Origin of the sequence: Streptomyces sp. ADI95-17 (assembly GCF_003846175.1) — a bacterium.
Taxonomy (GTDB): domain Bacteria; phylum Actinomycetota; class Actinomycetes; order Streptomycetales; family Streptomycetaceae; genus Streptomyces; species Streptomyces sanglieri.
In genome coordinates this window covers 426,792-484,462 of record NZ_ML123049.1, presented here as the reverse complement: position 1 = coordinate 484,462, position 57,671 = coordinate 426,792, and the positions used below count along the sequence as shown (strand labels likewise).

Annotated in this window: 46 protein-coding genes (1 of these 46 only partly in view); 22 read left to right on the top strand and 24 right to left on the bottom strand. The window is 72.6% G+C overall.

All coding sequences use genetic code 11. The features are described from left to right. Positions 1-1,228, bottom strand: partial view of an SAV2148 family HEPN domain-containing protein gene (locus EES42_RS28905; protein WP_124721214.1) — the 5' portion only. 5 nt of this gene lie to the left of the window's left edge; the window shows 1,228 of its 1,233 coding nt (coding positions 1-1,228); its start codon is at positions 1,226-1,228; its stop codon lies off the left edge, out of view. Between the two features lie 440 nt (positions 1,229-1,668). Between EES42_RS28905 and glgX the strand changes: the two genes are divergently transcribed. Both glgX and treY read left to right on the top strand, forming a co-directional pair. Continuing rightward, positions 1,669-3,834, top strand: coding sequence for a glycogen debranching protein GlgX (glgX, locus tag EES42_RS28900; protein WP_124721213.1), 2,166 nt, complete (start codon positions 1,669-1,671; stop codon positions 3,832-3,834). 101 nt (positions 3,835-3,935) lie between these two features. Then, the gene (gene treY / locus EES42_RS28895; RefSeq protein WP_124721212.1) at positions 3,936-6,332 is read left to right on the top strand and encodes a malto-oligosyltrehalose synthase; all 2,397 of its coding nucleotides are present in this window, start codon (positions 3,936-3,938) and stop codon (positions 6,330-6,332) included. On the opposite strand, the gene EES42_RS28890 is transcribed toward treY, so the two are convergent. Together EES42_RS28890 and EES42_RS28885 are read right to left on the bottom strand one after the other, a co-directional pair. Next, positions 6,292-7,473, bottom strand: a complete 1,182-nt coding sequence (locus EES42_RS28890) for a cytochrome P450 (RefSeq protein ID WP_124721559.1) — start codon at positions 7,471-7,473, stop codon at positions 6,292-6,294. The genes treY and EES42_RS28890 overlap by 41 nt on opposite strands. Before the next feature lie 142 nt (positions 7,474-7,615). Then, positions 7,616-8,518: a LysR family transcriptional regulator gene (locus EES42_RS28885; protein ID WP_124721211.1), complete on the bottom strand. Its 903-nt coding sequence runs from the start codon at positions 8,516-8,518 to the stop codon at positions 7,616-7,618. A 99-nt stretch (positions 8,519-8,617) separates the two neighbouring features. Here EES42_RS28885 and lpdA point away from each other — a divergent pair, with 99 nt between their 5' ends. After that, positions 8,618-10,039: a dihydrolipoyl dehydrogenase gene (gene lpdA, locus EES42_RS28880; protein ID WP_124721210.1), complete on the top strand. Its 1,422-nt coding sequence runs from the start codon at positions 8,618-8,620 to the stop codon at positions 10,037-10,039. A 101-nt stretch (positions 10,040-10,140) separates the two neighbouring features. Here the strand turns inward: lpdA and EES42_RS28875 are convergent, their stop codons facing one another. Then, positions 10,141-10,707: a DUF1707 and FHA domain-containing protein gene (locus EES42_RS28875; RefSeq protein WP_124721209.1), complete on the bottom strand. Its 567-nt coding sequence runs from the start codon at positions 10,705-10,707 to the stop codon at positions 10,141-10,143. Positions 10,708-10,926: 219 nt separating this feature from the next. On the opposite strand from EES42_RS28875, the gene EES42_RS28870 reads away from it, so the two are divergent. Together EES42_RS28870 and EES42_RS28865 are read left to right on the top strand one after the other, a co-directional pair. Next, positions 10,927-11,880 carry a GNAT family N-acetyltransferase gene (locus EES42_RS28870; protein WP_124721208.1) on the top strand — a complete coding sequence of 318 codons (954 nt, stop codon included), beginning with the start codon at positions 10,927-10,929 and terminating at the stop codon, positions 11,878-11,880. Between the two features lie 230 nt (positions 11,881-12,110). Continuing rightward, positions 12,111-13,019 (top strand): GNAT family N-acetyltransferase, encoded by a 909-nt coding sequence (locus tag EES42_RS28865; protein ID WP_124721207.1) that lies wholly within the window; start codon positions 12,111-12,113, stop codon positions 13,017-13,019. Here EES42_RS28865 and EES42_RS28860 read toward each other — a convergent pair. Together EES42_RS28860 and EES42_RS28855 are read right to left on the bottom strand one after the other, a co-directional pair. Further along, positions 12,991-14,121 (bottom strand): alpha-L-fucosidase, encoded by a 1,131-nt coding sequence (locus EES42_RS28860; RefSeq protein ID WP_124721206.1) that lies wholly within the window; start codon positions 14,119-14,121, stop codon positions 12,991-12,993. The two genes, EES42_RS28865 and EES42_RS28860, sit on opposite strands and share 29 nt — an antisense overlap. A 39-nt stretch (positions 14,122-14,160) precedes the next feature. Further along, positions 14,161-15,522: a GH1 family beta-glucosidase gene (locus tag EES42_RS28855; RefSeq protein ID WP_124721205.1), complete on the bottom strand. Its 1,362-nt coding sequence runs from the start codon at positions 15,520-15,522 to the stop codon at positions 14,161-14,163. A 168-nt stretch (positions 15,523-15,690) separates the two neighbouring features. On the opposite strand from EES42_RS28855, the gene treZ reads away from it, so the two are divergent. Next, positions 15,691-17,463: a malto-oligosyltrehalose trehalohydrolase gene (treZ, locus tag EES42_RS28850; protein WP_124721204.1), complete on the top strand. Its 1,773-nt coding sequence runs from the start codon at positions 15,691-15,693 to the stop codon at positions 17,461-17,463. Between the two features lie 102 nt (positions 17,464-17,565). On the opposite strand, the gene EES42_RS28845 is transcribed toward treZ, so the two are convergent. Continuing rightward, positions 17,566-18,693 (bottom strand): M24 family metallopeptidase, encoded by a 1,128-nt coding sequence (locus EES42_RS28845; protein WP_124721203.1) that lies wholly within the window; start codon positions 18,691-18,693, stop codon positions 17,566-17,568. A 275-nt stretch (positions 18,694-18,968) separates the two neighbouring features. Between EES42_RS28845 and EES42_RS28840 the strand changes: the two genes are divergently transcribed. Further along, entirely contained in the window at positions 18,969-19,433 is a 465-nt protein-coding gene (locus tag EES42_RS28840) for a lactococcin 972 family bacteriocin (RefSeq protein ID WP_124721202.1), read from the top strand. Between the two features lie 114 nt (positions 19,434-19,547). After that, entirely contained in the window at positions 19,548-19,691 is a 144-nt protein-coding gene (locus EES42_RS44970) for a hypothetical protein (protein ID WP_164495359.1), read from the top strand. Here the strand turns inward: EES42_RS44970 and EES42_RS28835 are convergent. Continuing rightward, positions 19,664-20,323: a LuxR C-terminal-related transcriptional regulator gene (locus tag EES42_RS28835; protein ID WP_124721201.1), complete on the bottom strand. Its 660-nt coding sequence runs from the start codon at positions 20,321-20,323 to the stop codon at positions 19,664-19,666. The genes EES42_RS44970 and EES42_RS28835 overlap by 28 nt on opposite strands. Next, complete coding sequence (locus tag EES42_RS28830; protein WP_124721200.1) at positions 20,311-21,564, bottom strand: sensor histidine kinase; 1,254 nt, start codon at positions 21,562-21,564, stop codon at positions 20,311-20,313. The genes EES42_RS28835 and EES42_RS28830 overlap by 13 nt, the downstream gene beginning before the upstream one ends. 165 nt (positions 21,565-21,729) lie before the next feature. On the opposite strand from EES42_RS28830, the gene EES42_RS28825 reads away from it, so the two are divergent. Both EES42_RS28825 and EES42_RS28820 read left to right on the top strand, forming a co-directional pair. Beyond that, positions 21,730-22,449 carry an ABC transporter ATP-binding protein gene (locus EES42_RS28825; RefSeq protein ID WP_164495358.1) on the top strand — a complete coding sequence of 240 codons (720 nt, stop codon included), beginning with the start codon at positions 21,730-21,732 and terminating at the stop codon, positions 22,447-22,449. Then, complete coding sequence (locus EES42_RS28820; protein ID WP_124721199.1) at positions 22,446-25,193, top strand: ABC transporter permease; 2,748 nt, start codon at positions 22,446-22,448, stop codon at positions 25,191-25,193. The genes EES42_RS28825 and EES42_RS28820 overlap by 4 nt, the downstream gene beginning before the upstream one ends. A gap of 133 nt (positions 25,194-25,326) precedes the next feature. Here EES42_RS28820 and EES42_RS28815 read toward each other — a convergent pair whose 3' ends face one another. From EES42_RS28815 to EES42_RS28785, 7 genes are all read right to left on the bottom strand, one after another. Continuing rightward, positions 25,327-26,259, bottom strand: a complete 933-nt coding sequence (locus EES42_RS28815) for a LysR family transcriptional regulator (RefSeq protein ID WP_124721198.1) — start codon at positions 26,257-26,259, stop codon at positions 25,327-25,329. 79 nt (positions 26,260-26,338) lie between these two features. Beyond that, on the bottom strand, positions 26,339-27,532 hold the full coding sequence (locus tag EES42_RS28810; protein ID WP_124721197.1) for a glycine C-acetyltransferase: 1,194 nt from the start codon (positions 27,530-27,532) through the stop codon (positions 26,339-26,341). 51 nt (positions 27,533-27,583) lie between these two features. Further along, positions 27,584-28,612 (bottom strand): L-threonine 3-dehydrogenase, encoded by a 1,029-nt coding sequence (tdh, locus tag EES42_RS28805; RefSeq protein ID WP_124721196.1) that lies wholly within the window; start codon positions 28,610-28,612, stop codon positions 27,584-27,586. Between the two features lie 299 nt (positions 28,613-28,911). Then, on the bottom strand, positions 28,912-31,029 hold the full coding sequence (locus EES42_RS28800; protein WP_124721195.1) for a bifunctional serine/threonine-protein kinase/ABC transporter substrate-binding protein: 2,118 nt from the start codon (positions 31,027-31,029) through the stop codon (positions 28,912-28,914). Between the two features lie 6 nt (positions 31,030-31,035). After that, positions 31,036-33,180 (bottom strand): bifunctional serine/threonine-protein kinase/ABC transporter substrate-binding protein, encoded by a 2,145-nt coding sequence (locus EES42_RS28795; protein WP_124721194.1) that lies wholly within the window; start codon positions 33,178-33,180, stop codon positions 31,036-31,038. A 15-nt stretch (positions 33,181-33,195) separates the two neighbouring features. Beyond that, positions 33,196-33,990, bottom strand: coding sequence for a hypothetical protein (locus tag EES42_RS28790; RefSeq protein WP_346775434.1), 795 nt, complete (start codon positions 33,988-33,990; stop codon positions 33,196-33,198). 139 nt (positions 33,991-34,129) lie between these two features. Then, positions 34,130-34,765, bottom strand: a complete 636-nt coding sequence (locus EES42_RS28785) for a GNAT family N-acetyltransferase (protein WP_206433627.1) — start codon at positions 34,763-34,765, stop codon at positions 34,130-34,132. A 330-nt stretch (positions 34,766-35,095) separates the two neighbouring features. Between EES42_RS28785 and EES42_RS28780 the strand changes: the two genes are divergently transcribed. Both EES42_RS28780 and EES42_RS28775 read left to right on the top strand, forming a co-directional pair. Continuing rightward, the gene (locus EES42_RS28780) at positions 35,096-36,772 is read left to right on the top strand and encodes a glycosyltransferase family 2 protein (RefSeq protein ID WP_124721193.1); all 1,677 of its coding nucleotides are present in this window, start codon (positions 35,096-35,098) and stop codon (positions 36,770-36,772) included. A gap of 16 nt (positions 36,773-36,788) precedes the next feature. Then, the gene (locus tag EES42_RS28775) at positions 36,789-39,764 is read left to right on the top strand and encodes an acyltransferase family protein (protein ID WP_124721192.1); all 2,976 of its coding nucleotides are present in this window, start codon (positions 36,789-36,791) and stop codon (positions 39,762-39,764) included. A 348-nt stretch (positions 39,765-40,112) separates the two neighbouring features. Here EES42_RS28775 and EES42_RS28770 read toward each other — a convergent pair whose 3' ends face one another. Both EES42_RS28770 and EES42_RS28765 read right to left on the bottom strand, forming a co-directional pair. Continuing rightward, positions 40,113-40,997, bottom strand: coding sequence for a peptidase S1 (locus EES42_RS28770; RefSeq protein WP_124721191.1), 885 nt, complete (start codon positions 40,995-40,997; stop codon positions 40,113-40,115). 167 nt (positions 40,998-41,164) lie between these two features. After that, positions 41,165-42,172 (bottom strand): ArsR/SmtB family transcription factor, encoded by a 1,008-nt coding sequence (locus EES42_RS28765; protein WP_124721190.1) that lies wholly within the window; start codon positions 42,170-42,172, stop codon positions 41,165-41,167. Between the two features lie 263 nt (positions 42,173-42,435). Here EES42_RS28765 and EES42_RS28760 point away from each other — a divergent pair, with 263 nt between their 5' ends. The 3 genes from EES42_RS28760 (at position 42,436) to EES42_RS28750 (ending at position 46,125) form a co-directional block, all read left to right on the top strand. Then, entirely contained in the window at positions 42,436-42,711 is a 276-nt protein-coding gene (locus tag EES42_RS28760) for a hypothetical protein (RefSeq protein ID WP_124721189.1), read from the top strand. A gap of 353 nt (positions 42,712-43,064) precedes the next feature. Then, positions 43,065-45,536, top strand: coding sequence for a GTPase-associated protein 1-related protein (locus EES42_RS28755; RefSeq protein ID WP_124721188.1), 2,472 nt, complete (start codon positions 43,065-43,067; stop codon positions 45,534-45,536). A 124-nt stretch (positions 45,537-45,660) separates the two neighbouring features. Continuing rightward, positions 45,661-46,125, top strand: a complete 465-nt coding sequence (locus tag EES42_RS28750) for a hypothetical protein (RefSeq protein WP_124721187.1) — start codon at positions 45,661-45,663, stop codon at positions 46,123-46,125. Between the two features lie 72 nt (positions 46,126-46,197). Here EES42_RS28750 and EES42_RS44965 read toward each other — a convergent pair whose 3' ends face one another. Both EES42_RS44965 and EES42_RS28740 read right to left on the bottom strand, forming a co-directional pair. Next, positions 46,198-47,319 carry a DUF1648 domain-containing protein gene (locus EES42_RS44965; protein ID WP_164495357.1) on the bottom strand — a complete coding sequence of 374 codons (1,122 nt, stop codon included), beginning with the start codon at positions 47,317-47,319 and terminating at the stop codon, positions 46,198-46,200. Positions 47,320-47,481: 162 nt separating this feature from the next. Next, positions 47,482-47,883 carry a GntR family transcriptional regulator gene (locus tag EES42_RS28740; protein ID WP_124721186.1) on the bottom strand — a complete coding sequence of 134 codons (402 nt, stop codon included), beginning with the start codon at positions 47,881-47,883 and terminating at the stop codon, positions 47,482-47,484. A gap of 121 nt (positions 47,884-48,004) precedes the next feature. Between EES42_RS28740 and EES42_RS28735 the strand changes: the two genes are divergently transcribed. The 3 genes from EES42_RS28735 to EES42_RS28725 are packed head-to-tail and all read left to right on the top strand — an operon-like array spanning position 48,005 to position 50,144. Then, positions 48,005-48,376, top strand: coding sequence for a hypothetical protein (locus EES42_RS28735; protein WP_124721185.1), 372 nt, complete (start codon positions 48,005-48,007; stop codon positions 48,374-48,376). Beyond that, positions 48,373-49,350: an ABC transporter ATP-binding protein gene (locus EES42_RS28730; protein ID WP_124721184.1), complete on the top strand. Its 978-nt coding sequence runs from the start codon at positions 48,373-48,375 to the stop codon at positions 49,348-49,350. The genes EES42_RS28735 and EES42_RS28730 overlap by 4 nt, the downstream gene beginning before the upstream one ends. After that, on the top strand, positions 49,347-50,144 hold the full coding sequence (locus tag EES42_RS28725) for an ABC transporter permease (RefSeq protein WP_124721183.1): 798 nt from the start codon (positions 49,347-49,349) through the stop codon (positions 50,142-50,144). The genes EES42_RS28730 and EES42_RS28725 overlap by 4 nt, the downstream gene beginning before the upstream one ends. 63 nt (positions 50,145-50,207) lie before the next feature. Here the strand turns inward: EES42_RS28725 and msrB are convergent, their stop codons facing one another. From msrB to EES42_RS28705, 4 genes are all read right to left on the bottom strand, one after another. Further along, positions 50,208-50,615, bottom strand: coding sequence for a peptide-methionine (R)-S-oxide reductase MsrB (gene msrB / locus EES42_RS28720; protein ID WP_124721182.1), 408 nt, complete (start codon positions 50,613-50,615; stop codon positions 50,208-50,210). 9 nt (positions 50,616-50,624) lie between these two features. After that, the gene (murC, locus tag EES42_RS28715) at positions 50,625-52,019 is read right to left on the bottom strand and encodes a UDP-N-acetylmuramate--L-alanine ligase (protein ID WP_124721181.1); all 1,395 of its coding nucleotides are present in this window, start codon (positions 52,017-52,019) and stop codon (positions 50,625-50,627) included. Between the two features lie 59 nt (positions 52,020-52,078). Continuing rightward, the gene (locus EES42_RS28710; protein ID WP_124721180.1) at positions 52,079-52,531 is read right to left on the bottom strand and encodes an indole-3-glycerol phosphate synthase; all 453 of its coding nucleotides are present in this window, start codon (positions 52,529-52,531) and stop codon (positions 52,079-52,081) included. A 149-nt stretch (positions 52,532-52,680) separates the two neighbouring features. Further along, positions 52,681-53,445: a pyrimidine reductase family protein gene (locus EES42_RS28705; RefSeq protein ID WP_241196637.1), complete on the bottom strand. Its 765-nt coding sequence runs from the start codon at positions 53,443-53,445 to the stop codon at positions 52,681-52,683. Between the two features lie 37 nt (positions 53,446-53,482). Between EES42_RS28705 and zapE the strand changes: the two genes are divergently transcribed. The 4 genes from zapE to EES42_RS28685 all read left to right on the top strand — a co-directional run. Further along, positions 53,483-54,574, top strand: a complete 1,092-nt coding sequence (zapE, locus tag EES42_RS28700) for a cell division protein ZapE (RefSeq protein ID WP_124721178.1) — start codon at positions 53,483-53,485, stop codon at positions 54,572-54,574. An 80-nt stretch (positions 54,575-54,654) separates the two neighbouring features. Then, positions 54,655-55,080: an OsmC family protein gene (locus EES42_RS28695; protein ID WP_124721177.1), complete on the top strand. Its 426-nt coding sequence runs from the start codon at positions 54,655-54,657 to the stop codon at positions 55,078-55,080. Between the two features lie 125 nt (positions 55,081-55,205). Continuing rightward, a complete protein-coding gene (locus EES42_RS28690) occupies positions 55,206-56,606 on the top strand; it encodes an alkaline phosphatase PhoX (RefSeq protein ID WP_124721176.1) in 1,401 nt (466 codons plus the stop codon). Between the two features lie 309 nt (positions 56,607-56,915). Further along, positions 56,916-57,671 (top strand): FAD-dependent oxidoreductase (locus tag EES42_RS28685; protein WP_124721555.1); only part of this gene is annotated, 756 nt, incomplete at its 3' end.

The window sequence follows — 57,671 nt, the reverse complement described above, 5'->3', positions numbered from 1 at the left end:
AGACGGGCCGGGAGTCCGTCCACACGGACTCGAACTCCTCGCGGTACGTCTCGAACAGCCCGTGCTCGTTGTCCTGCCCCGCCCGGACCACGGCTCGCCCGCCGCCCCGCAGCACCAGCACGGGCGCCTCCATGCCGCGTGCGCGCCGCAGATAGGTCTGGACGACCCCGACCGCGTCGGTCCCGTCGCCGTCCACCAGATAGGCCGTGAAGCGCGGTGTCTCGTCGAACACGTGGATCTCGAAGGCGCCCGGGTCGCGGAGCTTGGAGCGGACCCGGCGCATATGGAGGATGTTCATCTCCACCGACCGGCTCAGCTCGCCCTTCTTCAGCCCCAGCTCCCGCTCCCGGCGCTTGACCGCGCTGCTGGCCGGGTTGATGAAGAGCAGCCGGACCCGGCAGCCCGACTCGGCGAGCCGGATGAGCCTGCGGCCGGAGAAGTTCTGCACCAGCAGGTTGAGCCCTATGCCGATCGCGTCGAGCCGGCGCGAACCGCCGAAGAGGTCCTCGGCGGGCAGCTGGCGCTGGAGCCGCACCCGGTCGGAGTGGACGGAGACCACATCCGCGTACCGGTCGCCGACCAGCTCCTCGACGGCGTCGACCGGGAGCCGGTCGGCCGACGGGACCGCGGCGCCGCTGCCCAGGATCTCCAGGAGCCGGGCGGAGGCGCGCTCGGCCTGGGCGAGGACCGCCTCGTTCAGGGCGCGGTTGCGGGAGACCACGTTGCGGGCGACCTCCAGCTCGTCGAGGGCCAGCTCCACTTCGCGCCGGTCGTCGAAGTACGCCTCGAAGCACGGCCAGTGCTGGACCATCAGCTCACGCAGCTGCGGCAGCGTGAGGAAGCTGAGAACGTTGTCGTCGGCGGGGTCCAGCAGATAGCCCTTGCGGCGCGAGACCTCGCGCACGGCGACGGCCCGCTGCACCCACTCCTGCCCGGCGGGCCCGGCGGCGGCCACCACCCAGTCCTCGCCGTGCACCGGTTCGTAGATCGGCCGGAGCACCGCGGCGACCACGGCACGCAGCCGCTGCTCCACGAGATTCAGCCAGATGTAGGCGCGTCCGGCCCGCTGCGCGCGCGTCCGCACCTCGCTCCAGGCGTCCGCCGTCCAGTCCAGCTCCGCGCCGATCTCCATGGGCTGCGCAAGCGATACCGCCCCTGGCGGGACATCGGTGGAGTCCCCCTCGTGACCCGGGTCACCTGGGGGCAGCTCGAATCCGCCCGAGCTCACCCGCGCACCGCCTTCCACTCCCCCACCAACGATCAAGGAAGGGTACTCCGGGAGCGGGAGCCGGTGCAGCCGGATGCGCATGCTGCTTCGTCAACTCCCCTACCGCGCAGGCATGTTCCCGGCGGCAAGATCTGCCGCAGTGAGGGGATTCATAGTGATTAACCACCCCATCCCGGGCTCTGTACCGGGCGAGCACCGGTTTCCCGGGTCCGGATCCCGGTTCCGGGCGACACGGAGAGGCCCGATGTTGACCGGACCGCGTGACGTCCCGGGCCGCCCGGCCCCGCGACGCCGCCCCCGATTGCCGGTCGGTCCTAGGTAGCCGCACCTGTTTCGGGGAAGATCTGGCACCAGGGCCCGCCCGGCGGATCAGGGGTCGGACGCGCCCTGGCAGCCCGCAAGCTCCAGGCACCCGGATCAGAAGTGGAAGGGTCGAACCTATGCAGGTCTGGCCGGGACAGGCGTATCCCCTCGGTGCCACGTACGACGGCGCCGGGACCAACTTCGCGGTCTTCTCGGAGGCCGCCCGACGAATCGAGTTGTGCCTGCTGCACGACGACGGTTCCGAGACGGCGGTGGAGCTCAGGGAGACCGACGCCTTCGTCCGCCATGCCTATCTGCCCGGAGTGATGCCCGGTCAGCGGTACGGATTCAGGGTCCACGGGCCGTACGAACCGGAGCGCGGCGCCCGCTGCAATTCGGCCAAGCTGCTGCTCGATCCGTACGCCCGTGCCGTCGCCGGGCAGATCCGGTGGGGCGAGGCGGTGTACGGCTATCCGTTCGGCCGGCCCGACGCGCGCAACGATCTCGACTCGGCCCCGCACACCATGACCTCGGTCGTGGTCAATCCCTACTTCGACTGGGGCGACGACCGGCGGCCCCGTACGGACTACCACCGCACGGTGATCTACGAGGCCCATGTGAAGGGTCTGACGATGCTCCACCCGGGGCTGCCGAAGGAGCTGCGCGGCACGTACGCGGGGCTGGCCCATCCGGAGGTGATCGCCCATCTGACGGAACTGGGCGTCACGGCGATCGAACTGATGCCGGTGCACCAGTTCGTCCAGGACCACCGGCTGGCGGACGCGGGGCTGGCCAATTACTGGGGCTACAACACCATCGGCTTCTTCGCCCCGCACAACGCCTACGCCTCCTGGGGCGACCGGGGCGAGCAGGTGCTGGAGTTCAAGCAGGCGGTCCGGGCGCTGCACCAGGCCGGCATCGAGGTGATCCTCGACGTGGTCTACAACCACACCGCGGAGGGCAACCATCTGGGCCCGACGCTCTCCTTCCGGGGCCTGGACAACGCCTCGTACTACCGGCTCGCGGACGACCAGCGGTACTACATGGACACCACGGGGACCGGGAACTCCCTGTTGATGCGGTCGCCGCACGTGCTCCAGCTGATCATGGACTCGCTGCGGTACTGGGTGACCGAGATGCACGTGGACGGCTTCCGCTTCGATCTGGCGGCGACCCTGGCCCGGCAGTTCCACGAGGTGGACCGGCTGTCGTCGTTCTTCGACCTGGTGCAGCAGGACCCGGTGGTCAGCCAGGTGAAGCTGATCGCCGAGCCGTGGGACGTGGGCGAGGGCGGCTACCAGGTGGGGAACTTCCCGCCGCTGTGGACCGAGTGGAACGGCAAGTACCGGGACACCGTGCGGGACCTGTGGCGGGGCGAGCCGCGGACCCTCGCGGAGTTCGCGGGCCGGCTGACCGGGTCGTCGGACCTGTACCAGGACGACGGGCGGCGCCCGCTCGCCTCGATCAACTTCACCACCTGCCACGACGGATTCACGCTGCACGACCTGGTCTCGTACAACGACAAGCACAACGAGGCGAACGGCGAGGGCAACCGGGACGGCGAGAGCCACAACCGGTCCTGGAACTGCGGCGCGGAGGGCGACACCGATCGGCCGGAGGTCCTCGATCTGCGGACCCGGCAGATGCGGAACTTCATCGCCACGCTGATGCTGTCGCAGGGCGTGCCGATGCTGAGCCACGGCGACGAGTTCGCGCGTACCCAGCGGGGCAACAACAACGCGTACTGCCAGGACAGCGAGTTGTCGTGGGTGCACTGGCCGGACCCGGCGGAGCCGGTGCGGGACGGGGCGGACGGGGCCGAGCCGGGCGAGGGCGGTACCGAGGGCAGCAGTCTGCTGGAGTTCACGCGGGCGATGGTGTGGCTGCGCCGCGACCATCCGGTCTTCCGCCGCCGCCGGTTCTTCCACGGCCGACCGGTCGAGGGCACCCACGACGAGCTCTCGGACATCGCGTGGTTCACGCCCGAGGGCGGCGAGATGAAGCAGCGGGACTGGCAGGCCGCGCACGCCAAGGCGCTGACGGTCTTCCTCAACGGCCACGCGATCTCGGAGCCCGGACCGCGCGGCGAGCGGATCTCCGACGACTCGTTCCTGCTGATGTTCAACGCGAGCGCGGAGACGCTGGAGTTCTCCGTACCGGTGAACCACGGCCGGCAGTGGCTGGTGGTGGTCGACACGGCGCGCCCGGTCGGGGTCATGCCCGGTTCCGGGCCGAAGGTGGCCGGGGGCGATCGGGTGACGCTGGTCGGGCGCAGCATGGCGGTGCTGCAGCGGCCCGCGTAGGGCCGGGGGGCCGTCCCGCCGGGCGGGCGGGGACACCGCCGGTCGAGCCCTTTGCGGCGTTCCGTGACACAGAAGCCGCCAGGCTGGGTACGAACGTCCGCATGACGCCCACCGCCACCTACCGGCTCCAGCTCCAGCCCGACTTCCCGTTCTCGGCCGCCGGACGGGCCGTGCCGTATCTCGCCGCGCTCGGCGTCTCGCATCTGCATCTGTCCCCGGTTCTGGAGGCCGTGCCCGGCTCCCGGCACGGCTACGACGTCGTCGACCACGGCCGGGTACGCGCCGAGCTCGGCGGTGAACAGGGGCTGCGGGAACTGGCCCGCACAGCGCGCGAGCACGGTCTCGGGCTGATCGTGGACATCGTGCCGAACCACATGGCCGCCGTCCCCCGCCACAACCGCGCGCTGTGGGAGGTGCTGCGCGAGGGCCCCGGATCGCCGTACGCCCGCTGGTTCGACATCGACTGGGCGGCGGGCGGCGGGAAGGTACTGCTGCCGGTGCTCGGCGGACCGATCGGCGAGGAGATCGGCGGGCTCCGGGTGGACGGGGACGTGCTGCGCCACGGCGAGCAGGAGTTCCCGCTGCGGACCGGCACCGCCGGGCTGCCGCTGCCCGAGCTGCTGGACGCCCAGCACTACCGGCTCGGCTGGTGGCGGCTGGCCCGCACCGAGCTGAACTACCGGCGGTTCTTCACGATCTCGGAGCTCATCGGGGTGCGGGTGGAGGACCCCGAGGTCTTCGCCGCCACCCACGGCAAGATCCTCGAACTGGTCCGGGACGGTGTCGTCGACGGGCTGCGCGTCGACCACCCCGACGGGCTGGCCGAGCCCGCGGCGTACCTGGAGCGGCTGTCGGCGGGGACCGGCGGGCGGTGGACGGTGGTGGAGAAGATCCTCACCGGCGGCGAGCCGCTGCCCGCGGACTGGGCCGTCGCGGGGACGACCGGGTACGACGCCCTGCACCGGGTGGACGGTCTGTTCGTCGACCCGATGGGCGCCGCGGAGCTGGTCGGCCGCTACCGGGAGTACGCGGGCCCCGCCGGCGACCGCGGCGGCCACTGGACGGCGACCGTCCGCCGCGCCGCGTACCGGGTGGTGACGCACGAACTGGCCGCCGAGACCGAGCTGCTGACCCGGCTCGCCGTACGGATCTGCGCGGCCGGCCCCGCGCTGCGCGACCACGCCCCGTGGGCGCTGCACGCCGCGGTGCGCGAACTGCTGGTGCGGATGCCCGTCTACCGCCCGTACGTGACGGCCGGCGGACCCTGCCCGGAGACGGCCGAGGAGACGCTGTCGGACGCGGTCGTACGGGACGCGAAGGCGATGTTCGCCGTCGCCCAGGAGGCGTCGGCCGTCGATGTGGTGCGGGAGCTGGCGCTGGGGCGGCTGGGTGAGGGGCCCGAGCGGGCGGCGTTCTGCGCCCGGTTCGCGCAGACCGCCTCCGCGTTGCGTGCCAAGTCGGTCGAGGACACGGCGTTCTACCGGTACATGCCGCTGATCTCGGCGAACGAGGTGGGCGGCGACCCCGGGCAGCCCGCGGTGACGCCGGAGGAGTTCCACGCGTTCTGTGCCCGGCTGGCCCGCGACTGGCCCGGCACCGGAACGGTGCTGACCACCCATGACACCAAGCGGAGCGCCGATGTGCGGGCCCGCATCGCGGTGCTGACGGAGTGCCCGCAGTCGTGGTCCGGGCTGCTGACCGAGCTGGAGCGGGCGACCCCGGCCACCGCTCCGGACCCGCAGCTCGCCTGGCAGGCCTGGCAGACGGCGGTGGGCTGCGCGAAGGTGCCGGGCGGCGAGATGGCGGGCCGGCTGGAGCCGGCGCTGTTGAAGGCGGTGCGGGAGGCGGGTCTCTTCACCGGCTGGACCGAGCCCGATCCGGTGTACGAGCGGGCGGTGACGGACTTCGTGGCGGCCGGGCCGGCCGCCGGCGGCGGTCAGGTGCGCGAGACGCTGGAGCGGTTCGCGAGCACCCTTGATCCCTATGTGCGCGCCAATGTGCTGGGGGCGGCGCTGGTGCAGCTGACGATGCCGGGGGTGCCGGATCTGTACCAGGGCACGGAGCGGGAGTACGTGGCGCTGGTCGACCCGGACAACCGGCGGCCGTTCCGCGAACCGGACGGGGACGCGGCCCTCGGCGAGAAGCACGAGCTCACGGCGGCCGCCCTGCGGCTGCGGCGCGAACGGCCGGAGGTGTTCGGCGAGTCCGGTACGTACGCCCCGCTGGGCGCGCGTGGCCCGGCGGCCGCGCACTGTCTGGCGTTCTGCCGCTCCGGCGAGGTGGTCACTGCGGTGACCAGGCTGTCGTTGCGGCTGGCGGAGTCGGGCGGCTGGCACGACACGGAGCTGGTGCTGCCGGACGACGGTCCGTGGGCCGATCTGCTGGCGCCCGGCCGGGAGTTCGCCGGGGGCTCCGTCGCGCTCGCCGAACTCTTCGCCGGGCGGCCGGTGGCGCTCCTCAGCCGGGCCGGACGAGGAGCGCCCGCGGACCTCGGGTGAGCAGCCCGGTGCCGGCCGGGCGGAATCCGTCCGCCCAGCGGAGCCGGGGCATCGCGTCGAGCAGCGCGCGCAGGCCGTGCCGGGCCTCCAGCCGGCCGAGCAGGACGGCGGGGCAGGACGCGGGGCCGGTGAGGGTCCGGCCCTGGTCACGGCGGAAGGGATCGAAGAGGTCGGGGGCGGCGAACCGTTCCGGATCGCGGCCGGCCGCGCCGATCAGACAGGCGACGTCCGACCCGGCCGGGAGCGTGCCACCGCTGAGAGTGACCTCGGTGGCGGTGCGGCGCAGCACCACCTGGACCGGCGGATCGCGGCGCAGCGACTCCGTCCAGGCCCGGTCGGCCAGGGCGGGTTCGACGCGCAGGGCGGCGAGCAGGTCGGGGGCGTCCAGCACATTGGCGAGGAAGGAGGCGAGCGCCCTCTCACGGAGGCCGGTGTGCCGGGTGCAGGGTGCGACGGCGGTGGGTGCGACGATGCCGGGCAGGGAGCTGGGCGTGGGGCGGGCGCTCGCGCCGGGGGTGGCGCCGAGGGGCAGCCACCGGCAGAACTCCTCGACGAGGTCGGCCTGTTGCCGGCCGTCGATCCGGCGCGCCAGCACGTACGCGGTCCGCTCGATCCGCGCGGCCATGTGACGTGGTATCGAGGCCGGGTCCGGGTCCGGGTCCGGCATGTGACGTGTCACCGACCCGGGGCCCGACATGTGACGTGTCACTGGCCCGGGGCCCGACATGTGACGTGTCACCGATTCGAGATCCGACATGTGACGTGTCACTGGCCCCGGCCTCGCCAGGGGCTGATTGCGGGGTGCGTAAAGCGGGTCGCCGTGGCAGAGGGGGTCGCCGTGGCAGAGGCCGAGTGGGGCGGGGGCGCTGCGGGGTGCGGTGTCGTGCGGGAGGCCGGTGAACCGGGGGTCGGTGAGGGCCGTGGCGACGTCCGCGTACCTGCTGACCAGCCAGGCGCCCAGAAGTGCGTCGTAGCTGAGCGGGTACTCCTCGCGCAGGATCCGGTAGAGCCGGTACGGGTCGTGCGCCGCGCCGGGTTCGAGCAGGCTGGGGCCGGTGCTCGGGCGGGGGCCGCGCAACGGCCGGTGCGCCCGGCGGCCGAGGCCCGGTGCGGATATGCCTTCCGGCGCGTCGGCCTGCATCCGTACCCCCGGGGCGTCAGGGCGCCGGTGTGCGGCGCGGTTCCCCACCAGGGGATCACCGGCGGGGGCGTCGCGCAGTCGGCGTACGGCCGTACGGGTGAAGGCGGTGCGCCCCGCCCGGCGGTACACCGGGCGGGATGTCTCAGCCCGTCGGTGTACGGGGGCCGGGCGGCCCGGAGCCGGCGAGCAGTTCCGTGAACGCGGCGGTGGCCCCTGTGAGTTCCACGCGGGAGAAGACCGCCAGTCGGCGCCGCCACGGTGGGTCGACGGCGAGGACCGCGCAGTCCTCACCGACCGCTCCCCGGACGACATGCGCCGGAGCCGTGGCGACTCCGACCCCGGCCGCCGCCATCCGTACCGCCGTCGACGTGTGTTCGGTGCGCACCGCCGTACGGGGTGTGAAGCCGGCTTCCCCGCAGGCCAGGTCCAGGAACGGCCGGCCCTGGACCACGGGTTCCATCGCGCAGCGCACCCAGGGCCGGTCGGCCAGCTCCGGCAGGCGGACCGAGGCCCGTCCGGCGAGCGGGTCGTCGAACGGGACCACCAGGACGATCTCCTCCTCGCCGACCGGGACGACCGGCCCCGGCCAGTGCGCGGGCGGCGGGCCGACGGCGAGGTCGGCGGTGCCGCGTTCGAGCTGTTCCTCCAGGGTTTCCGGGGTGGCGTACTCGTGGAGCACGAGAGCGACCCCGGGGTGCGCCCGGCGCCAGCGCGCGAAGACGTCCGGGAGGATGCCGACGGCCACCGCGTGCACCGTCGCGATGTGCAGCTCGCCGCCCTCCGCGCCCGCCGCCGCCCGTGCCGCCCGCCGTGCCTGGGCGGCGCTGCGCACGGAGCGCTCGGCGTGCGGCAGATAGGCGCGGCCCATCGGGGTCAGCCGCACGCCGCGCGGCAGCCGTTCGAGCAGGGCACCGCCGACGGTCCGCTCCAGGGCCTTGATCTGGTGGGAGAGCGCGGGCTGGGTGACGTGGAGGAGTTCGGCGGCGCGGGTGAACGACGCCTCCTCCACGACGGTGAGGAAGTACTCCATCTGTCGCAGGCTCATCGTGCTCTCCCCCGTGGGCCGTACCCATAAAGACCGTGCATCGGTGCCACAGAAACATTGCCTTGGACTCATGGCAAGAACCGGGCGGAGGCTGTGGTCATGACACGAACAACGGGTGGGCACGAGACCGATGTCCTGGTGATCGGCGGTGGCACCGGCGGATACTCCACCGCCCTGCGGGCCGCTTCCCTAGGGCTGAGGGTGGTCCTCGTGGAGCGCGACAAGGTGGGCGGCACCTGTCTGCACCGCGGCTGCATTCCCAGCAAGGCGATGCTGCACGCCGCCGAACTCGTGGACGGCATCACGGAGGCCGGGGAACGGTGGGGAGTGAAGGCGACCCTGGACTCGGTCGACTGGCCGGCCCTGGTGGCCGCCCAGGACGACATCGTGGCGCGCAACCACCGCGGGGTGGTGGACCACCTCGCGCACGCGGCGGTCGAAGTGGTGTGCGGGAGCGCCGAGTTGACAGGTCCGCGCAGTGCGTATGTCACCGGTCACGGAACAATAGTCGCGCGCCGCGGCGTCGTCCTGGCGACCGGCTCGCGACCGCGCATGCTGCCGGGACTGAAGGCCGACGGGCACCGCGTCGTCACCAGCGACGACGCGCTCTTCGCGCCGGGGCTGCCGCGGTCCGTGCTGGTGCTGGGCGGTGGGGCGATCGGCGTCGAGTACGCCTCCTTCCACCGGTCGATGGGTGCCGATGTGACGCTGGTGGAGGCCGCGGACCGGCTCGTACCGCTGGAGGACGTCGATGTGTCACGCCATCTGACCCGCGGTCTGAAGAAGCGCGGCATCGATGTGCTCACGGGGGCGCGGCTGACCGACGCGGACGTGGTCACCGACGAGGTGTCGGCGACGGTACGCACCTCGCGCGGCGAGACCCGTACGGTGCGGGCCGAGCGGCTGCTCGTCGCGGTGGGGCGGGTGCCGGTGACCGAAGGGCTCGGTCTCGCGGCGGCGGGACTGGCCGTCGACGAGCGCGGCCATGTCGCGCCCGCCGACTGGTCCCGGCTCGAAACGTCCGTGCCGGGCGTCCATGTGGTGGGCGATCTGCTGCCGCCGCCGTCCCTCGGACTGGCCCACGCGTCGTTCGCGGAGGGCCTGTTGGTCGCCGGGACACTGGCCGGGCTGAGCACACCGGCGGTGGACTACGACGCCGTGCCGAGGGTCACGTACTCGTCCCCGCAGACCGCCGCGGTGGGCCTGACCGAGGCCCGGGCCCGTGACGCCGGGCACGATGTCGTGGTGGGCAGCATGCCGCTGACCGCCGTGGCCAAGGGGATGGTGCACGGGCGGGGCGGGATGGTGAAGGTGGTCGCCGAGCGGGACGGGCGGGTCCTCGGGGTGCACCTCGTCGGGCCGCAGGTCTCCGAGATGATCGCCGAGAGCCAGCTGATCGTGGGGTGGGACGCCGAACCGGCCGATGTGGCCCGTCACGTACATGCCCATCCGACGCTCTCCGAGGCGGTCGGCGAGGTCTTCCTCACCCTCGGTGGACGCGGCCTGCACCAGCGGACCTGAGCCGGGCCGCCCGTCGCCGGGCCTTCGACGGGGCCCGGCCAGGGCGTTCGACCGGCTCCGGCGGGCCTCGGCCGCGCCTCGGGCGTGCGCGCGGCCGGCTCTCAGGCGGGGGGCCCGAGGACGGGTGCGGAGAGCCGGAAGCTCATCCGGCCGAAGCTCACCTGGTCACCGTCGCGGACCGGGACCGTGCCGGTGACCCGCTGGCCGTTGACACAGGTGCCGTTGGTGGAACCGAGGTCGCGCAGCAGCCAGCGCCCGCCCTGGGCGGTGAGCTCCGCGTGCTGCCGGGAGACGGTCTCGTGGTTGAGCCGCAGCCCGTTCACCGGATCGCGGCCGATCCGCAGCGGGTGCGGGCTCGGCGCCGGGAGCAGGAGCTTGGGGAGCCGTTCGGTCTGCCAGACCCGGCGCACCCGGCCGGGGAATCCGGACACCCCGCTCACCACCTGGAGTATCCGCCGGGACCAGCGGCCCCCGCTCTCCAGGTCGGCGGTGAGCGCCTCCAGTTCCTCGGGGCGGCGGGCGGTGAGGACCAACTCCATGCGCCGCATGAAGGTGTCGTGGGAGAGCTTGCCCTGTGCCGCGCCGTCTCTGAGTACGCCGAGCACACGGTCGCGCTGGGCGTCGGACAGCCGCACGGGATACGTGTGGGACTCGAAGGAGGACGTCACGCGGCCAATTGTCGGTCCGACCGCCCCGGAGTGTCCAGAACATGCCCGTGCTCCGCCCCTCGGCCTGCGCGGCGCACCTCTCGGGGAACCGCCCGCCACGCCCCGCCGGCGCCGCCGCGGATATCCCCGCGCATGGCCGCGACGACGCTGCTACCGTCTCCCGCCGCGACCCGCCCGGCATTCACCGGCAGGCCATTGTGCGCACTTCAAGGAGCTTGTGTGACCCGTGCACCACAGGAATTGACCATCCGTCCGCTCGCCGGTCCCGAGGAGCTCGCGCTCTTCCTCCGGCTGTCGTACACCCTCGATCACGAACTCGCCGACGACCTGGAGAGTGGGCGCCGCCGGCCCGAGTGGATGTGGGTGGCGATGCGCGGCGAACGCCTGGTGGCACGGATCGCGTGGTGGAGCCAGAACGGGGAAACGCCGCTGTGCCTCGACTTCTTCGACCTGGACGACACCCTGCCCGGGCCCGAACGCAACGAGGCGGGCCTGAAGCTGCTGGAGACGGCGACGGCCGCGGTCGTGCCGGCCGGCGCCCCGCGGCCCGAGTACGGACGCTTCGTACCGGCCGACTGGCGCGAGGACCCGGCCGTCCGTGACACGGTCGAGGCCCGGATCCGGGTCATGGAGCGTTCCGGTGCGCGGATGCTGGTCGAGCGGCTCCGTCTGGAGTGGCGCGCCGGTACGCCGGTCCCCGCCGACAGCGGCCGGCTCCGGTTCCGCCCGGTCGACGGTCGCGAGGATCTGCTCGCGCTGATGACACCGGTGATGGAGGGCACCCTCGACGCCCACGGGCAGGCCGACCTGGCGTCCGGGCTCAGCGCCCGTGCGGCCACCGAGAAGCACTACGACGAGGAGCTGGCGACGTACCGGACACCGCGCGAGTGGTGGCGTATCGCCGAGCTGCCCGACGGCGAACCGGTCGGCTTCGTGATCCCGGCCCGCAACAACTACAACCCGATCGTCGCGTACATCGGTGTGCTGCCCGCCCACCGCGGCCACGGCTACATCGACGACATCCTCGCCGAAGGCACCCGGGTGCTGGCCGCGCAGGACGGTGTGGAACGCGTCCGGGCCGCCACCGACCTCGGTAACGTCCCGATGGCCAGGGCTTTCGCACGTCTCGGGTACGTGAACTTCGAGCGGTCCTTCGACATGGTGTGGGACTGAACAGGGAGTGGGACTGAACTGGGTGCGGGGCTGAACAGGGTGTGGGGCTGAATCCTGTGGACGGCCCGCCGGAGCACCGGTTATGGTGACGGCTCCGCCCGAGAACCGAGGAAGGAGGCGAGAACAGTGCGTACACCCACCATTTCGTTCCCGCGCTCCCGTCCCGTTCGCCGGGCGGTTTCGGTTTCGGTCTGACCGGGGGCGCACCGCTTCTTCCGGAGGACTGTTCCATGACCGATCTGGTCATCCGCGCGCTCACCGAGAGCGACGCACACCTTTTCCACACCATGCGGGGCCGTGACCTCGTCGGCCGCGCCGCGTTCGGGCACCGGTACGCCACCGCGGACAACGGCGGTGACTACCGCCCCGAGTGGACCTGGGTCGCCCTGCGCGACGGTGTCGTGGTGGCCCGTGCCGCCTGGTGGGCCGGGCCCCACGACACCGAGCCGGTGCTGCTCAACTGGTTCGACTTCGCCGACGGCGAGGAAGCGGCGGGCGCCGAACTGCTGCGCCGCGCCCCGCTGCACGCCGAGTACGAACTGATCCTGCCCGCCGACTGGCGGGAGCGGCCCGACGTCCGGGCCGCCGCGGAGGGCCGGATCTCCGCTGCCCGTGCGGCCGGGATGAAGCCGCTGGTCGAGCGGTACAGCTACAGGTGGACGCCGGAGTGCGGCCTGCCCGAGCGGCCGGGGCGGCTGGAGTTCCGGCCGGAGCCGGACGACGCGGTGATCCTCGATGTGCTGCGCCGGGTCCATTCCGCCACGCTGGACGCCCATGCCCAGAAGGCCATCGAGGGCGGCGGTCCGGAGCAGGCGGCGCGGGAGGAGCTCGACTTCTTCCACTGGTGCCCCTCGCCGCGCTCCTGGTGGCAGTTGGCGTACACCGCCGGCGGTGAACTGGCCGGCATCCAGGTGCCCGCCCGCAACCCGTCCGGGCCGTGCGTCGGCTTCATCGGTGTCGTGCCCGAGCAGCGGGGTCACGGTTACGGGTACGACCTGCTCGTGGAGTGCACCCGCTTCCTGGCGGCCGAGGGCGCCGAGTTCATCGCGGGCGCCACCGACCGGGGCAATGTGCCGATGGCGGCCGCGTTCGCGAAGGCCGGTCATCGCATCAGCCAGGAACGGATCCATCTCGTGTGAGTTCAGGGGCTGTTTCCGCCAGCCATCGCAGGCGGAGCTGCTGCGCGGCGGGGATCTTCGCGTCCTCGCCGCGCGGCCCCACGTTGAGCAGCAGACTGCCGCCCCGGGCCGCCGTCTCCCGTACCAGCGATTCCAGGGCCTGCCGGCCGAGGTGTGCCTCGGCCGGGGAGTTGCGGTTGTAGCCGAAGCCGTGGTCGATGGAGCGGGTGATCGCGTACGGGTCCGGGCCGGCGTGGCGGGCGGACTCCGGGGTGCGGAAGTCGTAGTACGGGGGCCGGCGCGGCAGGAAGCCCTCGCCTCGGGCGGTGGTGCGGCGTTCCCAGTTGTTGTACAGGGCCTTGGCGCCGGGGACGGACAGTGCGCGCCAGGCCGGGGCGCGGGGCAGCAGCCGGTCGTTGAGGACGCCGTGCGGGACGGTGAAGCGGTAGTACTCGACGATCCTCTGGACGTCGGTGCGTGAGCCGGGCCAGGCGATGTCGTTCCAGAGTATGTCGGGGTGGTGACGGCGGATCAGTTCGCGCAACTGGGCGCCGGCGTAGGCCGGGTAGCGGCCGCGCGGGACGGCCGAGACGATGTCGGCGCCGGTTCCGATCGGGCGGTCGTCGAAGGTCCAGTCGAGTCCGCCGGAGTAGTGGATGCCGAACCGCAGCCCCTCGGCCCGTACGGCTTCGGCGAACTCGCCGACGACGTCACGCGGGGTGTGCCAGCCGGCCCGGTGCGGGTTGGCGACCTCGGAGGGCCAGAGGCAGAAGCCGTCGTGGTGCTTGGCGACGAGGACGGCGTAACGGGCCCCCGCGGCACGGAAGTCACGGGCCCATGCGGTGGGATCCCACTGCTCCAGGGCGTCGTTGAAGTCGCCCCCGAAGGCGGTGTACGGGCGGCTGCCGTAGGTCGCGCGGTGGTGGGCCGAGACGGGGCTGCCGGGGAACCGGAGCGCGTTCTCGTACCACTCGGCGTACGGCGTCCAGCCGAGCGGCGATCGGCGCCCGGCCAGGGGGAGTTCGGCCGCGGGGACGTACGGCGGGGCCCAGCCCGGTACGGAGGCGGGCGTCCAGTGCACGAATATCCCGAGGCCGGCCCGGGACCACCATGAAGCAACCATGCCGCGAAGTATGGATCACTCCGGGGGCCGTTCGTCAGGTCAGTGTGCCGGACCGCCCGTCTTCTGCGTACGGATCAGGTCGCGGTACCAGGCATAGGAGTCCTTGGGGGTCCGGCGCAGCGTCTCGTAGTCGATGTGGACGAGGCCGAAGCGCTTGCTGGCGCCCTCGATCCATTCGACGTTGTCGGTGAGCGACCAGGTGAAGTAGCCGCGCACGTCGACCCCGGCGTCGATGGCCGTGCGCAGGGCCCGCAGGTGTCCTTCGAGGTAGGCGATCCGGCGGGTGTCCTCGGCGGGCTCGTCGACGGCGCAGCCGTTCTCGGTGATGTAGAGCGGGGGGAGCCGGTCACCGTAGCGGGTGTGGAGCTGGACGAGGGTTTCGCGCAGGCCGTCGGGGACGACGGGCCAGCCGAAGTCGGTCTTCTCGTAGCCCTCTATCTCGCGGATGCCGAAGGGGAGTTCGGGGGGCATCCGGAAGCCGGAGAAGTTCTCCGGGGCGCTGGTGTCGGGGGCGCCGACGAGGGTGGGGTTGTAGTAGTTGATCCCGTACCAGTCGAGCGGGGTGGAGATGGTCGTGAGGTCGTCCTCGACCGGGCCCGGCATCAGTGCGGCGATGTTCTCGTCGGGGTAGCGGCCGGTGAGGACCGGGTCGGCGAACATCCAGTTGGTGATGGTGTCGTACAGTTCCGCGCCCAGCCGGTCCTCGTCGCGGTCGCCGGCGGTCCAGACGGGGGTGTGCGAGACGGCGATGCCGATGTTGTCGGCGCCCGCGCCGCGCAGCGCGCGCACGGCGAGGCCGTGGGCGAGGAGCTGGTGGTGGGCGGCGGGCAGGGCGTCGAAGAGGAGGGTGCGGCCCGGTGCGTGCTCGCCGAGGGCGTAGCCGAGCAGCGTCACCTCGGCCGGTTCGTTGATGGTGATCCACATCGGTACGCGGTCGGCGAGGCGTTCGGCGACGATGCCCGCGTACTCGGCGAAGCGGTAGGCGGTGTCGCGGTTGAGCCAGCCGCCCTCCTCGTCGAGCGGCAGTGGGGTGTCCCAGTGGTAGAGGGTGGGGGCCGGGGTGATGCCGTGGGCGCACAGTTCGTCGACGAGGCGGTCGTAGAAGTCGAGCCCCTGCGGGTTGACCGGTCCGCTGCCGCCGGGCACCACGCGCGGCCAGCTGACGGAGAACCGGAAGGCGTCGGCGCCGAGGCCGGCCAGCAGGGCGACGTCCTCGCGGTAGTGCTGGTGGAAGCCGGTGCCGCGGGTGGTGTCGGTGCCGTCCTTGATCCGTCCGGGCTGGGCGGCGAAGGCGTCCCAGCCGGAGGGGCCCTTGCCGTCGGTGTCGGACGCCCCCTCTGTCTGGAAGGCGGACGCTGAGGCTCCCCAGAGGAAACCGGGCGGGAACGACGGCACAGTCATCTCGGCCTCCACAGCCGTACGAGGGAGTGCGTATTGAGCGGAACCTGATGGGGCAATGATCAGAACCAGACCTTAATCGCCAGTAACGGGCTCGATCCAGTGTTGTGGGCCGGTGATCGTGGCCGCTGCCCACGATGGGGCTCGGGGCGATGAGACGAGGAGCGTTGCATGCTGTTCGAGGTATGGGCACCGGATGCGGACGAGGTGGGGCTGCGGCTGGCGGGCGAGCCGTGGGCGATGGAGCGTGATCCGGCCCGTTCCGGCTGGTGGACGGCCCAGGCGCCGGCGTCGGACGGGGACCGCTACGGCTTCGTCCTGGACGGGGGCGGGAGCGACGGACGGGTGCTCCCCGATCCGCGTTCACGGCGCCAGCCGGACGGGCCGGACGGCGAGAGCGCCGTCGTCGACCACTCGTCGTTCGCATGGCGTAGCGACTGGCCGGGCCGGGGGCTGCCGGGCGCCGTGCTGTACGAGCTGCACATCGGCACGTACACCGAGGAGGGCACCTTCGACGCCGCGGCCGCCCGGCTGGGGCATCTGGCCGAGCTCGGTGTCACCCATGTGTCGCTGATGCCGGTCTGTCCGTTCCCCGGCACCCACGGGTGGGGGTACGAGGGGGTGTCGCTGTGGGCGGTGCACGAGCCGTACGGCGGACCGGACGGGCTGAAGCGCTTTGTCGACACGGCGCACGGTCTCGGGCTCGCGGTCCTGCTGGACGTGGTCCACAACCATCTCGGCCCGTCCGGCAATCACCTCCCGGCCTTCGGCCCGTACTTCACCGAGACCCATCACACGCCGTGGGGGGCGGCGGTCAATCTCGACGCTCCCGGTTCGGACGAGGTGCGGGCCTTCCTGCTGGGCAGCGCGCTCGGCTGGCTGCGGGACTACCGGCTGGACGGGCTGCGACTGGACGCGGTCCACGCCCTGGCCGACGGCCGGGCGCTGACCTTCCTGGAGGAACTGTCGGCGGCGGCCGACGCGCTCGCGGCGGAACTGGGCCGTCCGCTGCCGCTGATCGCCGAGTCCGACCTCTGCGACCCGAGGACCACGACACCGCGCGACTCGGGCGGCCTCGGGCTGCACGCCCAGTGGAACGACGACTTCCACCACGCCCTGCACACCGCGCTGACCGGTGAGTCCCAGGGCTATTACACGGACTTCGCCCAGGCTCCGCTGGCCGCCGTCGCCAAGACCGTGACCAGCGCGTTCTTCCACAACGGGACGTACTCCAGCTTCCGGGGCCGGACCCATGGCCGTCCCGTCGACATCGCCCGCACGCCCGCCCACCGCTTCGTCGGCTACGCCCAGACCCACGACCAGATCGGCAACCGGGCCCTGGGCGACCGGCTCTCCGCGACGCTCTCCCCCGGCCTGCTGGCCTGCGCCGCGGCCCTCGTACTGACCGGGCCCTTCACTCCGATGCTGTTCATGGGCGAGGAGTGGGGCGCCCGCACCCCCTGGCAGTTCTTCACCGACCACACCGATCCGGAGCTCGCCGAGGCGGTCCGCAACGGCCGGCGGCGGGAGTTCGCGGCGCACGGCTGGGCGGCGGACGACATTCCGGACCCGCAGGACCCGGCCACCCGCGACCGCTCCTGTCTGGACTGGAACGAACCGTCGCAGGAGCCGCACGCCCGGCTGCACGCCTGGTACCGGGAGCTGATCGCGCTGCGCCGCGCGCTGCCCGACCTCAGCGATCCGGATCTGGCGTCGGTGCGCACCGCCCACGACGAGCAGGCGCGCTGGCTGGCGTACCGCAGGGGCGATCTGCGGATCGCGGTCAACCTGGGCGAGAAGCCGGCCACGATCCCGCTGGGCGGCGGCCGGCGCCGGGGCGGCGGGGACCGGGTGGTGGCGGCGTGGGAGCCGGTGGCGGCCCCGGGCGCCGACGGGCTGCTACGGCTGCCGCCGGAGTCGTGCGTGGTGCTGGCCGACGGCTGAGGGGGCTCGGGCGCGGTGCTGGCCGACGGCTGAGGGGGCTCGGGCGCGGTGCTGGCCGACGGCTGAGGGGGCTCGGGCGCGGCGGCCGGCCCCCGCGTCCGGCTACTCGACGATGGCGAGCTCGCGTGACGTGCTGTTGAGGCGCCGGCCGCCGTCCTCGGTCACGGTCACGATGTCCTCGATCCGGACCCCGAACCGGCCCGGCAGATAGATGCCCGGCTCCACCGAGAAGCACATCCCGGGGACCAGCGGCTGCTCCTCGCCCTCGATCATGTAGGGCGGTTCGTGGGTGGTGACGCCGATGCCGTGGCCGGTGCGGTGGATGAAGCGTTCGCCGTAGCCGAACTCGGTGATGACGGCGCGGGCCGCCCGGTCGATCTCCTGGCAGGCGACGCCCGGCCGGACCGCCTTGCAGCCCGCCTCCTGCGCCTCCCGCACGATGTCGTGGACCCGCTGCTCCTCGGCGGTGGGCTCGCCGACGTGGACCGTGCGGGAGGTGTCCGAGCCGTAGCCGTGCTTGAGGCCGCCGAAGTCGAGTACGACCATGTCGCCCCGCTCGATGGTGCGCTCCCCGGCCTCATGGTGCGGATTGGCGCCGTTGGGGCCGGATCCGACGACCGTGAAGTCGACCTGGGAGTGCCCGAACCGCTTGAGGAGTCCGGCCAGTTCGGCGGCGATGTCGGTCTCCTTGCGGCCGGAGAAGCGCACCTTGAGGATCTCGCCGTACGTGGCGTCGGCGGCGGCTCCGGCGGCGGCGATCCGCTCCAGTTCAGGGGCGTCCTTCACCGCGCGCAGCATCGGCAGGGCCTCGGTGAGCGAGACGTACGAGGTGTCCGGCAGCGTCCGCTGGAGGCCGAGCAGATGCATCGCCCAGGCGTTGTCGCTGATCCCGAACCGGCCGTGGCCGTCGAGCAGCGGGGCGGTGACGGCGTAGGGGTCCTTGCCGTCGGTCCAGTCCCGCAGGGTGAGTGCCGGGGCGCCGACGGCCTTCTCCGCGTCCGGGGCCTCCAGCGTCGGGACGACGAGAACCGGGTCCTGCCCCGGTGTGAGGACGAGGACGGTGAGGCGTTCGGTGTTCACGGGCCGATAGCCGGTGAGGTAGACGAGATCGGGGCCGGGAGCGACCAGCACGCCCGCGAGCCCGGCCTCGGCGGCGGTGTCGGCCGCGCGCGTCATCCGGGCCCGGTAGTCGTCGGCGGTGAACGGCACGGGCTGGCTCTGGCTGGACATGCGGGACCTCCTGGCGACGCGACACGGCACACAGCATCCTGCCCGTCCGGGCCGGTCGACGCGAGCGGGGCTCGGGTTCCCTGATCCGGCCCCTGGGCGGGGCCCCGTCCGCACGCCGGCTCCCGTGGACTCCATCAATCCCAAGCGGAGTTAAAGGCCCATGTCGGCCAAGAAGGATTCCGGCCAACTTGCCGAATCTCTCTTTGCAGAGCACACGGGCCTGCAGATGATCTTCTCCAAGCCTTCACAGGAAGGCTGGACGAGGGGGATATTCCATGAAGAAGTTCGGCAGAACGGCGGCTCTCGCCGTCTCGACCGCAGCCCTGGCTTCCGGCGTCTTCGCCACGCCGGCCACCGCCGCCCAGGTCGGCATCGACCAGGCGACGAGCAACACCATTTCCGTCCACACCCGCGGCGACGGCACCCCGGCACCTGCGCAGCTGGGCGACCCCGAGGAATGGGGCGTGGTGGAGGTCACGATCCCCGACGCGGCGGAGGGCAGCGTCACGCCGATGAAGATCGTCGAAGTCGGCGGCGGGACGTGGAGCTACGGCTGGCAGGCCCGGGACAACTACAAGTACTGCTACTCGAACTATTACCACGGCAGCGTGAAGCACGGTTCGACCGTGAACATGGCCGGATACATCATCAAGGACACCAAGCCCGCCGGGCAGACGTCCAACGCCCACCACACGGCGGGTCTCGCCTACACCTGCTACACGTACTACGCCAAGTACTAGATCCCCCTCTGCACGGTGTCATGTGCCCCGGGTTCCCGCGCGATCGCCGGCGCGGGAACCCGGGGCGTTCGCATCTCCCCTCCAGCGGTCATCCGCAGGACGAGGAAATGAAAAGTGAACTCTCCGCGTGCCCGCATCGCGCCCGTACTGGCCGTGCTCGGGGCAGGTGTGGCGATCGGCGTGGCCGTCCACCACCTGGTCAAGGGACTTGAATCCGGCCGGGCGCGGGGTCAGCGGGCCCCCGTGCCCTCCAGATAGGCGAGCACCGCCAGCACCCGACGGTGCACCGTGCCGTCGTCGGGTTCCAGGCCGAGTTTGGCGAAGATCGAGCCGATGTGCTTGCTCACCGCCCGTTCCGTCACGACCAGTTCACCGGCGATGGTGCCGTTCGCCTTGCCCTGCGCCATCAGTTCCAGCACCTCGCGCTCGCGCGGGGTGAGGCTCTGCAGCGGCTCGGCCGACGACTTGCGGGTCAGCAGCTGGGTCACCACCTCGGGGTCGAGCGCGGTGCCGCCGCCCGCCACCCGCTCCAGCGCCTGGAGGAACTGGTCGACCCGGCCGATCCGGTCCTTCAGCAGGTAGCCGATGCCCTGCGCGCCCTTGGCGAGCAGCTCGGCGGCGTACGTCTCCTCCACGTACTGCGAAAGCACCAGGATCGGCAGTTCGGGCAGCTCCGCGCGGGCGGCGAGCGCGGCGCGCAGCCCCTCGTCGCGGAAGGTGGGCGGGAGCCGTACGTCGAGCACGGCGGCGTCCGGACGGTGTGCCAGCAGGGCGGGCAGCACCTCGGGCCCGGTCGCCACGTCGGCCACCACCTCGTGGCCCGAGCTGGTGAGCAGCAGGATCAGGCCCTCCCGCAACAGCGCGTTGTCCTCGGCGATCACGATCCGCACGGCAGCTCCACTTCGATGTCCGTCGGCCCCCCGATGGGGCTGCTGATGCGGGTGGTGCCGTCCAGAGCGGCGATCCTCCGCCCGATGCCGACCAGACCGCTGCCGGTGGAGGGGTTCTGCGAGGTGCCGCGCCGTTCGTCCGCGCCGCCGTGCCCATTATCGCTGATGGTCACCCGCAGGGTGCCGGGGGTACGGGCGATGCGCACGGTCGCGGCCGTCGCACCGCTGTGTTTGCTGATGTTGGTGAGTGCCTCGGCGATGACGAAGTAGGCGGCGGCCTCGATCGCGGCCGGAAGCCGCCGGCCGTCCTCCACGCCGTCCAGCTCCACCGCGACGGGCACGCCCGCGTCGGCGGCCAACGCCCTTACCGCACCGGCCAGTCCACGGTCCGTCAGCACCGGGGGGTGAATGCCGCGCACGACGTGCCGGAGTTCCGCGAGGGCCGCCTCCGCGCCGTCCTGCGCCTCGTCCAGACGGACACGCGCGGCGGCCGGGTCGCTGTCGAGGAGTTGTCTGGCGAGGCCGATGCGCAGGGACAGGGCGACGATCCTGGCCTGGGCGCCGTCGTGCAGATCGCGTTCGATGCGGCGCAGTTCGGCGCCGTGCGCCTCCACCGCGCCGGCCCGGCTCTCGGTCAGCTGGGCGATGCGCTCGGCGAGCGCGGTGGACGGCGAGGACGTGAGCAGGGACCTGGTCCAGCCGGCCGACAGGTCGGCGAGTACGCAGTGCCAGCGCAGCACCCAGCCGGGCCGCTCGGGCATCGGTGTGCCGTATTCGTCGGCGGCCCGCCGGTCCAGCAGGCGCACGACCGGCAGCGCGGCGCCGTCCACGAGGAGCCCGACCGGCCACAACACAAAGGCCGCATATCCGACGACATTGCCCATGAGCGCCTGGAGCGGCAGCCAGAGCGCGTCGCGCCACACCGTCGGATCGGTCAGTACGCGCCGCACCCGCTCGGAGAGTTCGGCGCTGTCCAACGACGGATAGGGCGTCGGTGTGAACTCGATGCCCAGCCGCTTCGCCGCCCTGCGCCGCTCGTACTCCGCGAACCGGCGCAGCACCTTGGCGGCCTCCGGCAGTGCGGGCAGCCCGATGATCACGGCGCCGAACAGCAGGACCGCCACCACCAGGAACGCGCTCACATACGCGAGCAGGGCGACCGCGATGCCGATGAACAGGTAGCGCGACGCATCCCAGGAACGCCGGATGGCGGTTGTCAGCGGGGCTGGTGCGGTGTTCATGACGACCACGTTACGGGGGCTGCTCGGCCACCGGAGTGGGGCCCTCTCCCGGGCCCCGGTGGAGCTGGCTGTACCCCGTTCCGGGACCGCGCACCCTCGCCCGGCCGGCCCCCGGTTCATAGCGTTTACGCAGGTCGGAACGGACCTGGCGGGGCAGACGAAGGAATGGTGGAATCAACGGTGGACACGATCACGGCGGTGCGGGCGTCCGCGCTGAGTCTGGAGTCGGTGAGCCGGCGCCACGGCCGGGGCGACCGGGAGACGACCGCGCTCGACGCGGTCAGCTGTGCGGTACCGGTGGGGAGCTTCACCGCGGTGGTGGGTCCTTCGGGCTCGGGGAAGAGCACGTTCCTCCAGTGCGCGGCGGGGCTGGACCGTCCGACGGCGGGCACGGTACGGATCGGGGGCACCGATCTCGGTGCGCTCTCCGAGGCGGCGCTGACCCGGTTGCGCCGGGACCGGATCGGCTTCGTCTTCCAGTCGCACGCCCTGAATCTGGTGCCCTCGCTGAGCATCGAGGAGAACGTCGTGCTGCCGCTGGTGCTGGCGGGCGCCGATCCGGAGGACGAGCGGGTGCTGAGCCGCGGGCGGGATCTGCTGACCCGGGTCGGCCTGGCGGGGCGTGGTGCGCAGGGGCCCGCGACGCTCTCCGGTGGGCAGCAGCAACGGGTCGCGGTGGCAAGGGCGTTGGTGACCGAACCCGAGGTGATCTTCGCGGACGAGCCGACGGCCTCCCTGGATCCGGAGTCGGCGGCGCTGGTGCTCGGTCTGCTGCGGGATGCGGTGCGGATCGACGGCCGTACGGTCGTCATGGTCACCCATGATCCGGTGGCGGCGAGCTGGGCGGACACCGTGCTGACGATGGACGGCGGTCGGCTGCGATGAGCGCGACCGTAGGCAAGAACAGGACCGGGAACGGGAACAGCACCGGGAACGGGAACGGGAACAGGAACGGGAACAGGAACGGGAACGGGAACGGGAACGGGAGCAGGGCAGGCGACGAGCGGGCGGCGCGGCCCCGGGCGGACGCACGGGCCGGGGTCCGGCGGGCGTCGGCGTTCCTCGCCCGGCGTTCACTGAAGGCCCATCGCCGGTCCTGGGGCGCGGTGTTCACGGCGACCACGGCGGCGGCCGCGCTGATCGGCGCCTTCGCCTTCGTCGTGGGTTCACTGCTGCTGGCGCAGCCGCCGGTGGAGCGTTACCCGGGGGCCGACGCGGTGGTGGCCGGTGACCAGCGGGTGACGTACACGGCGAAGCCGTGGGGCAGCGAGCCGAAGACCGCAACGGCGTATCTGCCGGAACGGGTGCGGCTCGACCGCTCCCTGGTGGCGAAGGCGGCGAGCGCGCGGGGCGTCGCGAAGGCCGTCGCGGACGATTCGGTCCCGGTGACGGTGACGGTGACGGACCCCGGGAGCGGTGGTGCCGTGGCGGACGCGGCCGTTGCCGTCGGCCGTTCCTGGACGGCTGCCGCGCTCACTCCGTACCGGCTGACGGACGGACACGCGCCCCGGACCGCCGGTGAGGTGGTGATCGACGGCGCGCTGGCAGCCGCCACCGGGAGCGGGACCGGTTCACATGTGACATTGCAATTTGACGGAGCTCCCCGCTCGTACACCGTCAGCGGGATCGCCGGCACCGGTCACCGGGGCGGGTCCCCCGCCGTGTTCCTCACCGAACACCACCTCGCCGCCGTGGCCGGCCACCCCGGCACGGTCGATGCGATCGGCGTCCTCGCCGAGGAGGGCGTCTCCACGGACGCGCTGCGGGCATCGCTGGGGGCGGCGCTGCCCGACCGCGCCCGTGGCGACCGCGAGGTCCGGGTGCTCACCGGCGCGGAGCGCGGGCAGGCCGAGCATCCGGACGCGCTCGGCGCCCGCAACGAACTGCTGCCGCTGCTCGCCTCCATCACGGGAACGGTCTTCATGGTGGCGCTCCTGGTGATCGCCACCACGATCTCCCAGGCGGTCCACCAGCGCTCCGGTGAGCTGGCGCTGCTGCGTGCCGTGGGGGCGACGCCGAGGCAGCTCAGGTCGGCCGTCGGCCGCGAGGTGAGCCGGGTGGCCGGGGCCGCGGCGGTGCTCGGCGCGGTCGGGGCCGTACCGCTGGGGCTGCTGATGCGGTCGCTGCTGACGACGGACCCGCTGCCGTTGCCGGTACCGGTGTGGCTGCCGTTCGCCGCGACGGTCACGGCCGGGGTGCTCGTCGCGCTCGCCGCCCGTCCGGTGGCGGTCCTCGCGGCCAGGGCCGTCACCGGGCTGCGCCCCGCCGCCGCGCTGGGTGCGGCCGGTGCGCCCGAGCCGGGCGAGCCGGGACGGGTCCGTACGGTCGCCGGGGCGGTGCTGGCCCTGGCTGGGGTGAGCGCGGCCGGTGCGGCTACGGCGCAGGGCGGGCAGGCCGCCGCGGTGGCCGCGTCGGGCGCCGCGACCTCGCTGATCATCGCGGTGGCGCTGCTCGGCCCGTGGATCGCCCGGGGGGCGACACGGGTGCTGGGCACACCGTTGCGGCGGGCCGGTGGGGTCTCGGGCTTCCTCGCCGACAGGTCCGCCGCCGCGCACCATCGGCGCCTCGGTGCGGCGATCACCCCGATCGTGCTGGTGGTGGCGTTCGTCTGTGTGCAGCTGGCGGCGAGCTCGACGCTGGAGCGGGCCGCCGACCGGCAGGCCGCCGCCGCGCTCCGGGCCGACCTGGTGGTGACGGGCCCGGCCGCCGGGCTGCCGGCCGGTGCGGCGCGGGCCGTGCGCGAGGCCCCGGGGGTGGAGGCCGCGACCGGGGTGCTGCGCTCCGGTGTCGTGCTCGCCCACCGCGAGATGGGCGAGCCGAAGCTGGACCGGTTCCCCGTGCTGGGTGTGACGGCGGACCAGCTGGCCGGCACGCTCGACCCGCACATCACGGCGGGCGATCCGGCGGACCTCACCGGCAGGGGCACGGTCGCGGTCGGCGAGGACCGGGCCTCCGATCTCGATGTGGGCGTCGGCGACTCGGTGGAACTCCGTCTCGGCGACGGCACCGAGGTACGGCTGCGGGTGGTGGCGCTGTACGAACGGGCCCTGGGGCTCGGCGAGTTCATGCTGCTGCGCGAGGCGCTGGCCGGGCATGTCGCGGCCCCGCGCGATCAGCTGATCCTGGTCCGCTCGGCGGACGGCGGGGCGGCCCCGGCCGTACGGCGCGCCCTCGCCGCGTACCCGGGTGCCCAGGTGCGTCCCGCGACGGCCGACGACGTACGCATCGCACCCCCGTCGTCGGACCAGGACAACGCCATGGTCGTCATCGGTGTCGGGGTGATCGGCGGCTTCGCGCTGCTCGCCGTGGTCAGCACGCTGTCCCTGATCACGGTGGGCCGCCGTGCCGAGTTCCGGCTGCTGCGGACGGTCGGTGCGGGCCGCCGTCAGGTGCGGCGGATGCTGGTGCTGGAGACGGGGATGGTGGCGGTGGCCGGGCTGACGATCGGCACACTGGTCGCGGTGATCCCGCTGCTGGCGTTCGCGGTGTCGGTGACCGGTTCGATGCCGTATCTGCCACCGGCCCGGTACGGGGCGCTCGCGCTGGCCGTGGCGGTGGCGGCGGGTGCGGGGGCGTTGTGGCCGGGTTGGTCCGGCGGCGGCCGTTCCGTACTCGGACGCCGGACGTGAGGACGCCGGACGTGAGGACGCCGGACGTGAGGACGCCGGACGTGAGGACGCCCCGCCGGACCGGCCCCGGGCCGTGTCCGCGCCCGCGTCCGTGTCCGCGTCCGCGAGGTCCCGTACGGCTCGCGGCGCGGTGTCACGGCGACGCGGGCAGGGGCAGCGCCCCCTCCCGTGCCGCCGCGGCGGCCAGCGCGTCGAGCACCGGGGCGATCAGCGGGTGCGCCGCCGCCCCGTGCCGCACCGCGGCGAAGACCCGGCGGGTCGGTGCGCTGCCCTCCACCGGCCGCACCACCACCCCGGCCAGCTCCATCCCGAGCAGCGCCGACCGCGGCACCAGCGCCACCCCGGCGCCCGCCCCGGCCAGTGAGACCACCGCGCGGAAGTCGTCCGAGGAGTGCTCCATCCTGGGCTGGAAACCGGCGAACTCGCAGGACAGGACCACCACGTCGTGGCAGGGGTTGCCGGGGTACGGGCCGATCCACGCGTCCTTCTCCAGGTCCGCGATCGCCACCTGTTCCCGGCCGGCCAGCCGGTGCCCGACCGGCAGCACCGCGTCGAACGGCTCGGAGTACAGCGGCACCCGGGTCAGCCGCCGGTCGTCCTCGTCCGGGGCGCCCCGGTACTCGACGGCGACCGCCACATCGACCTGCCGGTCGAGCACCATCGGCACGCTGGCGTCGCCCTCGGCGTCCTGGACCCGGACCCGGATGCCGGGCGCGGTGCGTGACAGTGCGGCGATCGCGGGGGCGAGGACCAGGCCGATGCCGGTGGCGAACGCGGCGACGGTGACCGTACCCGCGTCGCCCGCGCTGTAGGCGGCGAGTTCCGCCTCGGCCCGTTCCAGCTGGGCCAGCACCGCGTTGGTGTGGGTCAGCAGGATCTCCCCGGCGGCGGTGAGCCGGGCGCCGCGCGCGCCCCGTTCGACGAGCCGGTGCCCGGTCTCCTGTTCCAGCGCGGCGAGCTGCTGGGAGACGGCGGAGGGGGTGAGATACAGCGCGGCGGCCGCGGCGGTCACCGTGCGGTGGTCGGCCACCGCACGGAGGATGCGCAGCCGCCGTGAATCGATCATGTGCCCATTGTCCCAGGTCAGGCGGGAACCCCCGCCCGGCCGGAGTTCCCGGCCGGGGCTCCCGGCCGGGCCCGGGGTGTTACTCCCCCAGCGCGGCCCGCGCGTCGACGAACGCGTCGACGGCGCGGTTCACGTCCGCCGTGGAGTGCGCGGCCGAGAGCTGGACGCGGATGCGGGCCGCGCCCTGCGGGACGACCGGGTAGGAGAACCCGATCACGTACACACCGCGCTCCAGGAGGAGCTCCGCCATCCGGCCTGCCTTCGCCGCGTCCCCGATCATGACGGGGGCGATGGCGTGGTCGCCGGGCAGGATGTCGAAGCCCTCCTCGGTCATCCGGGCACGGAAGAGCGCGGTGTTGGCGTTGAGCTGCTCGCGCAGGTCACCGGCGGCCTCCAGCAGGTCGAGGACCTTGAGCGAGGCGGCCGCGATGACCGGGGCGAGGGAGTTGGAGAAGAGGTACGGACGGGAGCGCTGGCGCAGCAGCGCGACGATCTCGGCGCGGGCCGAGACATAGCCGCCGGACGCGCCGCCGAGCGCCTTGCCGAGGGTGCCGGTGATGATGTCGACCCGGTCCATCACATCGTGCAGCTCCGGCGTGCCGCGGCCGCCGGGGCCGACGAAGCCGACGGCGTGCGAGTCGTCGACCATGACCATGGCGTCGTAGCGCTCGGCCAGGTCGCAGATCTCGCGCAGCGGCGCGACGTACCCGTCCATGGAGAACACGCCGTCGGTGACGACGAGCCTGCGCCGGGCGCCGGACGCCTCCTTGAGCTGCTTCTCCAGGTCGTCCATGTCTCGGTTGGCGTAGCGGAACCGCTTGGCCTTGGAGAGGCGGATGCCGTCGATGATGGAGGCGTGGTTGAGGGCGTCGGAGATGACCGCGTCCTCCGGGCCGAGGACGGTCTCGAAGACACCGCCGTTGGCGTCGAAGCAGGAGGAGTAGAGGATCGTGTCCTCCTGGCCGAGGAACGTGGAGAGCCGCTGCTCCAGTTCCTTGTGGACCTCCTGGGTGCCGCAGATGAAGCGGACCGAGGCCATGCCGTAGCCCCAGCGGTCCAGCGCCTGGTGGGCGGCGGCGATCACGTCGGGGTGGTCGGCGAGGCCCAGGTAGTTGTTGGCGCAGAAGTTGAGCACCTCACCGGGGCGGCCGCCCGCGGTGACGGCGACCGACGCGGACTGCGGGGTGCCGATCACGCGCTCGGGCTTGTGCAGTCCGGCGGCCTCGATCTCTTCGAGGGTGGTGCGCATGTCGTCGCGTACGGAGTCGAACATGAGGGGTGTCTCCCAGCTGTCTACGGTGGCGTCGGCCACGAGGGCGTCGGGTCAGGAGGTCCAGTCGAGGATGACCTTGCCGCCGCGGCCGCTCGCCGCGTCGTCGAAGGCCGCCTCGAAGTCGCGGTAGCCGTACCGGCCGGTGATCACGGGGGCGAGGTCGAGGCCGCCCTCCAGCAGTACGGACATGGCGTACCAGGTCTCGTACATCTCTCGGCCGTAGATGCCCTTGACGGTGATCATCGAGGTCACGATGCGCGCCCAGTCGACGGCGAACTCCTCGGACGGCAGTCCGAGCATGGCGATCCGGCCGCCGTGCGTCATGTTCGCGATCATGTCGCGCATCGCCTCGGGCCGGCCGGACATCTCCAGACCGATGTCGAAGCCCTCGCGCAGTCCGAGCTGCTTCTGGCCGTCGGCGATGGTCTCCTCGGCGACGTTCAGGGCGAGGCTGACGCCGACCTTCCGGGCCAGTTCGAGGCGGGCCTCGCTGACGTCGGTGATGACGACGTTGCGGGCGCCCGCGTGTTTGGCGACGGCCGCGGCCATGATGCCGATCGGTCCGGCACCGGTGATCAGTACGTCCTCGCCGACCAGCGGGAACGACAGCGCGGTGTGCACGGCGTTGCCGAACGGGTCGAAGATCGCGGCGACGTCGAGGTCGACGGGGACCCGGTGCACCCAGACGTTGGACGCGGGCAGCGCGACGTACTCGGCGAACGCCCCGTCCCGGCCGACGCCGAGCCCGAGCGTGGAGCGGCACAGGTGGCGGCGGCCGGCCAGGCAGTTGCGGCACTTGCCGCACACCAGGTGGCCCTCGCCGCTGACCAGGTCGCCGACGTTGATGTCGACGACGTCGGCGCCGGTCTCCGCGACCTCGCCGACGAACTCGTGGCCGAGGACGAGCGGGGTGCGTACGGCCTGCTGGGCCCAGCCGTCGTAGTTGCGGATGTGCAGGTCGGTGCCGCAGATGCCGGTACGGAGCACCTTGATCAGTACGTCCGAGGGGCCGATCTCCGGCTCCGGCACGTCCATCAGCCAGAGTCCCGGCTCGGCCTTCTGCTTCACGAGTGCCTTCACGGCAGTGGCTCCCTGCGCTGGTACGGCGTTGAGTACCCCGGGCCGGGGGCTTACCTGAACGAAGCCTGCGGCCCGGGGAGGATCGAGAGGGACGGGACACATCGGCAGCGCGCGTCGATCGGCTGCCGCGCACCATCCTCGGCCGTCACGGAGAAATCTGCCGCACCCCGCGCCACAGGTCCATCGAGGTTTTCTTAAGCGCGCCCGAAGATCCGCTTCATGCCGTGCCCCGGCCGGGAGCCGCATGGGCGTACTGCTCCCCCGCCGTACCTGCGCCGCTCCGCTTCACACCTTCGAGCTCACACCTTCGAGAAGAGCCCCAGGAAGCGCGCCCGCCCGCCCTGGACCCGGTAGAGAAACATCCCCGTCTCGATGCGCACCTGACGGATGTCGGGGCGGAAGGACAGTGTCCGGGTGATGCCCCGGTGGGTGGTCCGGAAGAGGCGCTGGGCGATGCCGCCGCGTTCCGCGTCGGCAGCGCTGGTGGTCCGGGCGGCCCTGGCGATCAGGCCGGCCGCGTCGTACGCCTCGGCGGACCAGCGGCCCGGCGGGGCTCCGAACCACTCGCGGTGCGCGGCGGTGAACGCCTTCGCGGCCGGCAGCGCCGTCGGGTCGGTGTACGCCTGGGCGAAGACCCACCCCTCGGCGGCCCTGCCCGCACCGCGGAGGAAGGCGGGTGCCAGGACCGGTCCGACGGACATGCCGGTGCCGGTGAATCCCGCGTCGGCCAGGGCGGTGGCGCAGCGGGCGGCCCGGCCGGGCGCCGATCCGGCGTAGACGACCGCGACCGCCCGGGCGGCGACCACCGCGCGGGCGGCCGGGGCGAAGCCGGCGGTGTCCGCGTCGACCGGGTGCACCGATATCCGGGTTCCCGCGATCGAGGCGTCCTGGAAGTTGTGGGCGACCCCCCAGCTGCCCCCGGGGGTGCCACGGTCCTCGATGACGACCACCCGTCCGGCCGTGCGGGCCCGGACCAGGTAGCCGATCAGGGCGATGGACAGCGAGTCGTCGAAGGGCCGGGTCACGCAGAGGGTCTTGGCGACCGACGATTGAGCGGTGGTGGATCCCGCCGCGACGACGACCTGGGCCAGGTGCGCCGCCTCGTAGCGGCTGACGACGGCCGCGGCGGCGACGTTCCCGGTGGGGCCGACCACGGCGAGCACGTCCGGGTCGGCGACCAGCCGGTTGGCGGTGCTCAGGGCGCGGTCCGCGTCCCCTGCGTCGTCCTCGGTGCGCAGGGCGAGCCGGAAGCCCGCGTCGGTACGGGAGTTGTGGTCGTCGACGGCGAGCCGGATGCCGCGTTCATGGGCCAGGCCGGCCGCCCTGCCCGGCCCGCTCAGGTCCGCGTGCAGGCCGATCGTGTACGTGGGGAGGGTGCGGGAGGACGTCCCCCCGTGGCGTTGCCGCCCCGCCACCAGGGCGGCGGTGGTGCCGCCGGTCAGGAGGACCGCGCCGGTGGCCGCGGCGGTGAGCAGTCGGCGCCGGGACGGGCCGGGCGGGCCCGGATCCCCGATGACGGTGGGTGGTTCGGGGGTGGGGAGCGCGAGGGCGGCGGCCGAGCGTTCGGCGATCAGGGCGGACAGACCCGGCGGCGCCCAGGAGCGCGCGTCCGGGGGCGCGGCATCGGTGAGCCGTTCCTCGGCCTGACGCGCGGTGGGCCGGTCGGCCGGGTCCTTGGCCAGGCAGGCTTCGACCAGGGACAGCAGCCCGGGAGGCAGTCCGTCCAGGTCGGGTTGTTCGTGGACGGTCCGGAAGAGCACCCCGGCTGCGGTGCCGTGGCCGAACGGACGCCGCCCGGTGGCCGCGTACACCAGGACGCAGCCCAGCGCGAAGATGTCGCAGGCCGGTCCGACCGGCCCCGCCGAGGCCTGTTCGGGGGCGAGGTAGCCGGGGGTGCCGATCACGGCGTCGGTCGCGGTGAGGGCGGTGGCGCCCTCGTGGCGTGCGATGCCGAAGTCGATGAGCCGGGGCCCGTCGAGCGCGAGGAGCACATTGCCCGGCTTGACGTCGCGGTGGACGAGACCGGCCTCGTGGACCGCGACCAGCGCACCGGCGAGGCGGGCGCCGAGCACCCGGACGGTCCCGGTCGGCAGCGGTCCCTCGGCGGCGACGGCCTCGGCGAGCGAGGGGCCCGGCACGAACGCGGTGGCCAGCCAGGGTTCCCGGGCCTCGGTGTCGGCTCCGGTCACCGGGACCACCCACGGTCCGGTGACCCGCCCGGCGGCCTCGGTCTCGCGCCGGAAGCGGGCCCGGAAGCCGGGGTCGGCTGCGTGCTCGGCCCGGATCACCTTCACCGCGGCGAGCGCCCCGCCCGGCGAACGGGCCAGGTACACCACGCCCATGCCGCCCGCGCCGAGCCGCACCAGGGTGCGGTACTCGCCGATGGCGCGGGGGTCGTCCGGGGTGAGCGGCCGCATGCCGGATCAGGTCCCGGTCTTCGGCGCCGGGCCGAGGTAGTGGTAGCCGCCGTCGCGCACTCGGTAGAGATACGCGTCGCTGCCCTTGAGGCGGTGGCTCTCGTCGAAGGCGTAGGTCCGGGACACTCCTTCGTACGTGGACGCGGCGATCTTCGCCACGAGTGCGGCCCGCGCGGGCCGTTGGGCCCCCTTGGTGAGCGCGGCGAGGGCGGCGACGACGAGTCCGGCCGCGTCGTACGCCTCGGCGGCCCAGTGGCCGGGAGCGCCCCCGAATCTCGCGCGGTGTGCCGCGGTGAACTCCTTGGCCCGGGGAGCGGTGGCGTCGATGTAGGGGGCGGTGAACTCCCAGGTTTCGGCACTCTCCCCGGCGTCCTTCAGGAAGCCGGCGTCCATGGCCGTGTGCATGGCCATGCGGGGCCCCTTGAAGGGGGTGGCGGCGAGGGCGCGCGCGGTGCGGGCGGCGCCGGCCGTGTCGCCCGCGTAGAAGAAGGCGTCACTGGCGTGCGCGAGCATGTCCGCGATGACAGGAGCGAAGTCGCGGGTTCCGGTCGGTACGACTCGTGGGTAGGCGGTGCCGGTGGTGAGCAGCCCGACGTTCATGTTGGTGAGGTAGCCGACCTGGTAGGCGGACTGGCCGCCGGAGCGGTCGAGCAGCACGCCGAGCCGTTCGACGTCGGGCCGCAGCACCAGCCGGCTGATGATCGGCGCGGACAGCGTGGCGTCGGTCGGGGCGGCCTGGAAGAAGGACTTCTTGGACCTGGCGGGGTAGGCGATCTGGAGCGAGGACACGGTGATGAGCGGCAGCATCGCCTCGTCGTACGCGGCGAGGACGGCACCGGTGGCGGGGTCGCCGGTCGGGCCGATCACGGCGAGCACATCGCGGTCGCGGGTGAACTGCTCGGCGACCCGCACGGCGCGGGCGGCCTCCCCCCGGTCGTCGCGGGTCTTCACCCGGAGCGTGAAGGGTTTGTCCGCACGGGAGTTGAACCGTTCGACGGCGAGGCGCACGCCACGTTCCTGCGCCCGTCCGGCCGCACTCCCCGGACCGGAGAGATCCGCCTGTACGCCGATGATCCAGGCCCGTTCGCCGGGCGCGGCCGCACCGCTCGCGTCCGGGTCGTCGCGCAGCCACTCCCGTACGGCGAAGGCGCCGCCACCGGCCGCGGCCACCGCTCCGGCGCCCGCCAGCAGCAGGAGCCCGCGCCGCCCGGGGCGGGGCACGGCCGTCGCGGGTTCCTCGGTGACCGTGGCGTCGATCTCGGGCAGCGCGAGCATCGCGGCGGACCGGTCGGCGATCAGCCGTACGACGTCCTCGGGCAGCCAGTCGACGGAACCGTCGGGCGCGTCCTCGACGATCCGCCCGTCGAGCTGCGCGGCGGTGGGCCGCGCGGCGGGGTCCTTGGCCAGCAACGTACCGAGCAGTGCACGTAGTTCGGGGTCGTCGACTCCGTCGAGGTCGGGTTCGTCGTGCACGGTGCGGTAGAGGAGGGCCTCTGCGGCACCGCTGCCGAAGGGGGGCCGGCCGGTCGCGGCGTACGCCAGGAGGCAGCCCAGCGAGAAGACGTCGCTCGCGGGTCCGGCGGACGTGCCGCCGCCGGTGGCCTGCTCCGGCGAGAGGAAACCGGGGGTTCCCACCAGCAGGTCCGTCGCGGTCAGCGCGGTGGCGTCGACGGCCCGTGCGATACCGAAGTCGATCAGGCGTGGTCCGTCGACGGTGAGCAGCACATTGCCCGGTTTGACGTCGCGGTGGACGAGCCCGGCGGCGTGCACGGAAGCCAGCGCACGGGACAGCAGGCGTCCGAGGACCCGGACACTGCGTGCGGGCAGCGGCCCGCACCGGGCGACCGCCTCCGACAGTGCCGGGCCCGGCACGAACGCCGTTGCCAGCCAGGGGCGTTCGCCCTCGGTCCCGGCGCCGGTGACCGGAACCGCCCAGGGGCTCTCGACCCGGCGGGCGGCCTCGACCTCGCGGCGGAAGCGGGCCCGGAAGTCGTCGTCCTCGGCGTACTCGGGCAGGATCACCTTCACCGCGGCGAGTGCCCCGGTGTCCGTGCGGCCGAGGTAGACGACCCCCATCCCGCCGGCTCCGAGCCGGCCCAGCAGCCGGTGTCCGCCGATCCGCGACGGGTCCGAGGCATGCAGCTCATCCATCGGCCGGTCTCTCCCTCAGCTCTGCTTCTCGACGGCGGACTTGAGCCGGAGCTCCATGGCGGCCTGGGCCTGGGTGGTGAGATCGCCGATCTCGTCCTCGGTCCGCCCCTTGGCCCCCCTGCCCGTCACGGCCAGGGTGAACTGCAGCATCTGCGACTGCTGCCAGGAGTACGGATGGGGGCCGCCGAGCCCGGTGCTCCGGTACTCGCCGATCTCGGTCAACGCGTCCTCGGAGCCGTTCTGGCCGCTCTCGCCCTGCAACAGCGAGGCGGAGACCATGGAGCCGATCGATTCACCCTTGCGCAACTGCTGCGTGGGGCAGCGCATCGTCTCCTCGATCGACTCGGCCATCTCCCACCGCGCGTCCTCACGGGTGCGGTGGACGGTCATGACGGCGGAGAGCCGGATGGGCCCCTTGCCCTGGGCCGCGGGTACTTCGAAGGAGCGGGTGACGGTGGCGAGGACGCTGCCGGCCGGCTTCTCCTGGTGCCAGACGCAGTCGGTCCCGAGGACGGGCCAGGTGGCCGGATCGCTCTCGTACGGGCTGCGTCGGACCACTCCGGGCCCGAAGCTGTCGGGGTCGGCGATCACTCGTGCGATGAGATCGAGCGCCGCGCTTCTGGAGGCGGGGAGCCGGGCCGGGTCCGCCTCGATGGTCCCGGCGTCCTCGGAACCGGCGGCGGGTCGTACGGTCGCGCCGCCCGGCTTCGTGCTCGCGCTGCCCGGTGGGTGCGGGCTCCCGCCCTCCCGTCCCGGGCTCTGCTCGCCGCTGGAACAGGCCACCAGCAGCAATGGCGTCAATACCAGGATCCCGTACCTGCGTATCGGCCCGCCGCACATCACGATCGACCACCCCGTCTCCCCGATGCCGCGTCGATCCTACGATCGCGGGCCGGGCACGGGGAGTTCAGGGCAGAACTGTTGCGCCTTCAGGACGTTGTGGTGACGCTCACGCCATGGGCGCCGCCGCGACCGGTTCCGGGTCGGTGGCCAGGCGGGCGTGCAGGTGCTCGTCGTGGTACTTGCCGTCGCCGAAGCGGTGGGAGTCGCGCAGGGTGCCCTCGGGGAGGTAGCCGCAGCGGTCGGCGACCCGGCAGGAGCTCTCGTTGCCGGTGGCGTGGGCTATCTCGATCCGGCGGGCATCGGCCGTCGCGAAGCCCCAACTCGTCACCGCCCCGGTCGCCCGGGTGGCGATGCCCCGTCCGCGGGCGGCCGGCAGCAGCCAGTAACCGATCATCGCGAGGCCGTCCTCGCGGTCGACCCAGCGCAGTGTGACAGCACCCAGCAGCGCACCGTCGGAGGCTTCCACCACGGCGAAGGGGGCGACGGCGCCGCGGTCCCAGGCTCCGTCGCGTGCTTCCACCCAGGCGAGGGCGGCGGCGCGGTCCTTCGTCGCGATCGGGTTCCAGAGGGCGATCTGCGGGTCGGCCGCGGCGGCCACCAGACCGTCCAGCACGCCCTCCGACTCGGTGTCCCGCCGGCTCCATGGGCGCAGCACCACATCACCGAGGTCGAATGTGGTGCGGACGAAGTCCCGTCGGTCGACGGAGTCCTGCGCGGTCTGCGGGGGCATGGATGTACTCATGGCGGCATTTCTACCCGGCGGCCGGGGCCCGCGCCAGTGAATATCCGCCGGTCACGGGCGTGACGGGCCGCGTCGGCCCCGCTGCGGCACCGCCGTTCCCGACGCCACCGGTCGCCACCGATCGTCACCCGTACGGGAGTTGGACGACTGTTAACCCGCGCGCGGCCCCGCGATTCCCGCACGGCACGGACTCGGGCGATCGAATAGGTCCGGACCACTCCCGGACACCTTGATCCGCATCGCATTTAACACTCCATTGGCAAATGGTCTATACCTTTGGCGGTACGGTGGATCTCCTGACGCCACCACATGCACGGCCATGGGGGCCATATGACGACCCATCACCTTCCGCAACCGCCGTCCGATCAAGAGCTCTACTGGTATTTCGGCCCGCAGCGCCGCTGGGTACTGATCAGCTCCTCGCTGGCCTTCGTACTCACCGCGGCGACGATGCTGACCTTCGCCCTGCGCACCCCGGCCCTGTGGGCCTTCCTCGCGGTGCTCGCCCTCAACCTCGTCGCCCTGGTGCTCTCCTCGGTCAACAGCCTGCGCCAGCGGCGGCTGACCAGGCGCTCGCACGAAGTGCTCGTGCACGCCTGGTATCCGACCGAACTCCCCGATGTCGACCTGTACTTACCGACCTGCGGCGAACCCCTGGCCGTCCTCGACAACGCCTACCGCGCGGTCTCGGCGGTCGACTGGCCCGGCGCGCTGACCGTGTGGGTGCTGGACGACGCCGCGAGCCCCGAGGTCGCCGAGCTGGCCGCCTCGTACGGATACCGGTACGTCGTCCGGCCCGACCGGGGTCACCTCAAGAAGGCGGGCAACCTCAACCACGCGCTCACCCTGAGCAGCGCCCGGTACATCGCCGTACTGGACGCCGACTTCGCTCCCAGGCCCGACTTCCTGCGCCATCTCGTGCCGTATCTCGCCGATCCGGGGGTCGGCATCGTGCAGAGCCCGCAGTGCTTCGACACCGACGGGACGATGAGCTGGATCCAGCGAGCCGCAGGATCCGCGCAGGAGTGGTTCTTCCGCTGGATACAGCCGTCCAGGGACGCGAGTGACGCCGCGATCTGCTGCGGCAGCAACGCGGTCTACCGCCGCAGCGCCATCGACCTGGCCGGCGGCTTCGCCCGACTCGACCACAGCGAGGACCTGTTCACCGGGCTCGCCCTCCACGAGCAGGGCTTCCGCACCCTGTACGTCCCGGTGCTGGTGGCCAAGGGCACCTCGCCGGACAACCTCGCGTCGTTCGTCAACCAGCAGTACCGCTGGGCGATGGGCAACCTGCACCTGCTGGGCACGCCCGTGCTCGCCCGCATGCGCGCCCCCTGGCGGATGCGGCTGTGCTTCTACGAGGGCGTCGTCGGCTATCTGACGACGGCGGTGAACACCTTCGCCGCCCCGCTGCCGCCGCTGGTGATGCTGTTCCGGTACCCGGACGACGTCCGCCCCTGGCACGTGCTGCCACTGCTCGCCCCGCTCTGGCTCTGGCACGTGCTGCTGCCGAGGATCAGCCGGACCCACTGGCGGGTCGAGGTGATCCGGGCCAATGTCCTGACGAGCGTCGCCGCCGGGGCCGCCTTCCTGCACACCCTGCGCGGCCGCAGCGCGGCCTGGGTGCCCACCGGGGCCGGCGGTGCGGCGAAGGGCGGCATGGCCCGCCGGGTCGTGATCGTCTCCCTCGTCTGGCTCTGCTGCTCCACCGGCGCGGCCACCGCCGGTCTCGCCCTGGCCCTGGCCCGCAACGGGTGGGCGCCCAACTGGGGGCTCGCGCTCTATCTGCTGGTGCAGTGGCAGATCAACCTGCCCCTGATCCGCGGTCTGTGGGCCGAACTGCGCCCCGGTTCCACAACACGCCCACCCGCCCGGTCCGCACGGCCGAGGGGGCGCCCACTGCTGCCCAGACGCTGGCCCGAGGCGCTGGCCGCCACAACACTGCTCGTGCTCACCGCCCTGCTCGCATCCGGTTGGGTCAACCCGATGCTGCCCTGGCTGAGTTGAAAGGCCCGTCAGAACAATGCCCACGCCCACAACCCCCGTCGCACCGCCCGGCGGCTCCGGACCGGGTTCGCGCCGCGCCGGGTTCCGCCCCGACATCGAAGGGCTGCGCGCGGTCGCGGTGCTCGGGGTCCTCGCCTTCCACGCAGCCGTACCCGGTCTGACCGGCGGCTTCGTCGGGGTGGACGTCTTCTTCGTCATCTCCGGCTATCTGATCACCGGGCTCCTGTTGCGCGAGGCCGTCACCACCGGGCGGATCCGGCTCGGCGAGTTCTTCTCCCGCCGGGCCCGCCGGCTGCTCCCGTCGGCCGCCGTGGTCCTCGGCGCCGTCGCACTGGCCGGGGCCTGGCTCACCGTCCCGCTGCGCCGCACCGAACTGGAGTACGACGTGGTGGCGGCGGCCCTGTCCACCGCCAACTGGCGCTTCGTCCAGCAGCAGACCGACTACCTCGCGGCGGGGCACGACCAGAGCCCGTTGCTGCACTTCTGGTCGCTGGCGGTGGAGGAACAGTTCTATGTGTTCTGGGCCCCGCTGCTCGCCGGGTTCGTGTACGCCGCCGCCGGGGCGGCACGCCGGGGGCGGGCCGTGCGGTCGGCGGTGACCGTCTTCACCGCGGTGCTCGCGCTCGGCGCCTTCGTCCTGTCGCTGCACTGGACCGGCGACTCCGTTTCACTGGCGTACCTCGGAACTCCCTCGCGGGTATGGCAGTTCGGCATCGGCGCGCTGCTGGCGCTGCTGCCGTGGCACCTGCTGCGCGGCCCGCGCCCGTTGCGTCTGCTGTCCGGGTGGGCGGGGGCCGGGGCACTGTTGTGGTGCATGGCCGAGTACGACGCGTCGACTCCGTACCCCGGGTCAGCGGCGCTCGTGCCGACGCTGGCGACCGCGGCGATCATTCTGGCCGGGATACCCGACCGGTCGGCCGGCAGGAGCGCGGACGGCCCGGACGGCCCGGACGCGCACGGGGTCGGGCGGCTGCTGGCCGGCCGGGCACCCCGTGCGATCGGGCGGCTCTCCTACACCCTCTATCTGTGGCACTGGCCCGTGCTGGTGCTCGCCGAGGCCCGCCTCGGGCCGCTGGACTGGACGGCGAAGGCGGCGCTGACGGTGGCGGCCGTGCTGCCCGCGCTGGCCACCATGCGCTGGGTCGAGCAGCCGCTGCGGCACAGCCGTACGGTCTCCGAACTGCCCCGGCGCGGACTGTCGGTGGGGGTCTCGGCCGTCGCCATCCCGGTCGTCCTCGCGCTGGTGATGGGTACCACGACCCTGCGTCTGCTGGGCCCGGCCGCACCGGTGGACGTGAAGGGCCTGCCGCCGGGCGCGGCCGAGGGCCCGCACCTGCTGTCGCGGGAGGGCACGCCGCTGCGGAGCGGTCCCGTGATGCCCAGTCCCGTCCAGGCGCGCAAGGACTTCCCGCCGGACGGTGCCTGTGAAGTGGCCCCGCCGGTGACCAGCAGCCCACGCTGCCTTTTCGGGGCGGCCGACAGTCCGGACCGGATGGTGCTGCTCGGCGACTCGCATGCCGGGCAGTGGTTCTCCCCGATGCTCGCACTGGCCGCCGAACGCGGCTGGGCACTCCAGGAACTGGTGAAACAGGGCTGCCCACTGCCCGAACTGAGCGTTGTCAACCCGCAGTTGGGGCGTACGTACCACGAGTGCGACATCTGGCGCGCGGACGCGCTGGCCCGTATCACGAAGGGGCCCAAGCCCCGGCTCGTGGTGATCGCCTCCCTCAACCGCTACACCGACGACCAGCGGCTCCTCGCCAGGGGCTGGGAGCGGACTCTGAAGCCGCTGCGTGCGCTCGGCGTGCCGATCGTGTACCTGGAGGACACGCCCGTACCGGGGAAGGACATCCCGGCCTGCGTGTCCGGGCACACCGCGGACCCGGAGGCATGCGCGTTCGCCCGCTCCACCGCACACTGGCCGGACCCGCTCGCGCGGCGGATCGCGGCGGGCCGGCTGCCCGGGGTGCGGGCCGTCTCGGTCAACCCGGTGCTGTGCCCGCCCGAGGGGGCCGACTGCCCGGCGGTGCTGGACAGGATCCTGCTGTACCGGGACGACGCCCATCTGACCGATGTCGCGGCGGTGGTCCTCACGCCCCGGCTCGAACGGCTCTTCTCGGAGGCGGGAGCACTGGCCGGCGGCACCGGGGCGGCGGCGGGCGCGGACGGCTGGACCCGGGTCCTGCACGACGACTTCGAAGGACCGGCGGGGGCCCGCCCGTCCGCCGACCACTGGAAGTACGACATCGGAACCTGCTACCCGGGCTGCCCGGCCCCGCAGTGGGGAACCGGTGAGATCGAGACCATGACGGACTCGGCCGACAACGTACGGCTGGACGGGAAGGGGGCGCTGGAGATCGTCCCCACCCGCAGGGACGGGAAGTGGTACTCCGGCCGGCTCGAGTCCCGCCGGGCGGACTTCGCCCCGCCGCCGGGCGGTGTGATGCGGATCGAGGCTTCCATCGCGCTGCCCGATGTCACCGGCCCCGCGGCGGAGGGATACTGGCCGGCCTTCTGGACCCTGGGAGCGAAGCTCCGCGACGGCTACACGGGCTGGCCGTCCGTCGGCGAGCTGGACATCATGGAGTCGGTCAACGGCCGCGACACCTTCTTCGGCAGCATGCACTGCGGGATCGCCGACGGCGGCCCCTGCGAGGAGCCGGTGGGCCTCACCTCGGGACCGCAGCCGTGCCCCGGCTGCCGTACCGGATTCCACTCCTACGCCGTCGAGGTCGACCTGACGCCCGGCGCCGAGGAGGTGCGCTGGTACCTGGACGGGCGGATCCACCACCGGGTCGGCGCGGCCCGGATGGATGCCGGGACGTGGGACCGGGCGGTGCACCACGGGCTGTTCCTGATCCTGAACGTGGCGATGGGCGGCAAGCTGCCGGCCGCCGACGGCCTCACCGCGGGCCCCGGCACCGAACCGGGCCACCCGATGCGGGTCGAACACGTCACCGTCTCGACCCGGGAGGGCACCATCCGCTCCTGACCACACGCCCGCACCCCTGCTGCGGTGCGGCGCACGCCCTCAGCGCACGCTGCACCGCACCGCGCGGGACCGCACGCGGGACCCGCACCGCGCCGCGCACCGAGTCGGCTCCGGCACGCGGCGGGGCGGGGCAGGGCAGGGCAGGGCGGGGTTTCAGGTGTCACATATCACTGTCTGGTGTCACACCTCCGGTGTGACTCACCGGGCGTCACATGTCACATGTCACATGTCACATGTCCGGTGTCCGGCGCCACATGCCACATGTCACGCGCCGGACGCCAGGCACGCCATGTCACACGTCATGCACCAGATCCAGGCGTCACATGTCACACACCCACACCCACGCCCCTAGGAAAGAGCCAGCTCCGTGACGTTGTCGGCCTCCAGGACCCACGTCGCACTCAGGCCGCCTTCCTTGACCCGTGCGTCTCCGTCGCCCTTGAGCACGCCGATGCGGTTGCCGGACAGGGCGATCTGAATGGCCTGGTTGTACTCGTGGACCCAGCTCGCGCTGAGGCCGCCCTCCTTCACATGGGCCTCACCGTTGTCCTTCAGGATGCCGATGCGATTGCCCGACAGTTCGAGCTGGATGACGTCGTCGGCCTCGCGCACCCAGGAGGCGCTGAGGCCGCCCTCCTTCACCCAGGCGACGCCGTTGCCGGCGAGGACGCCGATGCGGTTGCCGGCCAGGTCGATGCCGATGGCGTTGTCGGACTCGCGCACCCAGCTGGCGCTGAGGCCGCCCTCCTTCACCCACGCGACCCCGTCACCGGTGACGACACCGATGCGGTTGCCCGACAGTTCGAGCTCCTTGACCTTGTCGGACTCCTTGACCCACGTCGCGCTGAGGCCGCCCTCCTTCACATGGGCCTCACCGTTGTCCTTGAGGACGCCGATGCGGTTGCCGGACAGCGCGATCTGCTTGACGTCCGTGGCTTCCTTGACCCAGGTGGCGCTGAGGCCGCCCTCCTTCACCCACGCGACCCCGTCACCGGTGACGACGCCGATGCGGTTGCCGGAGAGGGTGATCTGCTTGACGTCGCCCGACTCCTTGACCCACGTGGCGCTGAGGCCGCCCTCCTTGACGAAGGCGTCACCGTTGACGCGCAGGGTGCCGATGCGGTTGCCGCCGTCGCCGGAGACCGTGCCAGGAACCGCGCCTGCCTGGGTCGTTCCGGCGAGACCGGCCAGGGCCAGGGCAGCGACCGCCGCGGCGAGTGTCTTGCGCTTCATTGGAGCATCTCCTCAGTTCGGATGGCCCCTCGGGCCCCTTGAGCGGCACCCTCGGGGAATCGATCGATCCGAAGACGACCAACGATCGGCGGGGCAGCCCGTACCTGAGCCATTGAGGTGAGCCCGGCGCACTGGGCACGATCCGGCGCGCGCCCCGAAATGCGCCGTCAGGAAACGTGGTTGAGGAGGCTGTGGCCTGCGGGAGTGGTGGTGTGGAGAGCAGTGTTGTGATGCCGGGTGGTGCGGGTGAGGCCGGCCGTGCGGAGGACGGTCGCGTGCTGGCTGGCGCTGGCCGGGGAGATACCGGCGTGGCGGGCGAGTTCGGTGGTGGTGCAGCCAGGACGGTGGGCGATGGTCCACAGCACGGCGCGGGTATGGCCGAGAAGGGCGGCCAGCGAGTCGGAAACGGTGCTGAGGGTTCGCGCGGTGTCGATGGGGGACAAAAAGTGATCGGTGTCGCGAAGGCCGACGGGGTAGGTCAGCCACGGCTGGGGTTCGGCCGTGTCGTCCAGCGCGGGGTACACCGCCCCGAAGACCGAGGGGATCAGGAGCAGGCCGCGGCCCGCGAGATGGATGTCGCCCGTGTTGCCGGAGGCCATGGTGAGTTCCAGAACGGGCGGCTTCCACCGGATGTAGCGGGGGTTGAGTCCGGAGAGCAGGGCCTGGAGCCCGCCATGAGCGACCTGCCGCGCACGCAGTGCCTGGTCCGCGCCGTTGAGGGCATCGATGTGCTGCTGGTACGGGGCGATGACGTGCTGGTGCGCGTGGGCGACGGTGTCGGCCAGTTCCATCAGCAGTCGCTCGTCGCTGCCGAGTGACTGTGTCCAGGACGGCACGGGGCGCCGCTGGTCGAGTGCGGCCCAGGTCTCCATGTTCTTGCGGACCTGGGCGGCGGGCGTGGCGCGGACCCGGTCCAGCGCTTCTTCGATGGTGCCGGCGGTCGCGTGGCCGAGGAAATCCACCGTCCAGCCCGTCGGTGGGATCAGGTCGCACAACCGCCTGACTCGCGGCGACAGACGGCGCAACGATTCCCGGCGCCAGGCCCCGAACCGGGTCGGATGGCTGGTTTCCTGCAACAGACGCAGCGCGATGTCCAGCTCCAGCATGGGGCCCGGCCCGTCGGCCAGCCGGGTGCGGGTCAGGTCTTCGGCGGTGAAGTGGATACGCAGCGGCATGACGCAGAGCCTGTCCAGGATGTCGTTATTCGGGCTAGGTCAAATCACGTCGATCACCGATCGGCCGCCCGGCCACTCTTGTCCGTGAGCGAGCACGAACACGGTTCGGTTCGTCCCTGGCCATCGGCGGCCCGACCCGGATGCGGTCGGACGGTCGGGACAAGGGGGAGTCGGGGCCGTCCGGCCGTGTCCGTGCCGCTCGGAGACGGTTTCCGGCACCGCGTCGGGAACCTGCAACGCACCCGAGAGACGAGGAACGCATCATGCGTATCAGCCATGTCCTTGCCGGCACAGCAATGGGGGCCGCTCTCCTGCTCGGGGGAGTCGTCGCCGCTCCGGCCCAGGCCGCCACCGCACCCGCCGGCTCTCAGAACACTTCCGCCGCCGTGGCGGCGACCTGGCAGGAGACCGGCGAGCACTTCTCGGCGAAGTCCCGTTGCGACAAGCGGGCGTCGTACTACCTGGCCGCCTCGAACGTCTACCGCTACGAGTGCAGGCCGAGCGGCGGCCTCTGGGCCGGCTGGGTCCTCGCCGACTGACGGACCCGACTCCATCGGCATGTGCGGGACGGGCGCGCGGCCCGTCCCCCACGTGCTCCGCACGGCGTCAGTGCGACGCGTCCAGCTCGGCACGGACCGTCCTGCCCGGGGGCTTCCGGTCCGGCACCGCCCATCGGGCGGCCGGCGCGTCTGACACACCATGCCGCGTACCGGAGCGATTCCGGTACACGGTAAGGCCGTTCGGCGGGGCGCGCGGGCGAGGCGCACGCCTTGATAGCGTCGCTCCCGCGATCGCGGTTTCCACCTCCCCGCCGGGGTCGTCGCCGTGCGTCGTACGGTCCGCCCCGAGGGGCACGGGGAGTTCTGCGGCAAGGACGAAGAGGGCCCGACGCATGAGTCTCGCGCAGTTGCACTACACCTCTGCCTCTGCTGCTTCTGCGGACGACGACGGGGGCGGGAGCGGCGCGCACTTCACCGCTGTCAGCACAGGACTGCCCACGCAGGTGCTGGCCGAGGCTGAACAGCTCCTTCGCTACGAGCCGCCCGCCGACGCCCCGCACCGGCCGACACCCGACCAACTCCGTTCTCTGCCAGAGGCGTTCAGCTTCAGCGCTCTGCCGGACGGCGGACACCTGCTGTCCCGCGCGGTGGCGTTCGCCGGTCACGGCACCCTCGGGTTCCACGCGCACGCGGTGCATCTGGAGGCCGGTACGCGGCTGCCGGGCGACGCTCTGCCGATCACCGCCTGGCGGTCGCCGAGCTGGGCCTCGACCCCGCCGGACGGCGGCACTCCCGACCGGATATCCGCGCTGCCCGCCTCCGCCGCCTTCGGTCCGGAGGCACTGAACGACTTCGCGGTCTCCCGGAGCCCCTGGCTGGCGGCGGTCTTCGCTGATCTGCGCCGGGTGTGCGAGGACCCGTCGGCGGGGCGCCTGGTGCTGGTGGAGCGGCACAGTGCCGATGTGGCCAGGTGGATCGCCCTCGCCTCGGCCGTGCTCCCGCCGGACGACGCGCACCGGCTGACGTTCACGACGTACACCCGCCGCCCGGCGCACTCCCCGCACCGGGTCGTCGGCGTACTCCCACAAGATGCCCCGCCGCCGGACGGCTCCGAAGGCTCGGGGGCCGGGCCGCTGCGGGTGCGCGACTGCGCGGGCGCCCGTCCCGGCGAGCCGGTGGACGACGCCTGGGCCGAGACCTGCGCCCGGATCTGGCGGAACCGGTCCCCGGAGTTGTTCCGGGCGGCGGCCGAACTGCCCGGCGGGCCGTTCGCCGCCGGTCCGCTCGCCGTGACGGCGCTCTGCGCGGGCGTTCCGCTCGGGGCGGCCGAGCGGGCCGCGGCGGCAGAGTGGGCCGCCGAGCGGCCGTACGCGCTGGACGAGGAGCGCACCCACCGGCTCGCCGACGCCCTGACCGACCCGGACATCGACCGCACGCCGACCGAACTCGCCGCTGTGGCCCGGCTGTTGACCGCGCTCGACGGAAGGGCCCCGGCCTCCGTGACGGGCTCTCTCGGTGCCCTGCTGGTGACGGTGGCGGTCTACGGGGGCGATGTCTCCGTGGCTCCCCCGGGGCGTACGGTCTTCGCCGAGCCGGGCGGGGAACGCGTCGCCACGGCGCTCGTCGAGGCCGTCGGCGACGATCTGCGCGCCGAACTGGCCTCCGGCGGGCCGGTCGTCCCGGACGCCGTGCCCGGCCGGAGCGTGGGGCGCACCGTGCAGTTGCTGCGGATCGCGCGGCTGCTCGACGTGGACTGCGTGGAGCTGCTCCCCGCCGTCGTGAGCCGGATGGCGCGGTCCCTGCTGGACGAAGGGGCGGGCGACTTCGGGCCGGTGCTGCTCGACCTCCTGGACGAGCAGTTCGATGTCCGTACGGCGCTCCTCGGCGAGCTGGACCGGATCGCCCCGCAGGACCCGTCGGCGACGGAGCGGCTGCTGGCCGGGGTCGCGCTGCCGTTCACCGGAGCCCAGGCGCTGCCGCATCTGCGGATGTGCGCGGCGGCGCCGGAGGCCAGGGCGAGCGGCGGCGACGACCGGGGGAAGGTGCTGAACGCGGTACTGCGGGCCGGTGGCATGTCACCGTTCACCGAGCCGCTGGTGCTGCGCACCGCGGTGGGTCTGGTCTGGGGCGACGGCGTCCCCACTGTGGGCGAGGCCCGGCTGCTGCTGGCCGGGAGCACGTCCGACGCGCATCGCACGGCCGGTACGTGGTCCGTTCTCGTCGCGGCGGCGCTCGGTGCCCCCGCCGACGACCCGGAGGCCCCCGAGCTCGCCCCTGATCTGTTGCGCGGGTTCCCGCAGGAGATCGATGCGCGGGCGCGCGGTGCGCTGCACCTCCTGGAGTTCGCGCGGGACGTCCGGTCGGGGGCGGCGGAGCCCGGCTGGGCGGAGCAGGCCCGGACGCTGTGCGCCGGGGCCGAACCGGTGGAGCCGGGCGTGCGCGAGCAGGCGTTCGGCGCCCTGGCCGGGCGGCTGCTCGACCCGGACCGGCCCGAGGCGGAGCTGTACGCGTTCGTCCACTGCGACGACCCGGACCTCATCGCGGCCTACGGCAGCGCCGCCCGCCGGGACGCGGTGCTTGCCCGGCTGCGCTCCGATCCCGCCTATGTCGCGGACTGCTTCACCGTCTGGAGCTCCCACCCGCACGCGGGCCGGGCCTGGAGCGAGACCCGGGCGGCGCTGCTGGAGGAGGTGCTGCGTCCGGTGGTGCGCGGGCTGTCCGCCTGCGAGGTGACGGCGGTGGAGGAGGCGGCCGAGCGAGCGGGCAGCAGCCGTACGGCGGAGGCGTTCCGGGCGTGGAACCGGCCGGACGGCTTCCGCAGACGGCTCGGCAACAGACTGGCGGCACGGGTCCGGCGGTCATGAGAGGCCCCCTCGGCCTTCCCGGACGGGACACGGAAGTCGTGACCCGTCCTGGGTGACCGGTACCGTGTGACATATCGATCTCGTGCGCTCCCGGCGGGCTGCGTGACACCCCCAGGAGGAACAGATGACGACGAACCGCGGACGCAAGGACGTCATCCGGGACCGGATGGCCGCGACCGGCGAGTCGTACAACGTCGCGGCCCGCAATCTGAAGGCCATGAAGGACATGGGCGCCACGCGCGAGGCCGTCCTCACCCAGCGCTGGCGCCCCGCGGACACGCTCGATGTCCCGTGCCCCTGCGGCGGTACCTGCGAGCCCGGCGAGCGGTGCGAGCGCTGCCACGCGCTGCACCGGCACGTGGCGCGCTACCCCGGCAGCGTCACGGACGTGGAGACCTGGGCCGACCGCTACGACTGCATGGGCTGTGCGTCCTCGTACATCCTGACCGTGGTGCTGCCGGGACGGCCGTGGGGTGTCGCCGAGACGGTGGTCCAGGGCGGATCCGCGGAGCCGGTCGTGCGGGCCCGGGTGTTCCCGGGGGTCGCCCATCCGCTGCTGAAGCCGGAGAGCGCGGAGGACGAGGGCTGACGACCGGCGTCGCCCCCGGCCCGTAGCACGGCGCGTCGCCCCCGGCGCGGAGCGCGGCGTCACGACGTGGCGTCACAGCACGGCCCGCACGACGGCCGCTCCCACCGCGACGGCGAGGAGCGATGCCGTGGCGACGAGGACTCGCGGGTTGCCGAGGTTGACCGTCCAGCCGATGCCGACCCGTTTGGGCACCAGGACCGCGGGGTCCTCGGCATTGACGTAGACGGTGCCGGCGCCGCGCCAGAAGCGGTCGTCGTCACGCGGCACGAGTCCGGTGTCCGCCTCGTCCGCGGAGGTGGGCAGCCGGCTCCCCGCGGGCCCGACGCGCAGGACGAGGCAGGCGACCAGGGCGAGCACCGCGACGAGCGGTACGCCGGTGACGGCCCAGGTCATGGGCGTGGAGCGGGTGTCGCTCCACATCAGTGCGGACAGCCCGAGCAGCATGAGGTTCAGCAGCGCGGCGATGCCCATCATGGAGCGGGCCGTGAAGACGAGGTAGCGGCGGTACCGTGCGGCACCGGCCGCGGGTCGTGCCACATCGAGGTCGGCGCGGGCGCGCAGCAGTCCGGCGACCACGGCGGCCACGACGAGGGTGAGCAGCACCTGGCACAGGACGAGGCCGAAGGCCGTCCACACATTGGTCGGGTAGGACTCGTAGACGGTGCCGCCGGCCGAGCGCCGGGGCATGGAGATGTGGTCGGGCAGCCCGGGGTAGACGATGACGCCCGCGGCGACGCTGACGGCGATCACGACGAGCGCGGGGACGGTCCAGTACCAGGGGAAGCGGACCGGGTCGGTGCGCAGCGAGGTGTCCATGACGGCGCCCTGCCGGGTGTGTTCGTACCAGCCGCCGTCCGCCTTCGCACGGGCTATGCCGCGATGGGCCCGTACCCACAGCGCGGCGGCGAGGGCACAGAGCAGCAGGGAGCCGGCGGCTCCGGCGGTGAGGGTGCCGAGGGCCGCGCCGAGCGCCGAGGCGAGCACGGTGACGACGGCCGCGGCGACGAGGATCGCACCGCGGTAGTGGTGGCGCTGTTCCTCGACGGCGGCGGCTCGCGCCTTGTCCGGCGGTACGCGTACGCCGAAGGGGACGGCGGTGGGGTTGAGGAGCGGGCTTGGGGCGGCGTACAGGACGGCGCTCAGCGCCACGAGCATGCCGAAGTTGAGAGCTGCGTCGACCAGCAAGGTGTTCACCTGTCCGTTCTTGTGGCTGGTCCCGGCGGGGCGGGACGTCGCGCCGGTACAGGGCGCGGTCTGTCGGTTCCGCGGTCCGCGAGCCGTTCGTCGCGGCGGCCCCATGGGTCAGGGCGTCTCGTCCGGACCCGTGGGTCAGGGCGCCTCGTCCGGTCCCATGGGTCAGGGCGTCTCGTCCGGTCGACCGGGGAAGCCGTCCAGGACCGTGTCGACATGGCGCGTCACCTCCTGTCTCGGGATCCCGCGGACATCCAGCTCGGCCAGGAGGGTGCGCATGCGCGCCTCCCAGTCGACACCGGCCCGCAGTTCGTCCGACGGCTGCTTGACGTCGGACCGGACCGCCGCGCCGCTCTTGCGGTTGATGCGGATGATCCCTTCGCGTCGTAGCAGGTCATAGGCCTTGTTGACGGTGTGGAAGTTGATCGCCAGATCGACGGCCAGCTGCCTGGTGGACGGGAGTCCGGCACCGGGCGCCAGCGCGCCTTCCGCGATGGCTTCCACCACCCGGTCCCGGATCTGCTGATAGATCGGCACCTCGCTGTCGAGGTCGAGCACTAGGTACACACCCCAATCCTATCTGCTATACATCTAATAGAACAGACGCTCATGGCAACGCGGCAAGCGCGGCGACAGCGCGCGACTGCCCAGGGGCCCCACCCGGGCCCCAAGAGGAGGGGGAATCCCCATGGCACTGATGAACATCTCCGACACCGGCCTCACCATCGAGTTCAGCGGTCGCGAGCGCACCTGGACCCGGCGCGGCTCCCTGACCGTCCCGCTCGCCGCGGTCCGCCGGGTGACCGTCGTCGACAACCCCCTGCGTGCCGCCCACGGCACCCGCAGGGGCCTGCACGCCTTCGGAATCGCCAAGATCGGCATCTGGGGACTGGTCGTCGGCCCTCGTCAGCTCGTGGCCGCCTACCGGGGCAGGCCGGGACTGCGCGTGGAGCTGGACCGCGCCGCCGCCGGGGGCGACTTCGACGAGCTGGTCCTCTCGCTCGACGATGCTCGGCAGACCGCACGGCTGATCGAGCAGCGGGTGGCGAGCCACCGATGAGCGGACGGCCGCAGGGCCCGCACATAGAGGTCAGCGGGCTGACCAAGCGTTACGGAGCGGTCCGGGCCGTCGATGACCTGAGCTTCACGGTGCGGCCGGGCGTCGTGACGGGCTTCCTCGGTCCCAACGGCGCGGGCAAGAGCACGACGATGCGGATGATCCTCGGCCTGGTGGCCCCCACCTCCGGCACCGCCACCATCGGCGGCAGGCGGTACGTGGACCTGCCCAGGCCCTCCGCCACCGTGGGCGCCGTGCTCGACGCCTCCGCGGTCCACCCCGGCCATTCGGCACGGGACCATCTGCACATCTACCGCACCATGGGCGGCCATCCGGCCGACCGGGTCGACGAGTTGCTGACCCGGCTGGGACTCGCCGAGGTGGCGGACCGCCCGACCCGCACCTTCTCCACGGGCATGCGGCAACGGCTCTCGCTCGCCACCGCGCTGCTGGGCGACCCGCGGGTACTGCTGCTGGACGAGCCGGGCAACGGCCTCGACCCGGAAGGCATCGCCTGGCTGCGCGCCCTGCTGCGCGGACTGGCCGCCGAGGGGCGCACCGTGCTGATCTCCAGTCATGTGCTGAGCGAGGTGCAGCAGATCGTCGAGGACGTCGTCGTGATCCGCAAGGGCCGGCTGGTGGCAGCGGGACCACTGGCGGAGATCGAGCGGTCGTCGCCGGGCACGGTGCTGGTCCGCTCCCCGGACGCGGCGGAGTTGCGCGCCGCGCTGCTGCGCGGCACCGCGCGGGACGGGGTGGCGGACCGGGTGGACCTCATGGCGGACGGAAGCCTGCGCGTGTACGGGATGGCGGACCGCGCCGTCGCCGATCTGGCCGCCGCCGAACGGCTGCGGGTCCACGGGCTGACCGCCGAGGCCGGCCTGGAGCGGCTCTTCCTCCGGCTGGCGGGGGACGACGGAGCGGGCGGCCACGACCGGCCGCGGGCAGCGACGGACGAGAAGGCGGCACGGCGATGAACGCACTGGTCAAGGCGGAGTTCCGGCGGCTGTCCGCCACCCGCCTCCCGCTGTGGGCGCTCCTCGCGGCCGTGGTCCTCGGCGGCGGCATGGTGGGCGCGATGACGCTGGTCGGCCCGGAGAACTTCGATCCGCCGGCGCCCGGCCTGGACACCGAGGCCGGTGTGCGCTCCGTACTCGGGATGCTGAGCTTCACGGTGTTCCTGCCGGCCGCGCTCGGCACCCTGGCGATGACGTCGGAGTACCGTCACCGCACCGCCACGCACACCTTTCTGCACGCCCCGCGGCGCCGCCGGGTGCTGACCGCCAAGCTCGTCGCGTACGGCGTCGCCGGTCTGCTGTACGGGCTGGTGCTCACCGGTACCGCGGCGGCCGCCTTCTTCGGGGGCGTGGCGGTGCGCGGGGTGACGCCTGGCATGGCCTCCGGCGAGGTGCTGGGGCTGCTCGTCCGGCCGGCGGTGGCGATGGCGGTGTACACCCTGCTGGGCGTGGCCGCCGGGGCGCTGATCCGCCACCAGGTCGCGGCGCTGGCCGTCGTCGTCGGCTATCTGTACGCGGGCGAGTACCTGCTGATGATGATCCCGGGCGTCAAGCTGCTCTATCCGCTGCTGCCCGGCGGCGCCACGGCGTCCCTGACCGGCTTCAGCTATGTGGCGGACACGATGGCCGCCGAGCTGGCGACCGGCCCGGTGCCGCTGCTCTCCCCCGTCGGCGGCGCACTGCTGCTCGCCGGGTACGCGCTGGTCGCGGCGTTCGTCGCGGTCCTGGTGCCGATGCGCAGGGACGTGCACTGACCCCGCACGACACGGCGGGTGCCCCGGACCCGCGGTCCGGGGCACCCGCCTTTCCTGCCTGTCTCAGCCCTCGTCCGGGGCCAGCCGCAGCGAGATCGAGTTGATGCAGTACCGCTGGTCCGTGGGGGTGGGGTAGCCCTCGCCCTCGAAGACATGGCCGAGGTGCGATCCGCAGCGTGCGCAGCGGACCTCGGTGCGGACCATGCCGTGGCTGCGGTCCTGGATCAGTTCGACCGCGTCGCTGTCCTTCGGGTCGTAGAAGGACGGCCAGCCGCAGTGCGACTCGAACTTGGTGTCCGAGCGGAACAGGTCGGCGCCGCAGGCGCGGCAGGAGTAGACGCCCGTGGTCTTGGTGTCGGTGTATTCGCCGACGAAGGCGGGTTCGGTGCCGGCCTGGCGCAGGACCGCGTACTCGGCCGGGGTCAGCTCCGCCCGCCACTGCTCGTCCGGCTTCTCGATGTCGTACGACACGTCGCTCCCTCAGCTCGACAGGTGGTCCAGGATCTGCGGGCCGAGGTCGGTGACGTCGCCCGCTCCCATGGTGAGAACGAGATCGCCGGGCTTCGCCATTCCCGCGACGGCCTCGGGGACCGCGGCCTTGTCGTGGACGGCGGTGACGTCGGCGCCCGCGGCCCGTGCGGCGTCGATGATCAGGTCGCTGGTGATGCCGGGGATCGGGTCCTCGCGGGCCGGGTAGATGTCCAGCACCACGGAGGCGTCGGCCAGCGCGAGGGCCTGGCCCATCTCGGTGCCGAGCTCCTGGGTGCGGGAGAAGAGGTGGGGCTGGAAGACGACCAGGAGGCGGGCCTCCGACGCGGCGCCGCGCATCGCTTCGAGGTCCGCGGTCATCTCGGTGGGGTGGTGCGCGTACGAGTCGATGACCTGCACGCCCGCCGCCTCGCCCTTGAGCTGGAGGCGGCGCTTGACCCCGGTGTACTTGCCGAGGGCCGAGGCCAGGTTGTGCGCCGGGACGCCGAGGGCGACACCGGCGGCGAGGGCCGCCACCGCGTTGAGGGCGTAGTGGCGGCCGGGCACGGAGACCGTGAACGTGAGGTACTTCCCGTTCAGGACGACCGTGACCTCGCTGGTCAGTCCGCGCGGGGTGATCTTGTGGACGCGTACGTCGGCGGCCTCGGACTCGCCGTAGGTGACGACGTTCAGCGAGGGGAGGGACCGGACCCGCTCCGTCAGCTCGACGGCGCCGGCCTGGTCGGCTGAGATCACCAGGGTGCCACCGGGGACGATCTTGCCGGCGAACGCCTCGAACGACTCGTAGATCTCGTCCATCGAGGCGTAGTTCGCGTGGTGGTCCAGCTCGACGTTGAGGACGATCGCGACCTCGGGGTCGTACTTCTGGAAGCTGCGGTCGCTCTCGTCCGCCTCGGCGACGAAGATCGCGCCCTCGCCGTGCGCGGCGTTGGTGCCGGGGCCGGCGAGGTCGCCGCCGATGGCGTACGAGGGGTCGAGGTTCAGCTCGGTCAGGGCGACGGCCAGCATCGACGTGGTGGTCGTCTTGCCGTGCGTACCGGCCACCGCGATGGCGCGCAGCCCGCCCATGAGCGAGGCGAGCGCGTCGGAGCGGTGGACGACGGGTACCGACAGCTCGGCGGCGCGCAGCAGCTCCGGGTTGTCGGCGCGGATGGCGCTGGAGACGACCACGCACGAGGCGTCGTCCGCCAGATGTCCGGCGGCGTGCCCGATGTGGACGGTCGCCCCCAGCGCCCGCAGTGCCTCGGCGGTACCCGACTCCTTGGCGTCGCTGCCCGCGACCTTGGCGCCGCGCTGGGCGAGGATCTTCGCGATGCCCGACATTCCGGCGCCGCCGATGCCGATGAAGTGCGGCCGTTCCATGGCGGCAGGAATACCGGGTGCCATGCGTGTGTCTCCCAGAGGTCGATGCGGGTACCGGGGTCGGTACGAGGTGCCCGCCCAGCCTATTCGCTGTGCGCGAAGAGCTTGAGCACCGGTACGCCGACCTTGTGACGGGCCCTGGAGGCCCAGTCGCGGTGGAAGAACTCCTCGACGTAGTGCGGCGCGGTCAGCACGATGACCTCGTCCGCCTCCGCGTCGTCGACCACGGACTTCAGCAGGTCCAGGGGATGGTCCTCGATCACCTGTCCGACCGCTTCGGAACCGGCCTGCCGCAGCGCCTCCAGTGACACTTCGAGCGCGAGTTCGGCGGGCTGTCTGGCGTTCTTGCCCTCCGGCTCCTCGCTCTCCCTGGCGGCTTCCTTGAGTTCGCCCATCGCCAGGTCGTCGATCGCCCGCAGCAGCACATCGGCCTGGTCACCGCGCGGCTGCATGAGCACGACGAAGGAGGTCTGCTCCTCCCCGTGCAGGGTGGTGACGAACTCGACGTCCTCGGAGGTGAGGGGCTTCTCGATCATCAAAACGCTGGTGAACACCACGGGCGCCCTTCTGCTTCAGTGACCGTCGCCGATCACTGCTGAAACCATCCTTCCCCGTGCTCGCACGGGGTCTGCGAGAGTAATTGTGCCCACCGGAAGCTAACCGGAACGGCAAATTCCGCTGAATGTCAGCTCCGACGGTACCGAGTGAAGAGGAACCCGGCCTCTTCCAGCATCGATGCCAGGGCGAATCGTTCCGGCACGGCCACCGACGGACCGCCCGCGATCCGCTGCGCGTCTCCGGCGGTCATCATCGGCGAAAGGGTCAGACAGAGCTCGTCCAGCACCCCGGCGGCCACGAACTGGCCCAGCATCCTGGGGCCGCCCTCGGTCAGCAGCCGCTTGAACCCACGGTCCGCCAGCTCCCGTACGGCCCTGGCGGGGTCCACCCGGGAGCCCTCCCCCGCGATCACCACCTCGGCGCCGGCCCGGCGCGCCTCCTCGATCCGGCCGGGAGGGGCCCCGGCGCCGGTCAGCACGAGGGTCGGCACGAGCGGCCCGGTGAAGAGCGGCAACGAGAAGTCGAGGTCCAGACTGCCGCTGACCACGGCGATCGCCGGGGCGGGCCCCTGCCCGGCCGCGGCCCGGCGGGCGGCGAACGCCTCACGGGCCCTGGCCGGGCGATAGCCCTCCAGGCGTACCGTCTCCGCGCCGGCGAGGACCACGTCCGCCAGACCGCGCAGGGTGCCGAAGATCCGCATGTCGCTCTCGCAGGAGATCGGCTGCGAGCGGCCGTCGTGCTGGGCGGCCCCGTCGAGCGTCGAGACCATGTTGGCGCGCAGCCAGGGGCCGTCCTGCTCGGGGTAGGCGTAGGCGTCGGCCAGGGCGTCCAGACTCCACTCCCCCTCGTCGTCGGCCGGTGTCAGGTCGGTCACAGGGAAGAGGCGTCGCATGTCGTGCAGTCTGGCACGGCGCTTAAGGTGGAGAGTTGTGTCGTCCTCCACAGCCGTGCCGGGGCAGAGCCCCATAGCCGAAACGGCCCCCCTGTCCCTCTGCGCACTCGAACCCCGCGTACCCGCCGACCGGCTGGTCGCCGAGATGGTGCCGCCGCCGCGCTTCGACTCCGTACGCTTCGATACGTACGTCCCGGACCCGAACCAGCCGAGCCAGACCGAGGCGGTCGAGGTCCTGAGTGACTTCGCGGCCGGGCTCGGTGGGGCGCACGCCAGCGGCTCGGGCAAGCGCAAGTGGTTCAGCAGGAAGCCCGCGGCCCCGTCCGCGCCGCTCGGGGTCTACCTCGACGGCGGCTACGGCGTCGGCAAGACCCATCTGCTGGCCTCCCTCTGGCACGCCACCCCCGCCGCCCCGTCGCTGAAGGCGTTCGGCACCTTCGTCGAGCTGACGAACCTGGTCGGCGCGCTGGGCTTCCAGCAGACCGTGCAGACGCTGAGCGGGCACCGGCTGCTGTGCATCGACGAGTTCGAGCTGGACGACCCGGGCGACACCGTTCTGGTGTCGTCGCTGCTGAGCAGGCTGGTGGAGGCGGGGGTCGCGCTCGCCGCCACCTCCAACACGCTGCCCGGCAAGCTCGGCGAGGGCCGGTTCGCCGCGGCGGACTTCCTGCGGGAGATCCAGGGTCTGTCCGCGCACTTCCGCCCGCTGCGGATCGACGGCGAGGACTACCGCCACCGCGGGCTGCCCGAGGCGCCCCCGCCGTACTCCGAGGAGCAGGTCACCAGAGCGGCGTACGCCACCGAAGGGGCCAGTCTGGACGACTTCCCCTCGCTGCTCGACCATCTCGCCCGGGTCCACCCGAGCCGCTACGGCGCACTGACGGACGGCCTGCGGGCGGTCTGCCTCACCGAGGTCCAGCCGGTCCCCGACCAGTCGACCGCGCTGCGCCTCGTCGTCCTCGCCGACCGGCTGTACGACCGGGAGGTCCCGGTGCTCGCCTCGGGGCTGCCGTTCGACCGGCTGTTCAGCGAAGAGATGCTGAACGGCGGGTACCGGAAGAAGTACTTCCGGGCGATCTCCCGGCTGACGGCGCTGGCGCGCGACGCGAAGGGGCTGGTGGCGCAGTAGGTTCGGGTACGTACCCCTCGGGGCCTCTGGGCGCCGAGGGCTCCCGTATCAACCGCACACACCGTTTGAAGGGATCCAGCATGGCTACCACCCGCCAGGCCCACACGGTCTGGGATGGCAACCTGATCGAGGGCAAGGGTGTCGTCACCCTCGACTCCTCCGGCATCGGCGAATTCGACGTCTCCTGGCCGTCCCGCGCGGAGAAGGCGAACGGCAAGACCTCTCCCGAGGAGCTCATCGCGGCGGCCCACTCCAGCTGCTTCTCGATGGCGCTGGCCCACGGGCTTGCCTCGGCCGGCACCCCGTCGACCCAGCTCACCACCACGGCCGACGTCACCCTCCAGCCCGGCACCGGCATCACCGGCATCCACCTCACCGTCCGGGGCGAGGTGCCCGGCATCGACGAGGCGGACTTCGTCAAGGCCGCCGAGGACGCCAAGGCGAACTGCCCGGTCAGCCAGGCGCTGACCGGTACGACGATCACGCTCTCCGCCTCGCTGGGCTGACCACGGGGGCCACTCCCGGCCCGGGACACACTCGCGGCCCGGTGACCCGCATGGTTCCCGCGCGGCTGTGCGCGTGGTACACACATGCGGGTCACTTCTCCTGTCCGCCAGCAGGGAGTTGCCCCATGTCATCAGAGACATCACGACCGACCGCAGAAACGTCGCGCCCCGCCGCCACCCGCCGTCAGGTCCTGGCCGGCAGCGGCGCGGCCATCGCCTCGGTCGCCTTCACCGGAGCGTTCTCCGAACTCTTCGCGGGCACCGCGGCCGCCCGGGGACACAGCGGGTACGGCCCGCTGGTGCCGGACCCCGACGGGCTGCTCGACCTTCCCAAGGGCTTCCGCTACCGGGTGCTGTCCCGGGAGGGCGACCCGCTCCGCTCCGGCGAGGGCCCGGTCCCCAGCAACCACGACGGCATGGCCGCCTTCGCGGGCCGCCACGGACACGTCCGCCTGGTCCGCAACCACGAGAACCGCGTCACCGCGAAGCTCCAGGTCCCGATCGTCGAGGGCCTCACCTACGACCCGATGGGCAAGGGCGGCTGTACGGCCCTGGAGCTGGACGGCCGCAACAACGTCCTCGGTGAACGCGTCGCCATCGCCGGTACGGCGGTGAACTGCGCGGGTGGCCGCACCCCCTGGAACACCTGGCTGACCTGCGAGGAGACCGAGGACAGAGCCGGCACCAACGGCTACACCAAGGACCACGGCTTCATCTTCGAGGTGGACGGCGCCGATCCGCACCGCACCGGCGCCGTGCCGCTCACCGCGATGGGCCGCTTCCAGCACGAGGCCATCGCGATCGACCCGAAGAACGGGACCGTCTACGAGACGGAGGACGCGTTCGAGAAGCCGTTCGGGCTCTTCTACCGCTTCCTGCCCGACAAGCCGCTCGGCGGTACGGGCTCGCTGCGGGCCGGCGGCCATCTGGAGGCCATGCGGGTGCCGGGCGTCCCCGACCTCTCCGTGGTCCAGGAGACCGGCACGAGCTTCGAGGGCATCGAATGGGTTCCGGTACCGGATCCGCTGGCGGCCGAGACACCGATCCGGTTCCAGGACTTCGGCCCGAAGGGCATCACCCACGCCCAGAAGCTGGAGGGCTGCTACTGGGGCGGGTCCTCGGTCTACTTCGTCTCCAGCTTCGCGCACAGCGCGGAGGGGTCCGCCGCCGACCACTACGGCCAGGTGTGGCGGTACGAGCCGAAGCGGCGCCGGCTCACCCTCGTGATCGTCTTCGGCCCCGGCACCGACGTGCAGCTGCCGGGCGAGTCCCCGGACAACATCACTCTCGCCCCCGACGGCGGGCTGATGGTGTGCGAGGACGGCGGCGGCGCACAGCACGTCTTCGGGCTGACGCGGCGCGGCGAGGTGTACGCGATGGCGCGGGGCCGGCAGAACATCGGGACGCCCCAGGAGCCGGAGTGGGGAGAGTTCGCCGGGGTCACGTTCGCGCCGGACGGCGGGACGATGTTCGTGAACTGCTACACGCCGGGGACCACGTTCGCGGTGACGGGGCCGTGGCGCTGACCCGCTGATCCACTGACGTACCGGAGGGGGCGGGCAGCCGGTGCCCGCCCCCTTCGCGCTGCCCGGAGCGGGGTCCGCGTTCTGCACAGCGGAACAGCGGGCGGGAGGGCCGGACGAACGCCCCACGGGCCGCCGGAAGTTGATCGCAGAAGCCGCGGCGGGACGCCATCGGTGGAGATAGGCTCCCGCCTGGTTCCGCGTGCCTCCGCGGGACCTGCCGCACCGGCCGGCAAGGCAGCAGGCCTTGTCCTCGCCGGTGCACCGCATGTTCTCCACAGCCTCGAAACCAACCCCGATGGGACGTGAACAATGAGGCGCGAAACCGCACGGCACGACATCACCGTCGTCGGCGGCGGACTGGCCGGTGTGTGCGCGGCGATAGCCGCCGCCCGGCTGGGCCGTACCGTGGCACTCATCAACAACCGGCCGGTTCTCGGCGGGAATTCCAGCAGCGAGGTCCGGGTCTGGGTCGTCGGCGCCACCGCGCACGGCAACAACCACAACGCCCGCGAGGGCGGCATCATGGGCGAGCTCTTCGTCGAGAACCAGTTCCGCAATCCGGACGGGAATCCGTACTACTGGGACACGGTCGTGCTGGACGCGGTCCGGGCCGAGCCCGGGATCACGCTCTACCTCAACACCGATGTCAGGGAAGTGGACGCCCAGGGGCCCGAGGACGCCCGGCACATCACAGCCGTCACCGGATGGATGATGGGCTCCGAGCGGCACATCCGCTTCGAGAGCGAGATGTTCCTGGACTGTTCGGGGGACGGTCTGATCGGTGCTCTGGCGGGTGCCCGGCACCGCATCGGCCGGGAGTCGCGCGCCGAGTACGACGAGGCATGGGCACCCGAGGAGGCCGATCGCATCACGCTGGGATCGACCCTGCTCTTCTACACGAAGGACGCCGGGCACCCGGTCAAGTACGTGCCGCCGTCCTTCGCCAAGGACATCACCAAGACCTCCATCCCGCAGCGGCGCATCATCAAGTCCGGTGACAACGGCTGCGCGTACTGGTGGATCGAGTTCGGCGGCGAGCTGGACACGGTGCATGACAACGATGCC

Coding starts and splice junctions, on each gene's coding strand:
- EES42_RS28865 (WP_124721207.1), top strand. CDS start 12,111: ATGACCGATCTGGTCATCCGCGCGCTCACCGAGAGCGACGCACACCTT.
- EES42_RS28765 (WP_124721190.1), bottom strand. CDS start 42,172: ATGCCGCTGCGTATCCACTTCACCGCCGAAGACCTGACCCGCACCCGG.
- EES42_RS28710 (WP_124721180.1), bottom strand. CDS start 52,531: ATGATCGAGAAGCCCCTCACCTCCGAGGACGTCGAGTTCGTCACCACC.
- treZ (WP_124721204.1), top strand. CDS start 15,691: ATGCTGTTCGAGGTATGGGCACCGGATGCGGACGAGGTGGGGCTGCGG.
- murC (WP_124721181.1), bottom strand. CDS start 52,019: ATGGCACCCGGTATTCCTGCCGCCATGGAACGGCCGCACTTCATCGGC.
- EES42_RS28795 (WP_124721194.1), bottom strand. CDS start 33,180: ATGGATGAGCTGCATGCCTCGGACCCGTCGCGGATCGGCGGACACCGG.
- EES42_RS28705 (WP_241196637.1), bottom strand. CDS start 53,445: ATGCGACGCCTCTTCCCTGTGACCGACCTGACACCGGCCGACGACGAG.
- EES42_RS28730 (WP_124721184.1), top strand. CDS start 48,373: ATGAGCGGACGGCCGCAGGGCCCGCACATAGAGGTCAGCGGGCTGACC.
- EES42_RS28845 (WP_124721203.1), bottom strand. CDS start 18,693: ATGTCCAGCCAGAGCCAGCCCGTGCCGTTCACCGCCGACGACTACCGG.
- EES42_RS28855 (WP_124721205.1), bottom strand. CDS start 15,522: ATGACTGTGCCGTCGTTCCCGCCCGGTTTCCTCTGGGGAGCCTCAGCG.
- EES42_RS28735 (WP_124721185.1), top strand. CDS start 48,005: ATGGCACTGATGAACATCTCCGACACCGGCCTCACCATCGAGTTCAGC.
- EES42_RS28810 (WP_124721197.1), bottom strand. CDS start 27,532: ATGTTCGACTCCGTACGCGACGACATGCGCACCACCCTCGAAGAGATC.
- EES42_RS28860 (WP_124721206.1), bottom strand. CDS start 14,121: ATGGTTGCTTCATGGTGGTCCCGGGCCGGCCTCGGGATATTCGTGCAC.
- EES42_RS28770 (WP_124721191.1), bottom strand. CDS start 40,997: ATGAAGCGCAAGACACTCGCCGCGGCGGTCGCTGCCCTGGCCCTGGCC.
- EES42_RS28825 (WP_164495358.1), top strand. CDS start 21,730: ATGGTGGAATCAACGGTGGACACGATCACGGCGGTGCGGGCGTCCGCG.
- EES42_RS28755 (WP_124721188.1), top strand. CDS start 43,065: ATGAGTCTCGCGCAGTTGCACTACACCTCTGCCTCTGCTGCTTCTGCG.
- EES42_RS28885 (WP_124721211.1), bottom strand. CDS start 8,518: ATGAGCCTGCGACAGATGGAGTACTTCCTCACCGTCGTGGAGGAGGCG.
- EES42_RS28890 (WP_124721559.1), bottom strand. CDS start 7,473: ATGCAGGCCGACGCGCCGGAAGGCATATCCGCACCGGGCCTCGGCCGC.
- EES42_RS28840 (WP_124721202.1), top strand. CDS start 18,969: ATGAAGAAGTTCGGCAGAACGGCGGCTCTCGCCGTCTCGACCGCAGCC.
- EES42_RS28725 (WP_124721183.1), top strand. CDS start 49,347: ATGAACGCACTGGTCAAGGCGGAGTTCCGGCGGCTGTCCGCCACCCGC.
- EES42_RS28760 (WP_124721189.1), top strand. CDS start 42,436: ATGCGTATCAGCCATGTCCTTGCCGGCACAGCAATGGGGGCCGCTCTC.
- EES42_RS28785 (WP_206433627.1), bottom strand. CDS start 34,765: ATGAGTACATCCATGCCCCCGCAGACCGCGCAGGACTCCGTCGACCGA.
- EES42_RS28815 (WP_124721198.1), bottom strand. CDS start 26,259: ATGATCGATTCACGGCGGCTGCGCATCCTCCGTGCGGTGGCCGACCAC.
- EES42_RS28830 (WP_124721200.1), bottom strand. CDS start 21,564: ATGAACACCGCACCAGCCCCGCTGACAACCGCCATCCGGCGTTCCTGG.
- treY (WP_124721212.1), top strand. CDS start 3,936: ATGACGCCCACCGCCACCTACCGGCTCCAGCTCCAGCCCGACTTCCCG.
- glgX (WP_124721213.1), top strand. CDS start 1,669: ATGCAGGTCTGGCCGGGACAGGCGTATCCCCTCGGTGCCACGTACGAC.
- EES42_RS28695 (WP_124721177.1), top strand. CDS start 54,655: ATGGCTACCACCCGCCAGGCCCACACGGTCTGGGATGGCAACCTGATC.
- EES42_RS28820 (WP_124721199.1), top strand. CDS start 22,446: ATGAGCGCGACCGTAGGCAAGAACAGGACCGGGAACGGGAACAGCACC.
- lpdA (WP_124721210.1), top strand. CDS start 8,618: ATGACACGAACAACGGGTGGGCACGAGACCGATGTCCTGGTGATCGGC.
- EES42_RS28690 (WP_124721176.1), top strand. CDS start 55,206: ATGTCATCAGAGACATCACGACCGACCGCAGAAACGTCGCGCCCCGCC.
- EES42_RS28750 (WP_124721187.1), top strand. CDS start 45,661: ATGACGACGAACCGCGGACGCAAGGACGTCATCCGGGACCGGATGGCC.
- EES42_RS28800 (WP_124721195.1), bottom strand. CDS start 31,029: ATGCGGCCGCTCACCCCGGACGACCCCCGCGCCATCGGCGAGTACCGC.
- EES42_RS28780 (WP_124721193.1), top strand. CDS start 35,096: ATGACGACCCATCACCTTCCGCAACCGCCGTCCGATCAAGAGCTCTAC.
- EES42_RS28775 (WP_124721192.1), top strand. CDS start 36,789: ATGCCCACGCCCACAACCCCCGTCGCACCGCCCGGCGGCTCCGGACCG.